The sequence below is a fragment of the Paenibacillus glucanolyticus genome (assembly GCF_037333485.1).
Classification (GTDB): Bacteria; Bacillota; Bacilli; order Paenibacillales; family Paenibacillaceae; genus Paenibacillus_AQ; species Paenibacillus_AQ glucanolyticus.
Map to the genome: position 1 here is coordinate 6,595,001 of NZ_CP147845.1, position 57,671 is coordinate 6,652,671.

The 57,671-nt window shown below is 49.9% G+C and carries 58 protein-coding genes and 1 riboswitch (1 of these 59 cut by a window edge); of the genes, 2 read left to right on the forward strand and 56 right to left on the reverse strand.

Features of this window, described 5'->3' with window-relative positions:
* From WDY75_RS30320 to pth, 37 genes are all read right to left on the reverse strand, one after another.
* On the reverse strand, nucleotides 1-428 hold the 5' portion of the coding sequence (locus WDY75_RS30320; RefSeq protein WP_063478235.1) for a hypothetical protein. 112 nt of this gene lie to the left of the window's left edge; 428 of the gene's 540 nt are visible here — the first part of the coding sequence; it begins with the start codon at nucleotides 426-428; its stop codon lies beyond the left edge, outside the window.
* Between the two features lie 152 nt (nucleotides 429-580).
* Nucleotides 581-2,092, reverse strand: coding sequence for a lysine--tRNA ligase (gene lysS, locus WDY75_RS30325; protein ID WP_006207459.1), 1,512 nt, complete (start codon nucleotides 2,090-2,092; stop codon nucleotides 581-583).
* Nucleotides 2,093-2,320: 228 nt separating this feature from the next.
* Nucleotides 2,321-2,797: a transcription elongation factor GreA gene (gene greA, locus WDY75_RS30330; protein ID WP_006207458.1), complete on the reverse strand. Its 477-nt coding sequence runs from the start codon at nucleotides 2,795-2,797 to the stop codon at nucleotides 2,321-2,323.
* Nucleotides 2,798-3,006: 209 nt separating this feature from the next.
* Nucleotides 3,007-4,038, reverse strand: coding sequence for a tRNA dihydrouridine synthase DusB (dusB, locus tag WDY75_RS30335; protein WP_036640946.1), 1,032 nt, complete (start codon nucleotides 4,036-4,038; stop codon nucleotides 3,007-3,009).
* Nucleotides 4,039-4,269: 231 nt separating this feature from the next.
* The gene (locus WDY75_RS30340; protein WP_040680117.1) at nucleotides 4,270-4,476 is read right to left on the reverse strand and encodes a helix-turn-helix domain-containing protein; all 207 of its coding nucleotides are present in this window, start codon (nucleotides 4,474-4,476) and stop codon (nucleotides 4,270-4,272) included.
* Nucleotides 4,428-4,976: a 2-amino-4-hydroxy-6-hydroxymethyldihydropteridine diphosphokinase gene (gene folK / locus WDY75_RS30345; protein WP_036640947.1), complete on the reverse strand. Its 549-nt coding sequence runs from the start codon at nucleotides 4,974-4,976 to the stop codon at nucleotides 4,428-4,430. Before folK ends, WDY75_RS30340 begins: the two co-directional genes overlap by 49 nt.
* A gap of 7 nt (nucleotides 4,977-4,983) precedes the next feature.
* Entirely contained in the window at nucleotides 4,984-5,346 is a 363-nt protein-coding gene (folB, locus tag WDY75_RS30350) for a dihydroneopterin aldolase (protein WP_006207454.1), read from the reverse strand.
* A 31-nt stretch (nucleotides 5,347-5,377) separates the two neighbouring features.
* Nucleotides 5,378-6,238: a dihydropteroate synthase gene (gene folP / locus WDY75_RS30355; RefSeq protein ID WP_006207453.1), complete on the reverse strand. Its 861-nt coding sequence runs from the start codon at nucleotides 6,236-6,238 to the stop codon at nucleotides 5,378-5,380.
* On the reverse strand, nucleotides 6,235-7,122 hold the full coding sequence (locus WDY75_RS30360) for an aminotransferase class IV (RefSeq protein WP_063478234.1): 888 nt from the start codon (nucleotides 7,120-7,122) through the stop codon (nucleotides 6,235-6,237). Before WDY75_RS30360 ends, folP begins: the two co-directional genes overlap by 4 nt.
* Nucleotides 7,119-7,700 (reverse strand): aminodeoxychorismate/anthranilate synthase component II, encoded by a 582-nt coding sequence (gene pabA, locus WDY75_RS30365; protein ID WP_006207451.1) that lies wholly within the window; start codon nucleotides 7,698-7,700, stop codon nucleotides 7,119-7,121. Before pabA ends, WDY75_RS30360 begins: the two co-directional genes overlap by 4 nt.
* A 1-nt stretch (nucleotide 7,701) precedes the next feature.
* Nucleotides 7,702-9,378, reverse strand: a complete 1,677-nt coding sequence (locus WDY75_RS30370) for an anthranilate synthase component I family protein (protein ID WP_063478233.1) — start codon at nucleotides 9,376-9,378, stop codon at nucleotides 7,702-7,704.
* Between the two features lie 263 nt (nucleotides 9,379-9,641).
* Nucleotides 9,642-10,577, reverse strand: coding sequence for a cysteine synthase A (gene cysK, locus WDY75_RS30375; protein ID WP_036640953.1), 936 nt, complete (start codon nucleotides 10,575-10,577; stop codon nucleotides 9,642-9,644).
* Nucleotides 10,578-10,998: 421 nt separating this feature from the next.
* Entirely contained in the window at nucleotides 10,999-11,934 is a 936-nt protein-coding gene (locus tag WDY75_RS30380; RefSeq protein WP_006207448.1) for a peptidyl-prolyl cis-trans isomerase, read from the reverse strand.
* A 20-nt stretch (nucleotides 11,935-11,954) separates the two neighbouring features.
* Nucleotides 11,955-12,839, reverse strand: coding sequence for an Hsp33 family molecular chaperone HslO (gene hslO, locus WDY75_RS30385; protein WP_063478232.1), 885 nt, complete (start codon nucleotides 12,837-12,839; stop codon nucleotides 11,955-11,957).
* A gap of 52 nt (nucleotides 12,840-12,891) precedes the next feature.
* Nucleotides 12,892-13,656 carry a type III pantothenate kinase gene (locus tag WDY75_RS30390; protein ID WP_006207446.1) on the reverse strand — a complete coding sequence of 255 codons (765 nt, stop codon included), beginning with the start codon at nucleotides 13,654-13,656 and terminating at the stop codon, nucleotides 12,892-12,894.
* Complete coding sequence (nadC, locus tag WDY75_RS30395; protein WP_063478231.1) at nucleotides 13,653-14,528, reverse strand: carboxylating nicotinate-nucleotide diphosphorylase; 876 nt, start codon at nucleotides 14,526-14,528, stop codon at nucleotides 13,653-13,655. The genes WDY75_RS30390 and nadC overlap by 4 nt, the downstream gene beginning before the upstream one ends.
* Entirely contained in the window at nucleotides 14,518-16,134 is a 1,617-nt protein-coding gene (gene nadB, locus WDY75_RS30400) for an L-aspartate oxidase (RefSeq protein ID WP_006207444.1), read from the reverse strand. Before nadB ends, nadC begins: the two co-directional genes overlap by 11 nt.
* 38 nt (nucleotides 16,135-16,172) lie before the next feature.
* The gene (gene nadA, locus WDY75_RS30405) at nucleotides 16,173-17,111 is read right to left on the reverse strand and encodes a quinolinate synthase NadA (RefSeq protein WP_006207443.1); all 939 of its coding nucleotides are present in this window, start codon (nucleotides 17,109-17,111) and stop codon (nucleotides 16,173-16,175) included.
* A gap of 230 nt (nucleotides 17,112-17,341) precedes the next feature.
* Complete coding sequence (gene ftsH / locus WDY75_RS30410) at nucleotides 17,342-19,411, reverse strand: ATP-dependent zinc metalloprotease FtsH (RefSeq protein ID WP_006207442.1); 2,070 nt, start codon at nucleotides 19,409-19,411, stop codon at nucleotides 17,342-17,344.
* A gap of 99 nt (nucleotides 19,412-19,510) precedes the next feature.
* Nucleotides 19,511-20,050 carry a hypoxanthine phosphoribosyltransferase gene (hpt, locus tag WDY75_RS30415; RefSeq protein ID WP_006207441.1) on the reverse strand — a complete coding sequence of 180 codons (540 nt, stop codon included), beginning with the start codon at nucleotides 20,048-20,050 and terminating at the stop codon, nucleotides 19,511-19,513.
* A gap of 68 nt (nucleotides 20,051-20,118) precedes the next feature.
* Nucleotides 20,119-21,549, reverse strand: a complete 1,431-nt coding sequence (gene tilS / locus WDY75_RS30420) for a tRNA lysidine(34) synthetase TilS (protein WP_063478230.1) — start codon at nucleotides 21,547-21,549, stop codon at nucleotides 20,119-20,121.
* Between the two features lie 41 nt (nucleotides 21,550-21,590).
* Nucleotides 21,591-22,511, reverse strand: coding sequence for a serine/threonine protein kinase (locus tag WDY75_RS30425; RefSeq protein ID WP_006207438.1), 921 nt, complete (start codon nucleotides 22,509-22,511; stop codon nucleotides 21,591-21,593).
* Nucleotides 22,495-23,235 (reverse strand): hypothetical protein, encoded by a 741-nt coding sequence (locus WDY75_RS30430; RefSeq protein WP_006207437.1) that lies wholly within the window; start codon nucleotides 23,233-23,235, stop codon nucleotides 22,495-22,497. Before WDY75_RS30430 ends, WDY75_RS30425 begins: the two co-directional genes overlap by 17 nt.
* A 171-nt stretch (nucleotides 23,236-23,406) precedes the next feature.
* Nucleotides 23,407-25,917, reverse strand: a complete 2,511-nt coding sequence (gene spoIIE, locus WDY75_RS30435) for a stage II sporulation protein E (RefSeq protein WP_063478229.1) — start codon at nucleotides 25,915-25,917, stop codon at nucleotides 23,407-23,409.
* Nucleotides 25,918-26,261: 344 nt separating this feature from the next.
* Entirely contained in the window at nucleotides 26,262-26,756 is a 495-nt protein-coding gene (locus tag WDY75_RS30440; RefSeq protein ID WP_063478228.1) for a S1 domain-containing RNA-binding protein, read from the reverse strand.
* 114 nt (nucleotides 26,757-26,870) lie between these two features.
* Entirely contained in the window at nucleotides 26,871-27,221 is a 351-nt protein-coding gene (locus tag WDY75_RS30445) for an FtsB family cell division protein (RefSeq protein ID WP_006207434.1), read from the reverse strand.
* A gap of 11 nt (nucleotides 27,222-27,232) precedes the next feature.
* Nucleotides 27,233-27,802, reverse strand: coding sequence for a spore cortex biosynthesis protein YabQ (gene yabQ / locus WDY75_RS30450; protein WP_063478227.1), 570 nt, complete (start codon nucleotides 27,800-27,802; stop codon nucleotides 27,233-27,235).
* Entirely contained in the window at nucleotides 27,799-28,080 is a 282-nt protein-coding gene (gene yabP / locus WDY75_RS30455) for a sporulation protein YabP (RefSeq protein ID WP_006207432.1), read from the reverse strand. The genes yabQ and yabP overlap by 4 nt, the downstream gene beginning before the upstream one ends.
* Nucleotides 28,081-28,231: 151 nt before the next feature.
* A complete protein-coding gene (locus WDY75_RS30460; protein ID WP_006207431.1) occupies nucleotides 28,232-28,510 on the reverse strand; it encodes an RNA-binding S4 domain-containing protein in 279 nt (92 codons plus the stop codon).
* Nucleotides 28,510-28,782, reverse strand: a complete 273-nt coding sequence (locus WDY75_RS30465) for an HU family DNA-binding protein (RefSeq protein WP_036640966.1) — start codon at nucleotides 28,780-28,782, stop codon at nucleotides 28,510-28,512. The genes WDY75_RS30460 and WDY75_RS30465 overlap by 1 nt, the downstream gene beginning before the upstream one ends.
* Before the next feature lie 165 nt (nucleotides 28,783-28,947).
* The gene (mazG, locus tag WDY75_RS30470; protein WP_063478226.1) at nucleotides 28,948-30,462 is read right to left on the reverse strand and encodes a nucleoside triphosphate pyrophosphohydrolase; all 1,515 of its coding nucleotides are present in this window, start codon (nucleotides 30,460-30,462) and stop codon (nucleotides 28,948-28,950) included.
* 94 nt (nucleotides 30,463-30,556) lie between these two features.
* Nucleotides 30,557-32,239 (reverse strand): polysaccharide biosynthesis protein, encoded by a 1,683-nt coding sequence (locus tag WDY75_RS30475; protein ID WP_063479722.1) that lies wholly within the window; start codon nucleotides 32,237-32,239, stop codon nucleotides 30,557-30,559.
* Nucleotides 32,240-32,438: 199 nt separating this feature from the next.
* Nucleotides 32,439-32,981 carry a stage V sporulation protein T gene (gene spoVT / locus WDY75_RS30480; protein WP_006207427.1) on the reverse strand — a complete coding sequence of 181 codons (543 nt, stop codon included), beginning with the start codon at nucleotides 32,979-32,981 and terminating at the stop codon, nucleotides 32,439-32,441.
* A 315-nt stretch (nucleotides 32,982-33,296) separates the two neighbouring features.
* Nucleotides 33,297-34,382 carry a peptidylprolyl isomerase gene (locus WDY75_RS30485; RefSeq protein ID WP_063478225.1) on the reverse strand — a complete coding sequence of 362 codons (1,086 nt, stop codon included), beginning with the start codon at nucleotides 34,380-34,382 and terminating at the stop codon, nucleotides 33,297-33,299.
* Nucleotides 34,366-37,893, reverse strand: a complete 3,528-nt coding sequence (mfd, locus tag WDY75_RS30490) for a transcription-repair coupling factor (RefSeq protein WP_063478224.1) — start codon at nucleotides 37,891-37,893, stop codon at nucleotides 34,366-34,368. Before mfd ends, WDY75_RS30485 begins: the two co-directional genes overlap by 17 nt.
* A gap of 185 nt (nucleotides 37,894-38,078) precedes the next feature.
* A complete protein-coding gene (locus tag WDY75_RS30495) occupies nucleotides 38,079-38,309 on the reverse strand; it encodes an anti-sigma-F factor Fin family protein (protein ID WP_006207424.1) in 231 nt (76 codons plus the stop codon).
* Nucleotides 38,310-38,432: 123 nt separating this feature from the next.
* Nucleotides 38,433-38,996 carry an aminoacyl-tRNA hydrolase gene (pth, locus tag WDY75_RS30500; protein ID WP_006207423.1) on the reverse strand — a complete coding sequence of 188 codons (564 nt, stop codon included), beginning with the start codon at nucleotides 38,994-38,996 and terminating at the stop codon, nucleotides 38,433-38,435.
* A 107-nt stretch (nucleotides 38,997-39,103) separates the two neighbouring features.
* Here pth and WDY75_RS30505 point away from each other — a divergent pair, with 107 nt between their 5' ends.
* Complete coding sequence (locus WDY75_RS30505; protein ID WP_006207422.1) at nucleotides 39,104-39,304, forward strand: hypothetical protein; 201 nt, start codon at nucleotides 39,104-39,106, stop codon at nucleotides 39,302-39,304.
* A gap of 155 nt (nucleotides 39,305-39,459) precedes the next feature.
* Here the strand turns inward: WDY75_RS30505 and WDY75_RS30510 are convergent, their stop codons facing one another.
* From WDY75_RS30510 to WDY75_RS30570, 13 genes are all read right to left on the reverse strand, one after another.
* Nucleotides 39,460-40,413 carry a ribose-phosphate diphosphokinase gene (locus WDY75_RS30510; protein WP_006207421.1) on the reverse strand — a complete coding sequence of 318 codons (954 nt, stop codon included), beginning with the start codon at nucleotides 40,411-40,413 and terminating at the stop codon, nucleotides 39,460-39,462.
* An 88-nt stretch (nucleotides 40,414-40,501) separates the two neighbouring features.
* The gene (gene glmU / locus WDY75_RS30515; RefSeq protein WP_006207420.1) at nucleotides 40,502-41,890 is read right to left on the reverse strand and encodes a bifunctional UDP-N-acetylglucosamine diphosphorylase/glucosamine-1-phosphate N-acetyltransferase GlmU; all 1,389 of its coding nucleotides are present in this window, start codon (nucleotides 41,888-41,890) and stop codon (nucleotides 40,502-40,504) included.
* Between the two features lie 110 nt (nucleotides 41,891-42,000).
* Nucleotides 42,001-42,285, reverse strand: coding sequence for a septation regulator SpoVG (spoVG, locus tag WDY75_RS30520; RefSeq protein ID WP_006207419.1), 285 nt, complete (start codon nucleotides 42,283-42,285; stop codon nucleotides 42,001-42,003).
* A gap of 183 nt (nucleotides 42,286-42,468) precedes the next feature.
* Nucleotides 42,469-43,296, reverse strand: a complete 828-nt coding sequence (purR, locus tag WDY75_RS30525; protein ID WP_006207418.1) for a pur operon repressor — start codon at nucleotides 43,294-43,296, stop codon at nucleotides 42,469-42,471.
* 108 nt (nucleotides 43,297-43,404) lie between these two features.
* On the reverse strand, nucleotides 43,405-44,259 hold the full coding sequence (gene ispE / locus WDY75_RS30530) for a 4-(cytidine 5'-diphospho)-2-C-methyl-D-erythritol kinase (RefSeq protein ID WP_063478223.1): 855 nt from the start codon (nucleotides 44,257-44,259) through the stop codon (nucleotides 43,405-43,407).
* A gap of 191 nt (nucleotides 44,260-44,450) precedes the next feature.
* Complete coding sequence (locus WDY75_RS30535) at nucleotides 44,451-44,633, reverse strand: small, acid-soluble spore protein, alpha/beta type (RefSeq protein WP_006207416.1); 183 nt, start codon at nucleotides 44,631-44,633, stop codon at nucleotides 44,451-44,453.
* A gap of 232 nt (nucleotides 44,634-44,865) precedes the next feature.
* The gene (gene veg / locus WDY75_RS30540) at nucleotides 44,866-45,141 is read right to left on the reverse strand and encodes a biofilm formation stimulator Veg (RefSeq protein ID WP_006207415.1); all 276 of its coding nucleotides are present in this window, start codon (nucleotides 45,139-45,141) and stop codon (nucleotides 44,866-44,868) included.
* Between the two features lie 290 nt (nucleotides 45,142-45,431).
* Nucleotides 45,432-46,334 (reverse strand): sporulation peptidase YabG, encoded by a 903-nt coding sequence (yabG, locus tag WDY75_RS30545; protein WP_036640982.1) that lies wholly within the window; start codon nucleotides 46,332-46,334, stop codon nucleotides 45,432-45,434.
* A gap of 114 nt (nucleotides 46,335-46,448) precedes the next feature.
* Nucleotides 46,449-47,333 (reverse strand): 16S rRNA (adenine(1518)-N(6)/adenine(1519)-N(6))-dimethyltransferase RsmA, encoded by an 885-nt coding sequence (gene rsmA / locus WDY75_RS30550; protein WP_063478222.1) that lies wholly within the window; start codon nucleotides 47,331-47,333, stop codon nucleotides 46,449-46,451.
* Nucleotides 47,330-47,881 carry a ribonuclease M5 gene (rnmV, locus tag WDY75_RS30555; protein WP_036640994.1) on the reverse strand — a complete coding sequence of 184 codons (552 nt, stop codon included), beginning with the start codon at nucleotides 47,879-47,881 and terminating at the stop codon, nucleotides 47,330-47,332. Before rnmV ends, rsmA begins: the two co-directional genes overlap by 4 nt.
* A 194-nt stretch (nucleotides 47,882-48,075) precedes the next feature.
* Nucleotides 48,076-49,263 (reverse strand): 3D domain-containing protein, encoded by a 1,188-nt coding sequence (locus WDY75_RS30560; RefSeq protein ID WP_063478221.1) that lies wholly within the window; start codon nucleotides 49,261-49,263, stop codon nucleotides 48,076-48,078.
* Between the two features lie 272 nt (nucleotides 49,264-49,535).
* Nucleotides 49,536-49,750, reverse strand: a riboswitch (cyclic di-AMP (ydaO/yuaA leader).
* Between the two features lie 206 nt (nucleotides 49,751-49,956).
* Nucleotides 49,957-50,721: a TatD family hydrolase gene (locus WDY75_RS30565; protein ID WP_006207410.1), complete on the reverse strand. Its 765-nt coding sequence runs from the start codon at nucleotides 50,719-50,721 to the stop codon at nucleotides 49,957-49,959.
* A 94-nt stretch (nucleotides 50,722-50,815) separates the two neighbouring features.
* Nucleotides 50,816-52,105, reverse strand: a complete 1,290-nt coding sequence (locus WDY75_RS30570) for an HD domain-containing protein (RefSeq protein ID WP_006207409.1) — start codon at nucleotides 52,103-52,105, stop codon at nucleotides 50,816-50,818.
* Between the two features lie 321 nt (nucleotides 52,106-52,426).
* Here WDY75_RS30570 and WDY75_RS30575 point away from each other — a divergent pair, with 321 nt between their 5' ends.
* On the forward strand, nucleotides 52,427-52,681 hold the full coding sequence (locus tag WDY75_RS30575) for an AbrB/MazE/SpoVT family DNA-binding domain-containing protein (protein ID WP_006207408.1): 255 nt from the start codon (nucleotides 52,427-52,429) through the stop codon (nucleotides 52,679-52,681).
* Between the two features lie 249 nt (nucleotides 52,682-52,930).
* Here WDY75_RS30575 and rsmI read toward each other — a convergent pair whose 3' ends face one another.
* From rsmI to WDY75_RS30605, 6 genes are all read right to left on the reverse strand, one after another.
* Nucleotides 52,931-53,824 (reverse strand): 16S rRNA (cytidine(1402)-2'-O)-methyltransferase, encoded by an 894-nt coding sequence (gene rsmI, locus WDY75_RS30580; protein ID WP_063478220.1) that lies wholly within the window; start codon nucleotides 53,822-53,824, stop codon nucleotides 52,931-52,933.
* Nucleotides 53,821-54,588 carry a tRNA1(Val) (adenine(37)-N6)-methyltransferase gene (locus WDY75_RS30585; protein WP_063478219.1) on the reverse strand — a complete coding sequence of 256 codons (768 nt, stop codon included), beginning with the start codon at nucleotides 54,586-54,588 and terminating at the stop codon, nucleotides 53,821-53,823. Before WDY75_RS30585 ends, rsmI begins: the two co-directional genes overlap by 4 nt.
* A gap of 194 nt (nucleotides 54,589-54,782) precedes the next feature.
* Nucleotides 54,783-55,154, reverse strand: a complete 372-nt coding sequence (gene yabA / locus WDY75_RS30590) for a DNA replication initiation control protein YabA (RefSeq protein ID WP_006207404.1) — start codon at nucleotides 55,152-55,154, stop codon at nucleotides 54,783-54,785.
* A gap of 32 nt (nucleotides 55,155-55,186) precedes the next feature.
* On the reverse strand, nucleotides 55,187-55,987 hold the full coding sequence (locus tag WDY75_RS30595; RefSeq protein WP_006207403.1) for a stage 0 sporulation family protein: 801 nt from the start codon (nucleotides 55,985-55,987) through the stop codon (nucleotides 55,187-55,189).
* A gap of 56 nt (nucleotides 55,988-56,043) precedes the next feature.
* Nucleotides 56,044-57,030: a DNA polymerase III subunit delta' gene (holB, locus tag WDY75_RS30600; protein ID WP_006207402.1), complete on the reverse strand. Its 987-nt coding sequence runs from the start codon at nucleotides 57,028-57,030 to the stop codon at nucleotides 56,044-56,046.
* A gap of 75 nt (nucleotides 57,031-57,105) precedes the next feature.
* Nucleotides 57,106-57,549, reverse strand: coding sequence for a YaaR family protein (locus tag WDY75_RS30605; RefSeq protein ID WP_063478218.1), 444 nt, complete (start codon nucleotides 57,547-57,549; stop codon nucleotides 57,106-57,108).
* Nucleotides 57,550-57,671: the final 122 nt, after the last annotated feature.

The following is a 57,671-nucleotide window of genomic DNA, read 5'->3' on the forward strand; positions in this document are numbered from 1 at the left end:
TCGGGTTCCCCCACGATCAGGATCATAGTTCCAAGCAACATCACTCCGATTACCCATGCCAAAGCATGACGATACCAACCCTGACGTTCGCGCTTCGCACGGGCCGCCCCATATTTCGGTGCTGGTACGGGCTTCTCACCCCCCGCGAATCTGTGCGCAAACCGCACGTCTGCCCATTGAATCATTCGATGGCCAAACGCAATCGTAACCCCGATATACACTGCCGCCAACCCATGCACAAATCCGGCCTCTGTTCCACCTCGCAGATCCATAATGGTAACAGTAATTAATAGTAGATCAATAATAGGTGTACACAACAGCAGGATTCCTCCCGTTCTTCTCCATCCCAACAGATATCGTGCACTCAACCCGGAAAGAACAAATATCCAGAACAAAACTTCACAGGCAACTATAAAAAAACCAATCATTTGGCCATCCCCTTATTTAATACAATCGTATTAAATAAATTTAACACAGCTTTGTTCCCTAAACAAGATACCCGCGTGAAATAAAAAAACAGCCCACTATAGATAACTATAGTCAGCTGCCTTTTGTACTACTTATGAAAACAAAGCCACTTCTATTCTTTATTGCGCATGTGTGGGAACAGCAAGACATCGCGAATGGATGGGGCATTGGTAAGCAGCATGATCAAGCGATCGATCCCGATACCAAGTCCGCCTGTTGGCGGCATACCATACTCCAGCGCACGCAAGAAATCTTCATCCATTTCATGTGCTTCATCGTTACCTTGCTCTTTTTCCTTCATCTGTGCTTCAAAACGTTGACGCTGGTCAATCGGATCATTGAGCTCAGAGAATGCGTTCGCATGCTCACGCGCCACGATAAACAGCTCAAAACGATCCGTGAACCGTGGATCCACGTCATTCTTCTTCGCAAGCGGTGAAATCTCAACCGGATGGCCGGTCACGAAGGTCGGCTGAATCAGCGTTTCTTCAACGAACTGCTCAAAGAATGCGTTCAGGATATGCCCGAATGTCATATGTGGCTCAACCGGAACCTTATGTTCTTTTGCCAGACGATGAGCTTCCTCATTGGACATTTCAACACCAAAGTCTACGCCCACAATCTCTTTGACAGCGTCCACCATGGATACACGGCGCCACTGCGGAGTCAGGTCCACTTCATGGCCTTGGTAGGAAATCACTTGTGTACCGAGCACTTCTTGTGCAATATGGGCTATCAAGTTTTCGGTCAGTGCCATAATATCCTTATAGTCCGCATATGCTTCATAGAGCTCGATCATCGTGAACTCCGGATTGTGACGGGTAGAGATGCCTTCATTACGGTATACACGGCCAATCTCGTACACTTTCTCCAAGCCGCCCACGATCAGACGCTTCAGGTGAAGCTCAATCGCGATTCGCATATACAGCTCCATGTCCAATGCATTGTGATGCGTAATGAACGGGCGTGCCGCAGCCCCGCCAGCGATCGAATGCAAAGTTGGGGTTTCCACTTCAAGATAGCCCAGGGAATCCAGATAACGGCGCATCGACTGGATAATACGGGAACGTGTAATGAACGTCTTTTGAACATCCGGATTGATGATAAGATCGACATAACGCTGACGGTAACGAAGTTCCACGTCCTTCAGGCCATGGAATTTCTCAGGGAGCGGATACAGCGATTTCGAAAGAACCTCCAGCTCCTTCACTTTCACGGTTGTCTCACCGGTTTTGGTCTTGAACAAGACCCCCTTCACTCCGATGATGTCACCAAGATCAAGGATGCTGAATGCTTCATATTGTGCTTCTGCAACGGAATCCTGACGAACATAAATCTGAACGCGACCACTCAGGTCCTGAATATGAGCAAAAGAAGCCTTGCCCATGCCGCGTTTAGCCATAATCCGGCCAGCCAGGTTCACTTCCACCTGCTTCTCTTCCAGCTCTTCCTTGGAGAGTCCGTCATACTCTTTTAGAATATCACCTGCGTGATTTTCTCTTTCATACTTCCCACCAAACGGATCGATACCCAGCTTGCGAAGCTCGTCCAGTTTGTTGCGGCGGATTTGCAAAAGCTCACTTAACTCCTGCTCTTGTTCCTGATTGTTTATTTCTTCCGTCATCGTCATTCATCTCCTTCATTTCACTTCCATCGTGAATCCCCATAGAGCAGCACAAAAGCCGTCACCTACATACCATCCGGACAGCTCTCAAATTACTTGCATACATTCGCCAAGGACTTAAACGTATGGGCAGCCCAATCAGACTGCCAGCAACCATTTAAGCCCTTCACACGACCTTGCCTATTTAAAAAAGCCCCCCGAAGGAAGCTTTCTACATCACATTCCGACTTACTTCTTAATGTCTACAATTTTATATTGAATAACGCCCGCAGGAACGTTAACATCCACTACCGATCCTTTTTGCTTGCCAATGATCGCTTTGCCGACAGGACTCTCGTTGGAGATCTTGTTATTCAGCGGATCCGATTCAGCCGAACCAACAATGGTATATTCCATCGTGTCGCCAAATTCCAAATCCTCAACAAGCACCGTGTTGCCCACACCGATTATATCGGTATTGATATCATCATTGTTGATGATACGCGCATTACGGAGCATCTTCTCCAGCGTAATAATCCGGCCTTCGATAAAGGCTTGCTCGTTCTTGGCGTCTTCATATTCGGAGTTTTCACTAATATCACCGTAACCGATGGCAACTTTAATCCGTTCCGCCACTTCGCGGCGTTTTACAGACTTCAGATTCTCAAGTTCGTCCTCCAGTTTCTTCAGACCGTCCTGTGTAAGAATGACCTCTTTATCGCTCATAAACCGATTCTCCTGTCATGTAAATAATTTAAACCACGATATCAACTTACTATATGCGAATTCTTGGGGATCAGAACTCCCTCTGATGCCTGCTCAATTTCTTGAATTTATACTGAAAGATTATATGGGAACCATTTCAAAAAGTCAATGCGCGCAAAGGCTGTTACGGATGTCGCATACACGCACCCATTAACAGCCTGCAAGCAAGGTTACCCCATTGCCGCTGCGGCTTGAGGGTATACACTTTTCGTCGATTCTTCTTGGTGCTCCAAACTGTTCACAAAGTTGTCCAAGAGGCTCACCATTTCATCGCGCTTCGTTTCTTCCATAATGATATCTTTAATGCGGGCTGAACCCTTCAGCCCTTTCAGATACCAGGACAGATGCTTGCGCATTTCCCGTACCGCGACCTCTTCCCCACGCAGGGCAATCAAGCGGTCCATATGCAGGATAGCTATCCTGATTTTCTCCTGCGGAGCCGGATCCGGCAGCAGCTGGCCCGATTTCAGGTATTCTATGGTGCGATACAGCATCCAAGGATTCCCGAGCGCACCACGGCCGATCATGACTCCGTCGCAGCCCGTAATGTCCAGCATCCGGCGTGCATCCTCTGGCGTAACCACATCGCCGTTACCGATCACCGGAATAGAGACGGCTTCCTTCACTTGCCGGATGATATCCCAATCGGCATGCCCGGTGTACAGCTGCTCACGCGTACGTCCATGAACACTCACCGCCTGTCCCCCTGCACGTTCGACAGCTTGTGCATTTTCGACAGCATATATGTGATCGCTATCCCAACCCGTTCGCATCTTGACCGTTACCGGCTTGTTCACTGCATCAACGACTGCTGCAACCATCTCATAGATTTTGTTGGAATCCAGAAGCCAGCGTGCGCCAGCATCCATCTTCGTTACTTTCGGTGCAGGACAGCCCATGTTGATATCGATGATATCGGCGTTAGTCTGCTGATCCACGACTTTGGCCGCTTCCACCAGGGAATCACGGTCACCGCCAAAAATCTGCAGGCTCAGCGGCTTCTCCCGCTCGTCCACGAACAGCATCTCCTGGGTGCGCTTGTTCCCGTGAACGATCGCTTTACCGCTGACCATCTCAGCACAGACCAGCCCTGTGCCGAATTCCTTGGCAATCAATCGGAAGGCCGGGTTGCATACGCCTGCCATAGGAGCAAGAACAACCTGGTTCTTCATCTCGATGTTAGCGATTTTCAATTTATCCATTTCTTATATCACTCCTTTCCTATTCAAATATTTATAGTGGAAGGATCCTGTATACCCCGCCAGGCAGGATCCTTAAGTCTCAAACCAAACCATCATACGCATTAATCGTAGGGTAGTCCAGTCGAAAAATTTGCATATTTTCAGGCAGATAGCTACCCAAAAAGATCTCTCCTATATTAATACCGGGGTTTCTGAAAAATAAACCTGCCCTCGCGTCGTTATGCAGTCTATCTAGCTGCGCTCCTTAAGTTCCTGCAGTGTAATCTCCAGCGCATCCGCAATCTGCACCAGCATCTGCTCCTCGGCACGGCGGTTCCCCCGCTCAATTGAACCCAATACAGCCAAAGAAATACCGGTTCGCTCTGCAAGCTCTTGCTGGGTCAAACCCTTCAATTTTCGGAAAGCGCGGATACGCTGCGCCAATTGCTTGTTTTCCAAAGCTGTATTCCTTCCTTTCCTTCCAGGTTCTCAAGCGCTGTCTTCACCACGGGGTACAGACCCGAAGGTTCATGCTCAAACACGATATCGGAAAGCGGTCTGAGAACAAAGGCCCGCTCCTGCATACGGGGATGGGGAAGAATAAGGTCCGGCGTATCCAAACGGCGTCCTTCCATCCATAGCAGGTCCAGGTCCACCGTCCGTGGTCCCCAGTGTATATGACGGACCCTGCCAAGCTCTTTCTCAATCCGCTGCATTTCGGCAAGAAGCTCATGAGGACTCCGCGAGGTTGACAGGGCTGCCGCCATATTGAGAAACATCGGTTGATCAACATACCCGACCGGATCGGTCTCATACATGTTGGAAATGCGCTCTACCGTAATACCGGGCACTTCATCCAACCGTTCCAGAGCCTCCATCAGGTTGCCCTCGCGGTCTCCCAGATTAGCCCCTAAAGCAATATAAGCCTCTGAGTTCTCAGAGGTAGCGTGTGAATTCATGATCGTCTCACTTTCTGGTCCGGTGCAGCTCAATGGTCACACCTTCAAAATGAATATCAAAAGGCGGGTGCGGCTTAGTTAATCGAACCGTTAAAGCATCGATAATAGTATAAGTGTCCAATACCTTAGATGCAATATGCTCCGCTAAAGCTTCGATCAGGCGGAATGATTCTGTCCGCATAATGTCCAGCAAGAGGTCATGAATCTCGGCATAATTTACCGTCAGCGTCAGATCATCCGTTTTGGCAGCTTTACTCAAATCCATCTCCAGCTCAAGATCCACATAGAAGCGCTGTCCCAGCTTGCGCTCTTCCTCAAACACTCCGTGATATCCGTAGTATTCCATGCGGCTCAGTATCATCTTATCCATCTCAGATTCCGTCCTTCCGTATCCCCAAAAATTAAATGCGTCGAAGCTCCGTCGAAGCGTAAGTCATAGCATCACACATCTTCGCTGTACGTTTCATATGTTTCACGTCATGCACCCGAACGATCTGGCAGCCCTGCGCAATACCATAGGCCACCGTTGCCGCTGTGCCTTCCAGTACATCCTGCGCAGGGGCACCAAGCGCAGTCTGGATAAACCTTTTGCGGGAGGTTGCCAGCAGCACCGGAAATCCGAGACTTACAAGCTCATCGAGGGATGCCATTACCTTCATGTTCTCGTCATAGTCCTTGGCAAAGCCGATGCCCGGATCAAGCAGAATTTGACTATCTTTAACGCCAGCAGATCGTGCAATCTCGACACTTTCCAGCAAATCCCGTTTAACGTCCTCTATAAGATTGACATAGTTCCGATCAAGACGATTATGCATCAGAATAACGGGACACCCCAGCTCCGCTGCAGTTCTCGACATATCGGGATCATGTTTAAAACCCCAAATATCATTGATGATATGGGCTCCCGCTTCAATAGTCTGACGGGCAACCTCAGCTTTATAGGTGTCAATCGACAATGGGATATGCGGAGCATGCCGGTGAATAGCCTCTATAACTGGAATAACACGGGCGAGCTCTTCTTGAATCCCGACCGGCTCGTGTCCCGGACGTGTTGATTCCCCGCCGATATCGATGATGTCGGCTCCCTCTTCGACAAGCTGCAGCGCGTGCTCGACCGCTCGCTCCGTATCGTTATAACGGCCTCCGTCCGAGAACGAATCCGGCGTTACATTCAATATGCCCATAATGAGCGTGGACTGGCCCAGCTTAAGCGCAGCATCTTTGCTCAGACGATATTCACGTTCGTAAATGGTTGTTCTCATACATAATACCCTGCTTTCCTTCTATACGCACTCTGCAATGCCCGGGTTACTGGACCGGCCGCACCTTGTCCAATGACAATAGACTGATCTCCCGATCCAATCAGTGTCGTGACCGGTACGATTTCCTGAACAGAGCCTGTCGTAAATATTTCATCCGCTCCGCTGAATACTTCCCAGCTGTAGTGCCCTTCTTCGGCTTCGATTCCAAGCTCGGCAGCCAGTTCCAGGACAACGGCCCGGGTAATCCCCGGTAAAATGCCCGTACTGATATCAGGCGTATATAAATGCCCCTCTTTGACAAAAAAGACGTTGCTGACAATACCCTCAGCCACATCCCCTCCTGCGGTTAGCATCAAGCCTTCTGCCGGTCCGCCGGGATGGGCAGGATACCGCTCCAATTCCCGCTTTGCGAGTATATTGTTCATGTAATGCAGAGATTTCATCCGGACAGGGGATTCCGGTGTATTCCTTGGAAGAGACAGCAGGCGCATCACTCTGCCTTTTTCGTATACATCTTCCTTCGTGACCGGCAGCTCTTTAGCAAACAGGATCTCGAAGGGCTTCACATAATCACCGAGAGGCAGACCCAGCAGACCCTCGCCCGCCGTAACCGTATACCGGATATAAGCATCCTGAAGGCCATTAGCCTCCATCAGCTCCGATATCCAGCGGCTCATCCCGTCATGGTCTGTCATGTGGACTATCCCAAGCTGTCGGCAGCTATCCATAAGTCGTTCCAAGTGCCGCTCTAATTGAAATGGCTTCCCCTGATAGGTGCGAAACGTCTCGAATACGCCCATTCCGTACAGAAGACCGTGATCCATTACAGACACCACAGCCCCGGCAGCATCCACGATGCCGCCGTTCAAGCCAATGAATCTCATGCCTTGGCGCCAGCCGTGCGCTTCAAAAAGTTGCGCAGCATCTGATGACCGTGATCGGTAATAATCGATTCCGGATGGAATTGCACACCTTCAACCGGATATTGTTTATGGCGCAAGCCCATGATCTCGCCCTCTTCGGTCCAGGCGGTAACCTCAAGATCATCCGGCAGGCTCTCCTTCTCCACGATCAGCGAGTGATAACGCGTTGCAGTGAAAGGAACCGGCAGACCTTCAAAGACCGAATCGCCTGTATGGTGAATGGGCGAGGTTTTCCCGTGCATCAGCCGCTCCGCGCGAATCACTTTGCCACCAAAAGCTTGGCCTATCGCCTGATGACCGAGGCAAACACCGAAGATTGGAATGACACCCTTGAAGTGTTCAATAATCTCCAGGCTGATACCCGCCTCATTCGGTGTGGCCGGTCCAGGCGATATGAGAATATGATCCGGTGCCAATGCCTCGATCCCGGCAATATCAATCTCATCATTCCGGTATACCTTGACTTCCTCTCCGAGCTCTCCCAAGTATTGAACCAGGTTATACGTAAACGAATCATAGTTATCGATGACAAGTATCATGTTATTTCCCCCCTATATTCGCAGCCACCGCTGCAGCTTCTTCTTCACTGCACATCAGTGCCGCAATCAAAGCCTTTGCCTTGTTATGGCACTCCCTGTACTCTCGATAAGGATCGGAATCAATCACGATACCCGCTCCCGTCTGAATGTAGCCAATCCCATCCTGTACCGCAAGGGTCCGGATAATAATGTTTAGCTCCATATCCCCATTATAATCGATCCAGCCCATAGAGCCGGTATAAGGCCCCCGGGTAACAGGCTCCAGTTCTTCAATGATTTCCATGGTCCTGATTTTGGGAGCGCCTGTTATAGTGCCGCCAGGGAATGTTGCCGCGATGACATCATATGCATTGTTTCCCTCTGCAATTTGACCCTCCACCTGTGACACCAAGTGCATCACGTGGGAGTATCTCTCCACCGTCATCAGCTCAGGAACATGAACCGATCCGTATGCCGCAATCCGTCCAATGTCATTCCGCTCCAGATCAACCAGCATGATATGCTCCGCCCGTTCCTTCTCACTGCCAAGAAGCTCAGCTTCCATAGCAGCGTCCTCATCCGGGTTGCTTCCGCGGCGGCGGGTTCCTGCGATCGGCCGCGCAGACACAACATCGCCATCAAGCTTCACCAGCAGCTCCGGTGAGCCGCTCGCCAGACTAAAGCCAGGTGAGGACAAATACCCCATGTAAGGCGACGGATTCAATATACGCAGCCATTCATAAATATCAGCAGGGTCCGCATGCAGCTGCAAATGCCGCCTTAAGGATAAATTCACCTGAAACACATCGCCTTGGCGGATGTATTCTTGAATGGATAACACCGCTTGCTGGAATGCTTCTTGTGAAAAATCAATCTGCAGCCGATCCCAGATCTCAACGTTGGGCCCGGACAGCTCCTGTGCTTTTGCCTGCCGTTCCTGCCGCACATGCTCATCTTCGGACATAACACCGATTCCTGAATTTGTTCCAAACATCTCGTTCCACTGGGACAGCATGGATTCAGCTCTAATAGCGGCTGTTTCATATAACTGGCCCAATAGTTTCTCCTGCTCGGGCGCAAGTACCGAGTCATTACACGTGCCTGAAGGATCACCCGACACTGACACCGGCTCTTCTGACTGAATGTCCAGGGCTGCTGATTTGTTTGCCCATGGCAGCGGAACGTGAACCGAGCAGTACATGCTATCATCGGTGTGATCATATATCCAAATCTCTTCCATGCGCATCCACAGGTAATCCGGAAAGCCCGGCTCATCCTTGGCCATCGTGGGGAGCTGTTCAATCGAGCGGACCACATCATAGCTCAGGAAACCGGCGCAGCCTCCACGAAAATCGGGCCATCCCGGCACACGGGGGGCCTTCCAGGCTCCCATCCACTGCTCCAGGAGATGCAGCGGCTCTCCTGTTACGTTCGTTCTTTTACCGCTGGACAGCTCTATGACCTCGCCGCTGCTTCCTTTTCCCTGGAGAATGGAAACCGGCTGCAATCCAAGATACGTGTAGCGTCCGCCCTTGCCGCTCTCCAGCACGAAGGCATACGGCGACGCCGCTTTCCATGCATGTCTCCAGGACAAGGGCAACCCTCTTGATGTTCCTTTATATTGAACCAGATAGGGAACTACGGACCAGCCCTCTTTAGCCCATTCTTGCCACTGGGCCAGCTTCACTCTTCTTTCCATGCCGATCCTCCCTTAGTCTTCAAAAGCCTTACTGTTGCCTGTCAGTATACTGTATCCCGCTTCTCTTGAAAACCCTAAATAGGGCATGTCCCACAATAATTTTTGTCCATGGATGAGCCTGGATTCCATTAAAGCGTTCTCTTTGAGAGTAGTATACACAAAAAGCCCCCAATGCTATAAAACACATTGAAGGCTTCCTTATAACTACGTATGTCCAGACCCTAACGGAACGGGAAAATTCGCAGTTCTATCTTAAAGTCGTCTTATTCGAAGTTATAGAGAGGCGTGCTCAGGTAACGTTCCCCGTTACTTGGAATCACAGCTACCACCCGTTTGCCTTTACCCAGCTCTTTAGCCACCTTCAATGCAGCATATACAGCAGCACCGGAAGAAATACCGCCAAGAACGCCTTCTTCCTTCGCCACACGACGGGATGTTTCAAAGGCATCATCATTCTCTACGTGCACGATCTCATCGTAGATTTCTTGATTCAGGATTTCAGGAATAAAGTTTGCTCCGATGCCTTGAATCTTGTGAGGACCTGGTTTGCCTCCGGCAAGGATCGGCGAAGCAGCGGGCTCTACCGCAATGATTTTGATGTCAGGGAACTGGCCTTTCAGCACTTCACCTGCTCCTGTGATCGTACCGCCTGTTCCGATACCAGCGATGAACGCATCCAGGGAACCTCCGATGGACTCGATGGCTTCCACGATTTCAGGACCTGTCGTCTCACGGTGTATCTTCACATTGGCTTGGTTCTTGAATTGCTCAGCCATAAAAAATCCGGCATTTTCTTTCTGAATTTCTTCTGCCTTCTTAACCGCGCCGTTCATACCTTCCGATCCTGGCGTCAGGACCAATTCCGCTCCGTAGGCACGCAGCAGGTTGCGGCGCTCCAGGCTCATGGTTTCAGGCATAACGATAACTGCTTTGTAGCCTTTGGCAGCAGCCACCATCGCCAAACCGATACCCGTATTTCCACTTGTTGCTTCAATTATAGTATCACCTGGTTTCAAGCGGCCGTCTTTCTCCGCCTCTTCCACAATGCTGATTGCAATGCGGTCTTTAACGCTTGCTCCCGGGTTCTGGTATTCCAGCTTCAGATAAATCTCTGCGCTATCCTCGGGTACAATCCGGTTTAAACGGACAAGTGGAGTTCCACCGATTAATTCCGTCACATTATTGACGACTTTTGCCATGAATAAAGCCCTCCTCATAAATATAAAATGTACAAACATAGTCAATACATAATGATGTTATTCATTCTAATGTCGAATCATTGAATTTGTAGTGTCTGGGATGTGTTAAAAAGATAGTGGAGCCAGCATAATCTGAAACTTTCGATTATTTCGGCTTTCCTAATATCCGAGTAAAAAGGTAGGTTTTCGTTCTTTCATCTTATCAACGTTATAAGCCATTGTCAATATCCCATTGCTCGAAATTCAACATTTCTAGGCGGATTTTCCTGCGTCTCTTGAACGAGAAGAGGGCGTGTCCCTTACCATTGCGGAATCTGAAATGCCGCTGTGTCCCTTGCTTTGACGAATAAGGTTAACTTAAGTGAAAAAAAGCTCCTGCAGCAGATTTACTCCGCTACAGCGAGCTTTTCCTCATTTTGATCTACAGCGTGACTGTGCCCGCGCTGATTCGTGCCTCATACTTCTCCCGAAGCTGCCGCTCCAGTTCCGATAAGGATATCGACTGTTCCAGCGCTAGCTGCTTACGAACCGCTTCGCGAATCTTGTCCTCGCTGGGAGCCTTAGGCTCAATAATATCGTGCAGATAAACGATCGCATAGGTGTCTGTGAGTGAGATAGGTCCCGCAATATCCCCTGGTTCAAGCTCTAAAGCTGCATCAAGCAGTGCGGGCGGCAGAAAAGGATCATCCTCTTCGATCAGCCCTATCTGTCCGCCCTCCTCACGGGTGTATTCATCCAAGGATATCTCAGACGCGAGAGCAGCAAAATCTTCACCGTTCTCCAGCCGGTCCATGGCCTGGTTCGCCTCATCCTCCGAAGCCACTTCAATCATGGACAAATTCAGTTGTTTCTTGGGGCGAAATTGATCAGGGTACAACTCCAGATAAGCATCAATCTGCTGCGGTTCGATATAAACATCAGAGGTGGCGATTTTTTCAAGCAGCATCCTATAGGTCGTTTCCATCCTTAATTCTGCTTCGGTAATCCCTAACTGGTTTTCCATTTCCGATAAGAACCGTTCCTTTGAACCGTAGCTGCGGCTCATCACGTCGATCTCCGCATCTACTTCCGCCGTCGTAATATCAATGCCCTTCGCCTTGGCCTCCAGAGCTACCGCTTGCCGATTCAGCATGGTCATCAGCATTTCGCGGCCATAACGCTTTTTTAGCTCGTCAACCCATTCGTCTTCAGTGATCGCCCTGTCCTGTATGGATGCGACTGCCAGGGATCCATCTTTCAATGATGGCGAAGCCTCCTGCGAAAAAATCCCCGAAAACAGCACCCAGCCGCCCATACCTATTACGCATGCTGTCAAGACAATGACGGTCGCCCACAATCCCTTCTCTTGTCTCGTCATCACGGTCGCTCATCCCAACGTTAAGATTTGGCCCGCTCTAGCACGGATCTTAGCTGTTCTTCATCGTAAGTATATTTCTCATTGCAAAAATGACAGGAAACCTCCGCCTTGCCATCCTCTTCAATCATCTGCTCAAGCTCTTCAAGTCCTAAGCTGATCAATGCGCGCTCAACCCGCTCCTGGGAGCAGTCGCAGCTGAAGATCACTGGCGTTTCCTCCAGAATGGTCACATCCGGAACAACCCGCTTTAGGATATCCTCGAGCTCCAGTCCTTCTTCCAGCAGCTCGGTAATCGGTGGAATCTTGCTTAACGCAAGCTCCAACTCCGTAATCTCCTCATCGGACACTCCAGGAAGGAGCTGAATGATGAAACCTCCGGCATTCGCCACGGTGTAATCCGGTGAAACCAGCACACCCAGACTTACCGCGGAATTGGTTTGCTCCGAAACGGCAAAATAATACGTAAAATCCTCGGCCAGCTCACCTGAAATGATCGGAACGCTGCCCCGATAAGGTTCCTTTAGGCCGAAATCCTTAATCACATCAATGTGGCCGGTGGTACCCACCGCTGCTGCAACGTCCATCTTGCCCGGACGAATGTTCGTTAGCTCGACATGCGGATTTTTGACATACCCGCGAACTTCTCCGTTGGCACTACTCTCGGCTGCAATCAGTCCGATCGGTCCATCGCCGCGTACTTGTATGCTAAGGCGTTCGTCTCCTTTCAGCATGGCTCCCATCATCGCAGCTGCTGACACGGTACGGCCCAAAGCGGCTGTGACGACAGGGAACGTATCATGTCTCCGGCGCAACTCTTCTACCAGTTCGGTTGTCCGAACGGCAAATGTCCGTACTTTTCCGTTTAGTGCAGTTCCCCGCAGCATACGGTCTTTTTGTTTATCCATCTTGAGGCCTCCTTGTCCTTCTTAGTTGTTATGTCCAACTGAAGTATAACGATTAATTCCGTTCATAAATAATGCGCAAGCCTTCAAGCGTTAAAAGCGGGGCAATCTCCTCAATGGATTCCGTCTCGCTTGCGATCAGCTCGGCCAATCCGCCGGTAGCAATAACCTTAACATTGTCCGTTCCCATCTCGGCTTTTATGCGTTTGACCAGACCATCGACCTGGCCTGCGTATCCATACACGATGCCGGCCTGCATGGCATGGACGGTGTTGCGTCCGATTACCTTTTTGGGCTTCTCGAGCTCGATGCGCGGGAGCTTGGAAGCACGCTGTACAAGGGCCTCCGTGGCAATCCCAATCCCGGGAACTATAGCACCGCCGAGGTAATTCCCATCCCGATCAATGCAGTCAAACGTCGTCGCCGTACCGAAATCCACTACAATCAGCGGCCCTCCGTACTGCTCGACGGCTGCCACAGCGTTGACGATTCGGTCAGCGCCCACCTCACGCGGATTTTCGTACCGCAGATTAAGCCCGGTTTTTATGCCCGGTCCCACGATAAGAGGGGCTTTGCCAATGTATTTATTACACATCTCCTCAACCACGCCTACAAGCGGAGGAACTACGGAAGACACAATAACCCCTTCTATTTGGCTTACCAATATATTCGACATTTGAAACAAATTGTGAATTAATACGCCGTATTCGTCCACGGTAGATTGACGCGCTGTACTGATCCGAAAATCATGCAGCAGCTTCTTGCCCTGGTATACCCCCAGCACAATATTGGTATTCCCTACATCTACAACCAGAATCAATCCACTGCTCCTCCTTTCTTCTCGTTAAGATCCAGGCTGATATCCAGGCTGTGAAAAGAATAAGTCAGCCGTCCAACGGAGATCACATCCACTCCGGTTTCGGCAATCCCGCGCACGGTCTCCAGCGTCACGTTTCCCGACGCCTCGACAAGCACATGAGGGGACCTGGCCTTGATTCTCCGAACAGACTCCGCCATCATGTCATGACTCATGTTATCGAGCATGATGATATCAGCGCCTGCCTCCAAAGCTTCATCCACCTGCACAAAACTCTCAGTCTCAACTTCTATGGTCATTGTATGTGGAATATTAGCCCTTGCCCGGCTCACCGCTTGCGCGATTCCGCCTGCACCCTTAATATGATTATCCTTGATCATGACGGCATCGTACAAGCCGAATCGATGATTCGCACCGCCACCGACCCGAACCGCATATTTCTCCAGCATACGGTGCCCCGGTGTTGTTTTGCGAGTATCCACCAGTCGGGTCGGTAATCCCTCCAGCATGTCAACAAAAGAACGTGTTCGGGTTGCTATGCCGGACAGCCGCTGAAGCAAATTCAAAGCGAGCCGCTCCCCTGTCAAAATACGATGCGTGCTTCCCTCCACTTCAGCGAGAATGGTACCCTTCTCCACCATGTCACCGTCACGGACAAATGCCGTAAACGTCAGGGAAGGATCGACCGTTTCGAATACGAGTTCTGCGGCAGGCATGCCCGCAACAACTCCTGCCTCCTTGGCATGAATAACAGCCTTGGATTCGTGACCCGGCTCAATCGTGGTAAGGGTTGTAATATCCCCTGATCCAATATCCTCTTGCAGCCATGTCCGAATGCTCTGGAGAAGGCCATCATGGTATCCGTTAAACATCATCGCTCAATTCCTCCGTCATCTCTTGATCCCGAGTATGCACAATATGCTTCTGCCATACGCTGTCGTTCCGATCCGGGAAATCCTCACGGTAGTGGGCTCCCCGGCTTTCTTCGCGACCCAGCGCGCCCTGAACCACGAGCAGGGATGCGGTGAGCATGTTGGCAAACTCGTATTCCTCACGTTTCGAGAGCAGCGCTTGGAACAATGGCAGCTGACGGCCAAGCTCTTCTGCAGCTCTTAATAGGGTATCCCGATTGCGGCGAAGCCCTGCATATCGTACCATCACTTTTTGAAGTTTCAAGCGTTTTTCAACTATCGCTTGTGACGGGGCATCCTTACGTCCAAGCTGAAATGATACATGAAGGGGCCCTTCTGATGGTTCAGGGAGCTTCTGAATACGTTCCACAATGCGACTGCCGTATACAACCGCTTCCGAAAGCGAGTTGCTTGCCAACCGGTTCGCTCCATGAACGCCAGTAGACGAAACCTCCCCGCAAGCGAACAAGCGCTTCACGCTGCTCTCTCCGTGCAAATTGGTCTTGATGCCCCCCATCATATAATGCGCAGCCGGGGAGACCGGAATCCAATCTGACGATAAATCAAGTCCATACTGCATGCATGTTTCATAAATCGTCGGGAACCGATGTTTGACCATCTCTGGTGACTCATGGGTAATGTCCAGATACACAAAGGTAGACCGCGTCGCTTCCATCTCGCTGACAATGGCCCGGGCAACAATATCCCGGGGGGCCAGCTCCAGCAAGTCATGGTACTTTGGCATGAACCGTTCCCCTTTGATATTACGAAGAACAGCGCCCTCGCCACGAACCGCCTCGGAGATCAGAAACCGTGGTGCACCCGGATAGCTAAGTGCCGTGGGATGGAACTGAATGAATTCCATATCCCTGATGTCCGCACCTGCCCGGTAAGCCATAGCAACACCGTCGGCTGTCGCAACCTCCGGGTTGGTTGTATACCTGTACAGCTGGCCGGCGCCTCCTGAGCACATAATGGTCGCCCGCCCACGTACAAAAACCCGCCTGCCATCCGGCATCTGTACCAATGCACCGTGACATTCCCCTTGCTCCGTGACCAGATCAATGACAAAATGATCGTCCCATACTTCTATATTGTGAAGCATTTCAACCTGAATGGAAAGGGCACGCACAATTTCATATCCGGTAGCGTCCCCATTAGCATGAAGAATACGACGGTGACTGTGCGCACCTTCCTTGGTTAGCGCAAGCTCGCCATTCTCGACATCAAACATCGTCCCAAGACGAATCAGCTCCTGAACCCCAACCGGTCCCTCATTTACGAGGACATCCACCGCAGTAGATGAGCATAGTCCCGCCCCTGCCATCAGGGTATCCTGGCGATGGTAGACCGGAGAGTCATCTTCAGCTGTTACGGCAGCAATGCCGCCTTGAGCATAACGAGTGTTGCTCTCGAGCAGCGATTTCTTTGTAATCAGCAGCACCTTTTGAGTGGCACTTGCCATAATGGCCGTATATAAACCCGCAATGCCTGAACCGATGACAATGACATCCGTCTGGACGACCGGCAGATCGTTCAGTTCAAAATCAATCAAATACTGCGGTATCACGATGCCTCACCTGTCTTTTCACGAAAGAGTAGCGCATGCTACTTAACCTGTAACATGCGCTCTAATGAAGTTCTGGCTTTCTCTGCAACGACCGGAGGCACATAAATTTGCGGCTTCATCGTTTCCAGTGCTTTGACCAGCTTTTTGAGATTATTCACTTTCATATTGGGACAAACCAGGAATTTCGTGGCAAAATGGAACGATTTATCCGGGCTATCCAATCGAAGCTGATATCCTGTGCCATCCTCTGTACCTACAATAAACTCCTTGGCAGACGAATTTTTGCAATATTCCAGAATCGCAGTTGTGCTGCCTACAAAATCACCCATCGCAACGACCTCCGGACGGCATTCCGGATGCACCACAAACTCGGCACCAGGATGCTTGGCTCTCATCTCGACAACATCCTTAACGGTCAGCATATCATGCGTGTTGCAGTACCCTTCCCAGATGATCAGCTTCTTGTCGGTATGCTGCTGGACGTAGTGCCCTAAATTTTTATCAGGCACCCATATAATTTCATCTGAATCGACGGATTGAATCACCTTTACCGCATTGGATGAAGTACAGCAGATATCTGTTTCTGCTTTGATCTCAGCTGATGAATTGATGTAAGTTACCACTTTTGCATTCGGGTGCTGCGCTTTCAACTTCCGCAAGCCGTCAACGTTCACCATATCCGCCATCGGACAACCGGCACGCTCATCAGGAATAAGAACGGTTTTGCCCGGTGCCAGGATTTTAGCGCTCTCACCCATAAAGTGCACACCGCAGAATACGATAACCTCAGCATCGGTTTGTGCTGCTTTCTGCGCAAGCAAGAAGGAATCCCCGCGGAAATCAGCGACCTCCTGTATTTCATCCCGTTGATAATAATGAGCCAAAATAATTGCGTTACGTTCCTTCTTCAATTGCATTAACCGCTCACGCAGTTCACGGTTTTGCTCTGCCTTACGCTCCAGTGCCAAAGCTTCCATGATCGACCCTCTCCCTTTATGTAGTCCGGCTGTAAACCGCTTGATGACCATGTGACTTCCAGGATGGTTTATACCTTTGTGAAAGGATGCGCATCCTTATTTAACAACTAATGTACACGTTCGTTCTGTGCCCTGTCAATGTGATAGAAAGCACAAAAAGAACCGGAAAACGAATTATCGTTCTCCGGTTCTTCGATTTTATTCGGTATTCGATGTTTTATCAGCGAATATTACGTTAACCTGCTGTTTCCGTTGTCCGATCCATCTGGAGGATCCTTACGGTCCGAATCTTTAGGCTCCGGCTGTTGATCATTCGAATCCATCGGGTTGTTCGGAATTTCTTCCGTGGAAATCGGCTGATCTCCGTCTTCTTTCCCTTGGATGCGAACTTTCACGTCACCAATGTTGTCGATGATCGGTTCGCCGCTCTCGGAAGAACCTTCACCTTCTCCATTGCCATTGCCTTCAGCTGATCCAGTCTCAATGAGATTCTTGATTTGCTCAAGCTCCAGTGTTTCCATCTCAAGAAGCGTATTCGCAATCAGGTGAACTTCTTTGGAATGCTTGGTCAGAATCTCTTTAGACTTCTCGTAACAATCGTTGATGAACCGCTGCATTTCTTGATCGATCTCATAAGCGATTTGATCACTATAGTTCTGCTCGTGTCCGATATCGCGTCCCAGGAACACCTGTCCTTGGGATGTACCGAACTGCATCGGTCCAAGCTTCTCACTCATACCGTACTCCACAACCATGCTGCGGATAATGCCGGTTGCCTGCTGGAAGTCACTGTATGCTCCGGTACCGATTTCGCCAATGAACAACTCCTCGGCTACACGACCACCAAGCAAACCGGATACACGATCAAGCAATTCCTGTTTCGTCACGAGCATCCGATCTTCCTTCGGCATCATAATGACGTATCCACCAGCACGACCACGAGGGATAATCGTTACCTTATGAACGGTATCCGCATGCTCGAGGAAGTAACCTACAATGGTGTGACCCGCCTCGTGATAAGCTACGATACGTTTCTCGCGGTCACTGATCACGCGGCTGCGCTTCTCCGTACCCACGATCACACGGTCGATCGCTTCATCCACTTCTCGCATGGAGATATCCTTACGATTGCGGCGTGCCGCAAGCAAGGCTGCCTCATTGAGGAGATTCTCCAGATCGGCACCCGTAAATCCTGTCGTACGTTTAGCGATGATGTCCAATTTAACATCCTTCGTCAACGGCTTGTTGCGTGCATGGACTTTCAGCACAGCTTCACGGCCCTTCACATCTGGACGATCTACTGTAATCTGACGGTCAAAACGTCCCGGACGAAGAAGCGCCGGGTCCAAAATATCCGGTCGGTTCGTTGCAGCAACGATGATAATGCCTTCGTTTGCTCCGAAACCATCCATCTCGACCAGCAATTGGTTGAGTGTTTGCTCACGCTCGTCATGTCCGCCACCAAGACCGGCACCGCGCTGACGACCTACAGCATCAATCTCATCAATAAAGATAATACATGGAGCATTCTTCTTCGCATTCTCGAACAAGTCGCGCACCCGAGATGCGCCAACACCGACAAACATCTCAACAAAATCGGAACCGGAAATGCTGAAGAATGGCACTCCCGCTTCACCGGCAACAGCACGTGCCAGGAGTGTCTTACCGGTTCCCGGAGGACCGACAAGGAGAACACCCTTCGGAATACGAGCGCCTACCGTGTTAAACTTGCGCGGATCTTTCAAGAAGTCAACAACCTCAATAAGTTCCTGCTTCTCTTCATCTGCTCCGGCTACATCTTCAAATGTAATCCGTTTCTTCTCTTCATTATATAAGCGGGCTTTGCTCTTACCAAAGTTCATCACTTTGCCGCCGCCGCCCTGAGCCTGATTAAACAGGAAGAAGAACAGAACAAACATAATGATGAGCGGAATAAAGGATGAAAGTAATGTCAGCCAAATGCTTTGGCCTTCCATTGGCACCACGGTCAGTTTGACTTTGTTGCTGTCACTGGCTGCAGTCAGCTCTTGCATAGCTGCATCCGTAGCAGGAATATAGGTTGAGAAATTCTCCGATTTTTTCTCTTCGGTAATCTCCCTATACTTACCGGTCACCAGATAAGCGTAACCGTCAAATTGCACCGTCATTTCCTCTATGTTGTTAGCTTTGACTTCCTGCCGCAGCTCGTTATAACTAGGGGCATCGGCTTGCTCGCCGCCATTGGTGACAAATTGAACTATGCCCACCACGACCAAAAATAGAATCAAATAAAAACCAGAATTCCGGATGAACCGACTCATCCCCTACCTCCTCTCAAGACACATAAGATATTTTACCACAGCCTGTCTGGCCATCTCAACAAAGGGCCCTAATCTGTGGCAGCAGCCCATTGGCGCGGTTTAACTGCTGTAGATTTCCGGCTTCAAAATCCCGATGTAGGGGAGGTTCCGGTAATGCTCGGCATAATCGAGTCCATATCCGACAACAAAAGCGTCGGGCAGTACAAACCCGGTATAATCAGCCTGCAAATCCACCGTACGGCGTGCCGGTTTGTCAAACAGGGTAACTACGCACACCGAATTTGCCTTACGGCTCTTAAGCAGCTCAATCAAATGACTTAGCGTAAGGCCGCTGTCGATAATATCCTCCACAATCAGAACATCTCTTCCTTCAACGGACGCGTCCAAATCTTTAATGATTTTGACCACGCCAGAGGATTTCGTAGATGCCCCATAGCTGGAAACAGCCATGAAATCCAGCTCCAGAGGTACTGATATGGATTTAACCAAGTCGGCCATAAAAATAAACGCACCTTTAAGAACGCAAATTACTAGTGGATTGCGTCCCGCATATTCGGCGCTTAGCTTGGAACCGAGTTCCTTAATTTTTGCGTGAATCTCTTCTTCACTGATGAGTATTTCCTGAATGTCATTCTGCAACTTAAGTGGACCTCCTACGTTTATACTATGAAAGCGTGAAACGGGCCATTCTTCGTTTAACACTTGCCTTAAGCATCCGATAGCTCCATCCGGAGAATTCGTGATGTGTGCCGCCCGCAAGCGGCATGAACGGAACGTCGTACACCTGGAATCCACACGATGCTGCCGGAACTGTCACAAAGAATAGGAATCCGGGAACGGACAGACGGTGGAATTTTCTCATCAATGAGAATATCTTTCACCTTTTTGCTTCCGTTTAATCCCATGATCTTCATCTTGTCTCCCGGCTGTCTGTTACGTACGGTTAAAGGAAACTGCAGCCCATCCGCATCAAAATCCGCCACAAAGGGCGATGGTCTGGAGCCGCTCCGGCTTTCGCTTCCTGTCTTTAACGACAATTTCAGCATTTTTCCGATTTCCTTAACATACAGCTCTGAAACATCAGGAGAATCAAGAATGTATATGTACTGTCCCTGTTCTTCCGGAGGCTTAGGCCAGAACTGGACTTGGCCATACTCGCGAACACAGGTAATGCCGTCGCCCAGATCCAGACGCCAATTGCTTCGTTGATCGTTAAGAATCCCTTGGCGAACCGATTCAATCTTGACAAAATCGGTGTTTTCCTGATCTGAGGGCAGGTAATTTAATATTAGTTTAATCAAACGCCGTTGTAAAGCGACATGTAAGCCCAAAAAGGAAGGCGCGTCGAAAGCGAGCCTCCCATCGTTCTCCTGCACCATTCTCCGAAATTGCTTCGCAGCTTCACGCTCCACAAAATCATCCTCCTGCTGGACAATTTCGGCCAGCTGATTGAGTGAGGAGGAGAACTGCCCATTGTATTGTTCCAGGAAAGGCAATACTTCCAGACGAATCGCGTTGCGGCGGTACTTCGTCTGCAGATTGCTGTTATCTACCGCATACTGGAAACCGCACACCCGGCACAGCTCCACGATATCCGCTTTGTACATACGAAGGAACGGACGGATAAGTTCCACTTTTTTTTCCGTGCGCTTAAATTTAATTCCGGCAAGCCCGGGAAGACCGCTTCCCCGCAGAAGCCTCATCAATACCGTCTCGGCCTGATCGTCGGCATGATGAGCAAGAGCCACTGAGCGTGCATTGTATTTCTGTGCAGTTTGCAGCAGAAATTCATAGCGCTTCTCTCTAGCTGCCTCCTGTCCTCCCTTGCCGCTCTCTTCCATATAAGCAGGAATATCAATGAACGCTGTCTCTAAGGGGAGCCCCAGCCGCTCCGCCAACTCACGCACCATCTCTGCCTCTTGATCCGATTCAGTTCGAAAGCCATGATGCACATGGGCGCAGATCAGCCTAAGCGGCGTATGGTTCAGCGAAATTTCGTGCAGCACGTGCAGAAGCGCAACGGAATCGGGGCCGCCGGAAACAGCGACCACGATACCATCACCCTCCGACCACAGCTCAAACTCTGCGGCGGTTCGCTCCACGTTATGAACAAATGTCCGTAAATAATCCTGTTTCACTTGCAGATCCCCTTTATAACTCCCAGTGACAAGACGTTGCTTCATGAGCGGAAGAAGAAATAAACGGCACAGGCCATAATGACTAACGATAAGGCAAATGCGTTCCTCAGCCACCGAGGCGTACGCCCCGGAATAGGACGCGCGCTCTTGGCTGTGCCTTCATACATCCGTTTCTTCCACTCGTTCAACGCTTCCCGTGAATCCGCGAAATTTCCGCATAACGCCTTATTCAGCCAGACAGCGTATGGCTTGAACACAGGGTTTCTTCGCAGTATCAGCTGCAGATCTGCAACACTGCGGGTCTGGGGAAGCTGGCAAGATGCCTCCCTTAAGGATTTCTCATCCAGCAGGCCGATACACATCACGGCAAACGAGAACAAATCATAGGATACGTCGCCGGTTCGGCTTCCGGCATTCCAGTATCCCCGATCATACCATTCTGTAAACTGTTTTACGCTGCGCCCAAAGGAGCTGACGCCTCCGTAATCGATCAGCTCCACTCTTCCGTATGCCGAGACCATTACATTATCCGGCTTCAAATCCCCGAATGCATAGCCTGATGCATGCAGAACAGACAACTTCTCAAGCAGCTTCAATCCAATCAGACTTACCCACTCGGTGCCGCGTTTGCGAATAAACCGATGCAGCGGGCTCCCCTCAATGTAACGCATGACATAGAAGGACACCTCATGGCTGCCATCATGATGATCGTCCGCCTCCACAAGATACGGGTCCGGCATCTGTTCTTTCAACGCATTCAGCACATTAATTTCGGATTGAAGATCCAGAGCGTCATGACCTACTTTCAGAGCATAACGCCCGCGTACTCCTGCCCGATGGACCAGATACACCTTGCCGTTAGCCCCTTTGCCGAGCATACGTTCCACGATGTACCGGCTGTTCCGCCATTTACCGGTAATTACGGTTCCTGGCGGGTAACCCGGGTTAGACAACGTAGTCACCGAGCATCCCTTCCTCTTGGCTGGAATCACCCTGCCATGATTGATTACCTTCTAGTGTACCATATCGGTAAAATTCAATCACCTTTAACAGGGCAGGTCCTGTCGGCGTAGCCCCTTTCATCTGAAGTCGGCTGAACATCCCCCTCGCACCATCCAGATCCGAGGTCCAATCCACGTCCATGACCACATCTTCGCCGCTATGCTTGCCCGGAAAATGGAATACGGACAGCTTGCTTGAGCCTAAGCGCGCTTTCAGGCTCAGCATCAAGTCACGTATTGCCTCTTCAACAGCAGCCAGTTTAGGCTTCATGCTGGCACTTGCATCAATTAACAGCGCTACTTGAAGGGATGACGTCTCAGCCAGCTCATCCACCACTTCAACGACTTGTGAACGCTTGTCTGGCGGAAGCTCCTCCAATGACCCGCTCCCTAAAATATGCTGTATCTCTTTATTTACCGCTTGTTGGATCGTCTGAACCACCGTTTTCCGAGTCATCATCTGCATCGTCTGTGCCAGCTGCGGTGTGCCTACGATCCGGTGAATGCCTCCTCCCGCTTTGGCAATCTCCTTAATCTCCAGTCCCCCAAGCTCACCGATCGTCCCGTAATCAAGAACCCCCACCACGTTTACGACAATTCCGTCCTGCAGCGCATGGGCTGCGGCCAGTACCGGACTGGCCCCTACATTTGAGCATCCATCTGTAATCAGTAGAATTTGTTTCATAATTAAATAATCGCCTCCGTCTCATCCATTCCTATCGATTTGACTTCTATCTCTATCATTTCCACATTCAAGAGAGTTCAAACAGACCAATAGGAAGAATAGGCGGAAAAAGATTCAGGTCTTCTTAGGTTCCTCCATTTCCCGGGTAATCACATGTTTTACCTGAATCCGTCAGCTAACCGTTCGGGGCCGTTCCATTCGAGCAAATCCCGGCACATGCACATTGGACCACTCGGGATGAAAATGATCGACGCGTCCGACCACCACCGTCATATCATCATGAATCTGGTTCTGTTGATAACGAATGACTTTCTCTAACAAACAATCGGCAATTTCCTGCGGGTCTTCGCTGCTCACTTCCTGAATCAAGCGCTTCATCCACAGCTCCTTGTTAACGGCGTAACCAGGAGCATCATAGATTCCATCCGTCATCATAATCAGAACATCGCCTGCCTGAAGCTGTAATGATACCAGATCCACCTCGATATCCTGAATGATGCCAATCGGAAGATTGCTGGCCGATACCGGTATGACATCGTTGCCCCGTTTAATAAAGCTTGGGGTTGAGCCGATCTTCATAAAAGTGGTCTGAGCGGTATATTGATCGATTAGAGCCATATCAACCGTGGCATAAATTTCGTCCGGCGAGCGCAGCATCAGAATCGAGTTAACCGATTTAATCGCAAGTTTCTCATCCATCCCCGATTGAAGCAGCTGCTCCAATATATTGAGTGCCGAGCTGCTCTCGAGCCGCGCCCTTTCCCCGTTACCCATCCCATCGCTAAGCGCTACCGCAAACGTACCGTTGCCCAACTCGACCGTACTGAAGCTATCACCCGATAAAATATCTCCTCCCTTGGCTGCCGCCGCTACCCCCGTCATAATTTCAAACGTCTTGGCTGAACCAAAACGCACAGTCGCCAAACCATCCCTCGGATGGGTCAAGGTCTCTTCCATCACAGCGATGTGCTCCCCGATAATGTCAGACAGCAGAGGTCCAATAATCTTCCTGCATTCGTCATACCCTCGGGTATATGCATGAATAATCTCAATCTCAACCTGGCCGGAATCCAAACTGATGATGTCGATGCCTTGAATCGATAACCCGAGCTGCTGCAACGCTTCTCTGATCTGCTCCTCCTGTATGTGCATCGTTTGGCTCTCCCGCTTGATCTCCCGGGCCAAATCCTCCATCACCTGCGAAACCCCGGATAATTGTTCCGCTACCAGATGACGGCTATCGTATATTTGGCGTTTCCACTGCATATCATGTTGGTAGAGATGATACTGCTGCTTCAGTATGCCAAGCACTTCCTCCTTCTTGGCGCAGATCCGGCTCCATTCCGGCGGCAGATCCTTGGCTTCCAACTCCGGATTCTCCTCAATTGAGGTCATCATATCGGTCATATATTTATAAGTCTGGTAAAACTTCATATCCCAGCACTGATTCCGTTTATAGCATGTGGCACAGCTGCCTTCAGCCACGGCATTCATGAAATGGTTCATCTCCTCCGTTTGTCTGCCTGGAGGCTGCATGACCCCTGAGGTTTGTCCAAAACTTTGCGAGAGCTGGCGGAACACCTTGGAGAACTGCGTCACGCGATCCGCCGTAAGATCTCGAACCCGCTTCGCATATTCGTGCTGAGAACGAGTATGGTCCTGCGTACCCGGCACGTATTTGCCAATGGCCTGCATCACACTCTTCGGCGTGATCAGGAATAACACAATGGCAGCACAGGTTTCCCATGTCGATATCATCACTTCACCAGGATTGCTGAAATAAATGGAGAGAATGGTAGCTCCCAGAAGCATTCCCAGCGAAACACCGCCTTTCTTTCCTTCCTTCAGCATCCCGGCGAGCATCCCGGAAAATGCGAGCAGGCTCATTTGGGAGAATGCCGATATATTGGCAAGACTGAGGATTAATCCCGTCACTACGCCCACGGAGGCACCCAGCGGAGCTCCCCCCACTAGAGCAAACAGCAAAATCAGATACCGGGATAATACATGCTCCACCGACAGGGATTGGACTGTCCAGCCGACGGCCCCTGTCATGACCGACGCCAGCAGAATGATAATACATAGAATTTCCTCGTTTCGGAGGACATACGATTTTTTACGAAGCGTCAGCACCGGGATGGCCTGGATAAATACCAGCGTCAGAACAAAACTGAGCACGGCGTTCAGGGTAAGCATCATCATGGAGTACCAGGTAATGCTCGGCCCGATGAGGACACTGAAAAGGTTCACAAAGAAAGTGGAGACAAACACCATCAGCGGTGCATAAGACAGTTCCGCCCGTTCATAGGTCTCCAATCCCCGCATCATAAAATAAAAGATCAAGATCTCTGCCGGCACCATCCAAGCCACCGGAAAGGACGCAAATAAACTTCCTGCCACGATAGCCACGCCTACCGGGAGAAGATAATCGCGGCGCATAAAGGCAATGACTGCAAAATAAGCAACTGCAAACGGAGACAGCTCTCCCAGAATCATCGCTCGTCCAAGCAGGAAACCCATGAAGGTTAGCAAGATCATCCACTTCTTTGCGGCCAGGAAGTGGATGGGACGCTGCAGGAAAGACAGCTGCCCTAAACGTTCTGTTACACGGGCACGAATAGAACCCGCTCCCCCTTTAACTGCCTCAGTACCCGGAAACATCACCAGATTTCTTTTGTCCATTACGCTGGCACCCCATTCTTCACGAATTTGTTGGTCCCATTATAAAACCCCCATTCAGGAAAGTTTGTCAGAACACCGGACAAGCCCCAAAGAAATTTCCGACAAAATCGCCGTGCCTTGCGAACGTTCGGGAAAAGAGCGTTCATCCTACGCGCCCAGCGGTGTTTCCACCGATCAAGCTTGAAACATCCAGGCAGATCATTTCCCGAATTGAGGCGGACATCCCGCGCGCATTTCCACGGGAGCGCCGTAAATTGCGTAGGAACCTGTCGTACCCTTGGATACAACGACAAAAAAACCGCAGAAGGCGATTTCCCTCTGCGGTCAGTTTATATTTTATCGAATTACATACGTTTGGCTCCGCGTCCGCCGCGTTTACCTTCCGTATTCTTCTTAAGCGAAGAGATTCGTTCTTCACTGTCTTTTAGGAAGCGTGACATTTTATCCTCGAATGAAGGCTTGTTGGCCGCAGGCTTAAACGGGCGTCCACCGCGTTCACGGTTGAATCCTCCACCACCGCCACCTCCGAATCGTTCTCCGCCGCCGCCGCCTCCACTGCGTTCCGGTCTCGGTGCGCGGGGTGGACGACTTTCGGAAGCCGGCTTGTCGACGGCCTGCTTGATCGATAGACCGATCTTGCCGTCCTTGTCGACATTAATCACCTTCACGGTAACGACATCGTTGATCTTCAAATGATCGTTGACATCCTTAACGTAGTTGTCGGCGATCTCCGAGATGTGAACGAGACCCGTGACACCTCCTGACAGATCCACAAATGCTCCAAAATGCGTTATGCCTGTCACCTTGCCCTCTAACTTGGTGCCCACTTCAATTGCCATAGAATAAAATGATCCTCCCTTAAAAATATACAGTCGGATTTAAAAATCGCGCTGCGGTGATTTGATTATACGATAATGACCTAAACAAGGTCAACAGACGTCTGTCATGCCTAATTACGGCTTTTCGCCCGAATTTTGGGGCTGAATGATCGGTGTTTCATTTGGCAGATATAAACCAAATTTCTTACGGGCAATCTGCCCGATATATTCAGGGTCCTTCAATCGCTCCACTTCATGATGAATCTGGTTTAGCGATTGTTCAACGGACTTATAATCCCCTTGCTTCTGAGCTAGCGCTTCGTTCTGATTACGGATGCGGTCATTCTGGGACCAGAGCGTTGAACCTGCCCAGATCAAAAACAGCGCCATCATCGCCACAAACATTCTTTTACGCCGGCGGGCGCCTTTGTTCTTCGTCTTGGTTTGTTGGGGAGCCTGCTTCGACGGATCAGCAAATCTTCCCATGACCATACCTCCTAAAACCAGCGCTTCCACGCCTTAATAACCTTGTCCGCTAATTGCTTGCTCCATGCAGGTAACCTGACTCTGGATGTGATCGGTCTCAGCATCCATTTCAAGAGTCGCCAAAAAGGCATGAGGCATTTAAGTACCAAACGCAACAGCGACAGGAGAAACTTCCATAGAAACCTTAACAACCCTAAGCATAACATCAGGATTCCTTTAATCGGATTCCAAAGCAACATGCGGAACAACTTGTACAAAAAGGACAATATGCTTTTTGTCACTTGAATTAACATTACCACAAAACGCTGGGTTATGACACTCCATAATAAAAAATAGATCCAAACCCCTATAAATAGCCCTACAAACACGTAAAAACGCAGTTGGCCGTTATTGGTGAAGTACAACATGCGAAAAATGAAGAACGCTGCCGCAATCCAGTAAAGGAAGTCCAGGGTATGCTTGGACCATTTTGGGAAATGGAGCTGCCCGGCCAGCACCCGGTAGCTGTCGAAGGCGACTCCCATCGCTGCTCCGGAGAAGAGCATCCAGAGCAGCGTGATCCATTGTACGCTTGGGTTCATTTAAACAGCTTGCCGAGCAGGCTCTTATTCTTGGCCTGAGAACCGGGATTCAGGTAAATAAGTGAATGCACCTGACCTTCAATCGACAAAAGCCCCTCTTCCAGGCTGAGATTTTTAATATGTAAATTTTGCCCCCGAATGGTGAGATGCCCCAGCTCGGTCTGAAGCAGAAATTCTTCACTGTCAAAACTCTCCACATTTTGGACACCCGTTATGTCCAGCAGCTTCCGGTTCTGCATCCTCAGGTCATGAAACTTGCCCTTCCCTTGGTCGATCATGGCATGTACCCCTCCTTTTAACAATAGCTTATGGAAAGGTGCCTGTCTTTAGAACCCGGAAGCGCACTTCAGTGAAGATCATGGCATAAAAAACAGAAGCGTCCCCCTCACCCCATGTGAGAAGGACGCTTCTTGTAACGGTTTAGGCTGCTTACCAGTCCAGACCGTGATCTTTAACGATCGGTTCTTCCTTGACCAAGGTATAGAGGCTGGTTGCCTCATCTTTACGGGTTGTCTCGGTAAGACGCTCGACCCGGACGGTCACGAGCTTCTGGCCAAACTGGACGGTGATCTCATCGCCCAATTTAACCGTGCTGCTCGGCTTCGCCTCACGGCCGTTGATCAGCACCCGGCCTTGATCCGATACATCTTTCGCTACGGTACGCCGCTTAATTAACCTCGATACTTTCAGGAATTTATCGACTCGCATTATTTTACAGCTTCTTTAAGTTTGTTGCCTGCTTTGAATGCAGGAACGTTCGATTCTGGAATTTCGATGGTGTTGCCTGTTTGCGGGTTACGGCCTGTGCGTCCAGCGCGTTTGCGAGTTTCGAAAGTACCGAAGCCGATCAATTGAACTTTATCACCATTAGCCAAAGCATCCGTGATTTCGCCAAGGAAGCCATTCAAGACGTTCTCAACGTCTTTTTTTGTCAATCCACTTTTACCGGAAATGTTGTTGATCAGATCTGTTTTGTTCATGAGTTAAATCCTCCCAATTATCAGAAAAATATAAGATTTACGGTTATTCGGTTAAACCGCCTTGCACACTGCAAGATTTCACCATAAATGATTATTCTGGATGCCTTGCGGAATTCCTGCCGCAAATCCCTATTTTTTTATTTTTTCGTGAAAAGTTGCCTTTTTTCACCCGTGGATCCCGCCGCTGTGTGACGATCCCGATTTGGCAGCCTGCCATAGGGCTTCCATCTCGTCCAAAGTACTTCCCTCAACGGATTTTCCCTGCAAAGCAAGTTGCTCCTCTATGTAGCTGAAGCGACTGACAAATTTCCGATTCGTTCTCGAAAGAGACTCTTCCGGGTCTGCTCCGATGAATCTTGCTGCATTGGAGACCGCGAACAGCAGATCGCCCAGCTCAAGTGCCGTATCCTCGGCTGACTGACCTTCGGCCACAGCCTGCCGCAGTTCACCAAGCTCCTCCTCAATCTTCTGGAACACACCTTCGATGTTATCCCAATCAAAGCCGACCTTGGATGCCTTCTTCTGAAGCTTGTACGCTTTCATCAATGCGGGAAGATCCCGCGGTATGCCGTCCAGTACAGAGGCTTTCTCCGGGGAGAGGCCTTTAAGGCGCTTCTCCTCGGCTTTCATCTGCTCCCAGTTCTGCAAGGCCGATTCCGCGTCTTTGGCGCTGCTCTTGCCAAAGACATGCGGATGACGGAAGATCAGCTTGTCATTCAGGGCTTGAATGACATCGTACACCGTAAAGGTACCGAGCTCCTCCTCCATCTGTGAATGCAGCATAATCTGCAGCAAGAGATCACCAAGCTCCTCCTGCATATGCTCAGGGTCATCCTCATCAATCGTCTCAAGCACCTCGTAGGTTTCCTCGATCAGATTTTTGCGGATGGACTCATGGGTCTGCTCACGGTCCCATGGGCAGCCTTCAGGACTGCGCAGAATGCCGACAATTTCATGAAGTCTGGCAAACGTCCTCTGCCGGAGCTGGCTGTCATCACTTCGAGGCACATAGACCAGCGACAGGTTCCCGTAACCTTCGATACGATCCAGTTCGTAGAGCGGCACACGCTGAATCGCTTCCTCGCCTTCAACGCCCAGTGCATGGCCCACGATAACCGGGTAATCGTCCGGATACAGTTCCATCAGCGCCAGCTTGACTTCCGAAGCGGTAAACATGTCATACACCTGGCCGATCAGGGTATGCAGCTGCGGCTGAAGGACGCTTGCTTGAAGCTCAGCTGCATCGAGAAGCTGGAAGCCCTCAATGGGATCGAAACCAAGGCGAACGAAGGCCTCGTCCAGAAAGCTCTCACCGCCGAGCACCGTCAGGGTCACATTCTCTCCCGGGCAGCGCTCCCGCAACAACCGAACCGTGGCTTCCGCTACCATGGGATGTCCCGGCACCGCGTAGACAATCTCACGATTATCCTCAGCAGCTCTGGCCAGGTTGATCAGAGCGGATGCAATGGATTCGTACACCTCAGGAAAGGTGTCATGTGCTTCATACACATGGTCAAACGATTCCGGATTGACCTGGAATTCATTTAACGCAGCGATTACGGGATGAGATAATGTGCGCACATACACCTTCGATGCCCGCTGCATGGTTTTTATGATGCCTATAGTCAATCGATCAGGATTGCCAGAACCCAGGCCGACCACCGTAATGGATGCACTCATACGATACTTCCTTTCGCTCTTCGTCCGCCTTGTAGACGTCGTTATCGTACACTACTATATCACAGAAGATCAAACATCTCACGTTTGCCGTGCTTTAGCGCAGCACACGCAAGGCCCGCAAGAAGGCTGCCAGCGGTCTTCCGACCTTCGGCAGCATCCGAAGCTCCTCCTCCGTGAGGAGCTTCGTGAGCGCGGCGCCGATGAGGAAGGCGCCGCCACCGGCCGCGACGCCGCTCAGGCTCCGGGCCGCGGAGGTAAGGCGGCCTGGGGCGAAGCCGGCCGCCGCCAAGATGCCGCTGGCCGCTTCGCCTGCGCCCCAGGCGGCCAGCGCCACCGCTGCGAGGACGGGCAGCGTCCTCGCGAGCAGCCCGCCGGCGTCAAGCCGTGCGCCGGCACTGCGTGAGAGCAGCGCGAGATTGAGCGCTGCGGCGGTCAGGTGCGCAGCCACGCCAGCGATGGCTGCGCCGGTAATGCCCAGCTGCGGCACCAGCAGCAGGTTGAGCAGCAGCTTCAGTCCAGCCGCCGCCAGCAGATGGAGCGCTGGCGCCTTCACGACGCCGATGCCCTGAAGCAGCGCGGCTGTAATCGTGCTCAGCGTCCCTCCGGCCGCCGTGAAGGCAATCACCTGCATCGTCCCCGTACCGGCTGCATCTTCGTACAGCATGATGTTAATCGGCTCAGCAAGCACGGCCAGTCCTACGGAGGCCGTCATCCCGATCAGCCAGAACCAGCGAAGGGCCATACGGGTTTGCCCTGCAACACGGTCTGACTCTCCTCTGAACTTGGCTTCCGCCAGTGCAGGAATAAACAGAACTGACAAGGAGGCAGCCAGCATCGTAACCAGCTGGACCAGTGGCAGACCCCTGTTATAGATCCCGAACTCCGCCATCGTCAGCGCTTCGCCAAGCCCGCTGGATTTCAACAGCCGTGGCACTGTGAAAGTGTCCACCAGTCCAATCAAAGGAACCGCAAGCAGACTGAGGCAAACCGGGATGCCGTAGGCTAGCAGGTGGCGAATTAGAACACCCGCTCCCTCTTTAGTTACATCGGCATGCTGCCCCGAATCGTTCATATCCGGTATGCCGAATGTTGAACTTCCTTCTCCTCCATGTACCTTGCCTCGATACCCCTTGATGTGCTTCCGCCAGTACAGCCCCATCACCAAGAGCCCGGCTGCACCGCCGGCGGCAGACCCCAGGAGCGCCCCGGCCGCAATCATATCTGCACGGGCTCCGGCACGAATCATGTAGAGCAGCAGCGCAATCATAACCCCTACACGGACAATCTGCTCCGTAATCTGGGAAATCGCCGTTGGCACCATATTGTGCAGACCCTGAAAATAACCGCGCAGTACCGCCATCCAAGGAACGAACGCCAAAGCCAATGCACCTGCGCGAAGCGCAGGAACCACTTGGCTGCTTCCGATCCATAGGCCAATCCATGGAGCGCAAACATACATCAGGAAACCCAGGATTAGACCAAACAGCACCAAGGTGATGGAAGACAGCTTCAGCAGCCGGTGGCTGTCCTCGGTTCGTCCCACCGCCTCATACTCCGCCACATATTTGGAGACGGCAGCCGGGAAACCGACAGCCGCAAGGGTAATCATCATCATATAAAACGGATAAACCGTGTTGTAGATGCCGAATACGGCATCTCCGCCCATATTTTGTAGCGGTATTTTTTGCAATGTTCCAATCAGCTTGGACAGAATCGCGGCCGCACTGAGAATAAACGCTCCCCGCAGGAGCCTTACGCCTGTTTGATCTGGTTTCATAGCCTTCTTCCAATCCCCTACATGATCTTTACGGATCACCAATCAACCATAATACGGATGCCGTCATGTGTATCTCCATTATAACCAAGGGTAGGGGAGCGGTACAAAACTATATCAGACAACAAAAACTCCCAACTGTCGATTGATCCTAAGATCAACATTCAGCGGGAGTCTCCATCCAAGGCGTCATATCCTCGTCTTACTGTTCCATTTGCTTGCCGAGGAAGCCTGCGGCCGTTTCAGACATCTTCACTTCCATTTCACCCATGTTCACGGATTCATCCTTGTTCATCAGCACAACGCTGCCAATCGGATCTCCTCCAGCTATGATAGGCGCAACCACAAAAGCGGACAAGGCTTCCGGGTTGTCTTTGCTGATCTCATAAGTACCGCTGTTGCTTTCCAGAACCGTCTTCCGATTCTCCATGCAGTTCTCCAGAAGGTTGCCAATCGGCTTGTCCAAATACTCCTTCTTGGAGCCGCCTGCTACAGCGATGAAGGTATCACGGTCAGAGATGATCGTGATGTGACCTGTGCTCTCATAAAGGGATTCCGCATATTCCTTCGCAAAATCGCCCAATTCACCGATAGGTGAATATTTCTTCAGAATGACTTCTCCATCCCGGTCAACGAAAATTTCGAGCGGGTCGCCTTCGCGAATCCGCAGTGTGCGTCTAATTTCTTTCGGAATGACCACGCGCCCGAGGTCATCAATACGGCGGACGATACCAGTAGCTTTCATGTCACTTGTTGCCCCACTTTCATTAAGAAGATTTTTCAACTACTGTTCCATTCGGGAAGAGGATGTCCCCAGGTATATAAGAGTTAATGTCTGACCATAGTATTCATCCATTCCCAATTCCTTATACATCATCTACCCTCTGTTGGTTGCGAAATCCAAAAATAAATTCATCAGGTCTTGGGGAAAAAAATCCATAACGCGCGATTTCGCACGTTATGGATTACAAATCCCGCCATTTGAGCCATTCGCTGTCTTACAATACTTGAATATTGGCAGCGCAGCACAAGATAATTAACGGGACGCTTGTCCGTCAAATTATTTGCCCGTGTCTTCCTTGCCAGCATCCGGCGTCTGGTCGCCCTCAGCCGGTTTATCGGTTGTGCCGTCCTTCTTCTCGTCACCTGTGCCTTCAGCAGGCTTGTCCGTATTCTCGCTCTTCGGAAGATCCATGCTCTCAATCAGATCGTTAAGCTCATTCTGCATGAAGTTATCGATCTTCGCGGAAGCAAGCTCGTTCAGAATGCCTTCCTTCTGATCGGCAGGAAGCTTGTCATATGCAACTTCCTCGCGCTTCTCCACCTTCATGACATGGTAGCCGTAATCCGTCTCAACAGGAGCGCTGATTTTGTTCAGCTCAAGCGTCAGAGCTTTTTCCTTGAATTGCGGCACCCAAGAACCCGCAGGTTTGTTCTCAATCAGACCTCCCTTGTCCTTGGAGGCCGGATCCTGGGAATATTCCTTCGCTACTGCGGCAAAATCCTCACCTTTGTTCAGCTTGGTTTCCACTTCCTTGGCGATTTTAAGGGCTTCTCCCTCTGGTCGGTCCTTGCCTTCCGCATCTTTAAAGCTCACCAGGACATGGCGAACGCTGATGTTGGTATAATCCTTCTTGTTTGCATCGAAATCCTTCTTGATATCCTCTTCGGAGACCTGATTCTTCTCGTGCTCCATTACAGTCAGAACACGAAGCATGTAGTTCTTCAGGTCCTGCTCGGTCAATTTCTGCGTTTCCAAAGCTGCTTTGAACTGATCTTCGCCCATACCGTTCTTCTGCTGCTTGAGCAGATCATCGGCTTGCTTCTCGGCAGCTTCTTTTGCTTTATCGTCAGCTTTGGCATACAGGTATTCATACGCTACGCCCTGCTTGGCCAAATACTCTTTAAATTCATCCATCTGCAGAAATTGGGCGTATTCCGGAGACATGAACTGGATCATGCGCTGCTCCAGATCGAATTCCTTCTCGGTAATTTCTCCGCCTTTATATTTCACAATGACTTTACTGTTATCTTCTTTGGCACCCTCGGTTTTGTCGTTTCCGCATGCAGCGATCATCGACATGGATAGTACGGCTGTGATGGATACAATGAATGTCTTCCATGCCTTTTTATTTCTTAACGGCATTTTGTAGTTCTCCCTTCAGGTTGAATGGCCCTTGTGCAGCCTCCAGGAATTGCTCCAGCAATTCTAACAATTGTTGATCGGAAAGTCCCTTGCCTTTAATGCGAATAGCCATCGCAGGTCCTTGTTCAAATTGTACACGTCTTTCAAACATATTTCCAATCTGCGCAAGACCTGCTGTATTAACCGCCTTGTCCTGTCCTTCATAGAACTGCAGCAGCACATCGTCCCCGCGCTGAATAATCGAGTCGATCCCGTACGTACGACCATATACCTTCAAGCGGGAAACAGCAAGCAGGTTACTTACCGCCAGCGGCAGCTCGCCAAAGCGGTCAAGCAGCTCATCTTCAAGCTCAGCCGATTCGTCAATGGACGAGACGACCGCCACTTTTTTATAAATTTCGATTTTCTGAATGCTGTCATAGATGTAATCCGATGGCAGGTAAGCGTCAATGCCCAGATCGATGGATGTATTCCAATCTTTTGTCGGCAGCGCAGGCTCGCCCAGCATGCTGACTTTGCGCTTCTGAATTTCCTCAGCCAGCATCTGCGAGTAGAGATCGAACCCGACAGAAGCAATGAATCCATGCTGCTCCGCTCCAAGCAGATTGCCGGCACCGCGAATCGACAAGTCCCGCATCGCGATCTTGAATCCGGAGCCAAGCTCCGTGAACTCTTTGATCGATTGCAGCCGCTTCTCCGCCACTTCGGTCAATACTTTATCGCGCTGGTATGTGAAATAAGCGTAAGCGATTCGATTGGAACGCCCTACACGTCCGCGCAGCTGGTACAGCTGGGAGAGACCCATTTTGTCCGCATCGTGCACGATCAATGTGTTTACATTCGGAATGTCGACACCCGTCTCGATAATGCTCGTACTGACCAATACGTCGTATTCGCCATCCAAGAAGTCGAGAATTGTCTTCTCCAGCTCTGTCTCCGACATTTGACCGTGGCCGACACCCACTCTGGCCTCCGGCACAAGCATGGATATCTGAGCGGCCATCTCCTGAATGCCTTGAACCCGATTGTAGAGGTAGTAGACCTGACCGCCACGGGCCAGCTCACGCTCGATAGCTTCCCGAACCAGGGTCTGGCTGTGCTCCACGACATAAGTCTGCACCGGAAAACGATTCTCCGGCGGTGTCTCAATAACCGACAAATCCCGCACGCCGAGCATCGACATATGCAATGTGCGGGGAATCGGCGTTGCCGTCAGCGTCAACACGTCGACATTGGTCTTCAGCTTCTTTAATTTCTCCTTATGCGTAACGCCAAACCGCTGTTCTTCATCCACGATAAGCAGTCCCAGATCTTTAAACACAATATCCTGAGACAGCAAGCGGTGTGTACCGATCAGAATGTCGACGGAACCCTGCTTCACCTTTTTGATCGTCTCATTCTGTTCCTTACGGCTGCGGAAACGGCTCAGCACCTGAATGTTGATCGGATAATTGGCAAAACGCTCCCGGAACGTCTCGTAATGCTGCTGCGCCAAAATCGTTGTCGGTACAAGTACCGCAACCTGCTTGCCTTCGATGGCCGACTTGAATGCAGCACGAACCGCCACTTCGGTTTTTCCGTAACCAACATCGCCGCACAGCAGCCGATCCATCGGTCGATTTTGCTCCATGTCTTTTTTGATCTCGGTAATGGCACGGAGTTGATCGGGTGTTTCGTCATAAGGGAACATGTCCTCGAATTCCTGCTGCTCTGACGTATCTTTCTCAAATCCGTATCCGGGAGCGGACTGACGCTCGGCGTACAGCTTAATCAGATCATCGGCAATATCCTGAACGGAGGAACGGACCTTGTTCTTGACCCGGGTCCATTCATTTCCGCCCAGCTTGTAAACCTTCGGCTCTTTATCTTCAGAACCGACATATTTCTGGATAAGATCGATCTGTTCAATCGGAACGGACAGCTTATCGCCACCAGCATACAAAATATGCATGTAATCCTTATGGATCCCGTTGATCTCCAGCGTCCCGATCCCCATATATTTCCCGATACCGTGGTTTTGATGCACCACATAATCGCCGACTTTGAGCTCTGTGTAACTCTTGATACGCTCGGCATTGTCCATATTCTTCGTGCTTTTGCGAGTTTTGCGCTGCTTCGAGGAGAACATTTCGCTCTCTGTAATGATGGCGGCATGGACAGAAGGCATCTCGAAGCCATTCTGCAGATGCCCTTCAAGCATCACCGGCTCGTCAATGCCATAGTCCTGCAGCACTCGCCGCATGCGGTCCATCCGCTCCGCATCGCCCGCCAGCATCATGACCTGAACGCCAGATTTCTTCCAGCGCTCCATCTCCGCCTTAAGCACGTTCATCTGACCATGGAAATCCTGCATGCCGCGCGTGATGACATTAATGATATTCTGCGGCTGCATTCTTGGCACCTGACGCAGGAAGATCGAGATCAGCAGGCTTTGATATGGATGCTGATAGATCAGTTCCTCCGTATCCAGCGACAACGGCAGCTCCGGAAGGGATTTGCCATTCTTCATCAGATGCAAATTCCATTCGGCCTCATCCCGTTCCAGCTGCTTCGCTGTTTCGAGCAGACGTGCCGGTTCATCCATAATCAGAATGGTATCCTTCGGCATGTAATCATACAGATTGGTCTTCTCCGGATATAACAAAGAAATATATTTATAGAGCTCAGGGAAATAAATCCGCTCGCGCAGCATTTCAACTTCGCGGTGTATTTCATCCCGCAAACGGAGCTTGGCTTGGCGGTCACTCATACGTTCGAGCTGCGCCTCCAGCAGACGAACCACCGTATCAGCCGTACGGCTGAGCCGCTCCGAATCCGCAATAATCTCCTTGCACGGCGTGATGACTACTTCCCGAACCTTATCAATCGAGCGCTGATCGATGGGGTCGAATGTTCGAATCGAGTCGATATCCTCATCAAACAGCTCAATACGGTAGGCCATCGTCGTTGTCATCGGATAGAAATCGATGATGCCGCCGCGGACACTCATCTCACCGCGGCTCTCAACCCGTTCCACCCGCTCATATCCCATCTCAACCATCCGATTCAAGAAGGAATCCAGCACAAGCGTCCCGCCATCATGAAGCACGATCCGGGCATCCGACATCACTTCCGGTGCTGGAAGAAGCCGGCGCACGCCGGAAAATGGCGCAACGACAATACCCCGGAAGCCCCTGGCACAGCGGACGAGTACATCAATCCGTTGTGCCAGAGTCTCGGGGCTTGATACCGCCGACTCAGCCGCTACCAGTTCATTCGCTGGGTATAACAGCACTTGATCAGATGATAGCGCTTCCTGCAGATCATCCGCGATTTTCTGGGCTGAAAACATATTATGAGTCACAACGAGCAGCGGGCGCTGCTGGTCTTGATGCAGTGCAGCCATTAAGATTTGCCTGGACGACCCGGAAAGACCGGAGATCAATTGCTCCCTCATACCGGCATTAACCCCGGCCGTAATGGATTTGAAATCCGAATCCTTCGAAAATACATCAATAAGTGCTTGTAACAAAAGGGGCACCTCTCTTATGCAAAAGAAATGAATTTCCTAGAATCTATTTCTCATGGAATTTTAAACATTTGCCAAAAAATTATAACCGAAAAGAAGCCTTGAGCAAAACTGCCAAGGCTAGGGCAGCGGCAGACTATGCCACTGTATGTCTTCTACGAAAAAGCATCGTGTACCCCATTATACTCTCATTGCAGGGGATTTGCCAAAAGACTAAGCTCCGGATGGGCTTCGAGCGCTTCCCTGCAATGATCGCAGGTTACCCGAACCATAACTTCTCCGTTAAAATCATACGCTATTATATCCTTGCGTTCCTCAGGGGTCAAGGAATCAAAACCAAGACGTGCTTCGGATACATGATTGGAATCGATGCGGCCCTGAAACGCTCGACAGTGTCTACAAACATAGGTTATCGCCATCATATGCCTCCTGAAGGTTGTATATACCTTCAGTATGCCCGGACTTTCCTTGTTTAAGACGCTGTTCTTCTGCTTCGGGAGCCTCAATACATCTCTTGTATGTCTGCATCATATGATGCTCCTCTAGGATTTGTTAAACTTCGCCATCGTCTGCTCAAAGGTATGATCCAGGCTGAACTCCAGCGCATCGCAGGTTTCTTCCACCATGCTCTGCAGCTGCTCACGCTCCTTCTTCGGAAAGGTGCCCAGCACATAGTCTACGATGGCATAACCCGGCTCCGGCCTGGATATTCCCATGCGGACACGGTTAAAGCTTTGAGTGCCCGTATGCTGAATGATGGATTTGATGCCATTATGTCCTCCCGCACTGCCCTGATAGCGCAGACGGATCTTGCCAACGACGGTATCCAAATCATCATAAACTACAATCATATCTTCCAGATTTACTTTATAATAATCCATATAGGCGCGTACAGCCTCGCCTGAGAGATTCATAAAGGTCATCGGTTTGATCAAAACGGTCTTGGAACCGCCAATCATCCCTTCGGCGATGACCGATTTGCACTTGTTCTGATTGAACTTCATGCCATGACGCTCCGCCAGAGCATCCAGTGCCATGAACCCAACATTGTGGCGTGTCTTCTCATAAGCTGGACCAGGGTTGCCCAGTCCGACAATCCATTTCATCACTGGTTGATTCCTTTCACGATTTATACTTTCTTCTTTGCGCATTTCTGAGTACAATATGAACAAAACCTATTGGCGTAATGCCCTCATAAGAAGGTGAATCGGCATTGAAAGCTTTTGAACAGAAATTAACGCATCACAGCCATTTTCAATACCATATGAAGCATGGCATCCCCGTTCAAGTCTATGAACTCGGTTGTCACATAGACGTGGGTCTGATCACTGCAGTCGACGCCTATTTTGTTGAGCTTGAGGGAACGCTGTACAATCGGAGTACGTTCACTTTCATTTCCAGGCCCGGATACTGACATGGCCAACCGTGTATTAACAGGCCTCTATTATGAAAACGTTTACTTCACAGTTGTTCAACTGCGATGCCGGGGTAAGGCCGAGCCAAAGTCACCATAGCCGACAAGGGCTACATTTCCTAATAAGGAGATGTAACCCTGTCCGGCACGGTTTATTATTCTATTTCAAACAATTTACTAATCGATAATTCCTCGTGAACCCGAATGATGGCTTCTCCCATCAATGGAGCAACCGACAGCACGGTCAGCTTGCTGCTAGGATTAGGATTGGTGATCGGAATGGTGTCTGTTACAACAACTTCCTTCAGCGGAGAGTTCTCCAGACGCTCATGGGCAGGGCCCGAGAGAACCGGATGTGTACAGCACGCATACACTTCTTTTACGCCGCCTTCCATCAACGCGTTGGCACCCAGCACAATCGTTCCGGCTGTATCGATAATGTCATCGATCAGAATGGCTGTTTTGCCTTCGATATTCCCGATGATGTTCATGACTTCACTGACGTTCGGCTCCGGACGGCGCTTATCGATAATGGCCAGCGGAGCATTCAGGAAATCAGCCAGCTTTCTTGCACGAACCACACCGCCGTGATCCGGAGATACAACGACTGGGTTCTCAATCTGCTTCGAGCGGAAGTATTGTGCAAGAATCGGTACGCCGAGCAGATGATCCACCGGAATATCAAAGAAGCCTTGAATCTGCATCGCATGCAGGTCCATCGTTATGACGCGATGAGCTCCTGCCTTCTCGATTAGGTTCGCAACCAGCTTTGCAGTGATCGGATCCCGCGAACGCGCTTTACGGTCTTGACGGGCATATCCGTAATACGGAATAACCACGTTGATGCTCTTCGCGGATGCCCGCTTGAGCGCATCCACCATAACCAGCAGCTCCATCAGGTTATCATTCACCGGCAGGCAGGTAGACTGTACGATATATACGTGGCAGCCCCGTACGCTCTCGGAGAGCTTTACTTGAATCTCGCCGTCACTAAAGCTGGTTGTATGCGATTCCCCCATCGGAATGCCGATATAGTCAGCGATTTGATGAGCAAGTTTAGGATTGGAATTACACGTGAATATTTTTAATTTAGAATCAAGATAAGTCATAGAATAAAAACCCTCCGTGCTGGTTCGTTGAATTAGGCTATCCGATCACCGCTTCCCATCTTCGCGAGAGAAGCAGGCGTATTACGATTTACTTGTTCTTCTTAGCAATAGCGCGTGCCCGAATCTTCTCTGCATATCCAGGCTTGTTCTCTTGACGCTGTCTGGCAATGGCCAGATCATTGTCGGAAACCGAATGCGTAATGGTGGAGCCTGCAACAACGAATGCGCCCTTGCCTACCTTCACCGGTGCAATCAAATTCACATTACTGCCGATAAATGCATCATCTTCAATCTCGGTAATGGATTTATTATAACCATCATAGTTGACAGTAATCGCTCCACAGCCGATATTGACGTTTTTGCCGACCTTGGCATCGCCAACATAACTGAGATGGGATACTTTTGAGCCGTTGTCAATCGTGGCATTCTTCACTTCAACGAAGTCGCCAACCTTCACATCTTCACCCAACTTGGCGCCTGGACGGAGATAAGCAAAAGGCCCCACCGATGTCCGCGAGCCGACTTCAGCACTGCTGAGCACCGAATGTTTGACGCTGGCACCATTCGCGATAACGGAGTCTTCAATATCCGTATCGGGTCCGATCACACAGTCTTCTCCGATCACCGTATTCCCCTTCAGGATGGTACCGGGATAGAGCACGGTGTCAGAACCAATTGTGACATCAGCACCGATATACGTCGAAGCAGGGTCAATGATAGTAACACCATTTAACATGTGCGTGCGGTTGATGCGCTCTCTCATGAAACCTTCGGCCTCTGATAGCGCAAGACGATCGTTGACGCCAATCGATTCCGCATAATCATTCGTCTGATAAGCAAGCACGGTCTCGCCGGCTTGTTTCAGGATACCGATGCAATCGGTCAGGTAATATTCTTGCTGCGCATTCTGATTGGTTACCTTATCCAGTGCAGCGAATAGCTTTTTATTGTCAAAACAATAGGTACCGGTATTAATTTCAGTAACTGCGTCCTCTTCCGGACTGCAGTCTTTCTGCTCGACAATCCGAAGTGCACTGCCATCCTCGCCACGGATGACCCGGCCGTAGCCTTTGGGGTTGTCCATATGCGCGGTAAGCACCGTAGCGGCCGCGTTGTTGCTCTCATGAAGCTTCAAAAGATTTTCCAGTGTCTCTGAAGTCACCAGTGGAGTATCCCCGCAAATGACAATCGTGGATCCTTCCTCAGCGCCAAGAAGTTCCTTGGCTTGCTTCACAGCGTGACCCGTACCGAGCTGCTGTTCCTGCAGAACATATTCGGCTGCGTCTTGCAGATATGTGCGGACGGCTTCCGCGCCGTGACCAACGACCACAACACTGCGTTCACAGTTCACCTGCTGTACCGTTTGCAATACATGTCCTACCATCGGCTTGCCACAAACAGGATGCAGCACTTTATATAGTTTGGATTTCATACGTTTGCCCTGCCCAGCGGCGAGCACAATAGCAAATCTTTTCAAGGGCCATGCCTCCTCCTCTTGAACTCACTACTGAATATATATCATTCTACAAAAAAAGAAAAGAGAGCCATAGGTATGGCTCTCTTTTCCTTGAACCCCAATTGTAGAACTTAAGCGCCTTCTTCAATCACTTCTTCTTCTGTAGCCGCGCGCTCATACTCGGCTAATACAGCCGATTGAATCTTCTCGCGGGTACCGGAAGAAATGGGATGGGCAATGTCGCGGAATTCTCCATCAGGAGTGCGTTTGCTCGGCATTGCAACAAACATTCCATTGTTTCCGTCGATGACGCGAATGTCGTGAACGACAAATTCATTATCGATGGTAATGGATGCGATTGCCTTCATTCTCCCCTCAGAGTTAACACGGCGGAGTCTGACATCCGTAATTTGCATATGTGTTCACCACCTTTTTCCATCAGAGACTTGGTGTATAATTCCACACAGCAAACCCGAAATCCTTCTTTTTTCTACTATAAAATGTCCTAAAAACAGGAATTTTTTTTAGAAAGTGATATTTTCGACAGACTTCGGGCAAATTCGAATGAAAACGCTATTATATCGACAAATATCGCGATCCTATTTTTCGAAGTAATTACCTGGGTTCACGGTAATCCTCTTCGTTTTGGAGTCCACATCGCTTAGGATGGCGAGTGAGATATAGTCCTCCAGAAGCCTTTCCTCGGTTTCAACCGCTCCCGACTCTACCAATACACCTACACCTGCGACTTCGGCATTAAATTCACCCAGCAGATCAACCATACCTTGTATGGTACCCCCCGCCTTCATAAAATCATCCACAATCAGCACACGGGAGCGTTCTTTGAGCGCACGGCGGGACAATGACATGGTGTGAATGCTCTTGTGTGAGCCCGACACATAATTGATGCTTACGGCCGATCCTTCCGTCACTTGATGGTCCCGGCGAACTAGTACGACCGGCAGGTTCAGCTGGGCCGCTGTCGCATAAGCCAGCGGAATCCCTTTGGTTTCCACCGTCATGACTACATCAATATCCCGGTCCGAGAATGCGGTAGCAATGATCTTGCCTGCCTCGTTCATCAGCGAAGGCTGTCCAAGCAGATCCGACATGTACAGGTAGCCCCCCGGCAAAATCCGGTCCGATTGCTGAAGCTGCTGACACAGCTCCTCGGCAAACCGCAGCGCATGATCCTTGCGTAGCTTTGGAATGTGCCGGACTCCGCCCGCTGCACCAGCCAGCGTCTGGAGCTCTCCGAGCCCCTCACTCTCAAATACGTCCTTAATGATCGCCAAATCCTCACTGATCGATGACTTGGCCGCTCCATATCGCTCGGCGAACGTCGTCAGCGGAATCAACGTATGCGGTTTGGATAGTAAATATTGGGTCATGTCGACCAATCGTTCGCTTCGTTTTAATTTTTTCACTAGGGTTCCTCGCTAAATCCGAATATTATATGTTAAATATAACACTTTTGTACGTATTTATACAACTTCAATTGAAATTCGCCCCCGAATTGTCAATAATAACCGTTTCTAGGTAAGCAGGCGAACAGCATACACTTCCTTGCAGAAACCCCGCAGACCATTATAAATCCGGGCCACCTTGGATTCCTTCGATACCAGACCGAAGACCGTAGGTCCGCTTCCGGACATCAACGCTCCATCGGCTCCCAGCTTCAGCATCCCTTCCTTCAGCTGCTGAACTTCGGGGTGCATCTTCAAGGTAACCTCCTCCAGCACGTTGCCAAGCGATTGGCACATCAACTGGAAGCTGCCCTGCGCAAGCGCCTCTACCATACGCTCAGCGGATGGATGGTGCTGGATCTGCTCGCTGCGCAGACGGCCGTAAACTTCCGCCGTCGATACGTTGATCGGCGGCTTCGCCACGATCACCCAGCACTGCGGCGGATTCGGGATCGGCGTCAGCACCTCGCCGCGCCCTGTCGCCAGTGCTGTGCCGCCGGTTACGCAGAACGGCACATCCGAGCCGAGCTCCGCGCCAAGCGCAAGCAGCTCTTGCTGGGGGATGTTCAGCTCCCAGAGGCGGTTCAACCCACGCAGAGTTGCCGCTGCATCACTGCTGCCTCCTGCGAGTCCTGCCGCGACGGGAATTTTTTTGTCCAGGTGAATGTGCACACCCTTCTTCACGTCGTAGCGCTCTTTGATTAGTCTTGCTGCCTGAAAGGCCAAATTCTTCTCGTCCAGCGGTATGTATCCTGCCTGTGAGGTGATGATGATGGTGTCCCGCCTCTGTTCCGACATCTCGAGCCGGTCGGCGAGGTCGATCATCGTCATGACCATCTCTACCTCATGAAAGCCGTCAGGACGTTTATGGAGTACATCCAGCATCAAATTAATTTTGGCCGGTGCTTTTTCGTATATTTTCAAGAACGTTCACCTATCCTTAGCTTTTCCCATATGCTTGAACTTACCATATTCAGAGAAAAACATCTATTGCCTCTATCTTAACAAACTCCGGCGATGAAGTCATGGGACCGTCCGTTGCAGCGTACCCGTGCCGCTTGAGCCGCAATAAAATAACAGGGCCTCCCGCTTTACGGAAGGCCCTGCCCTGTGGTTTACAGATCTGATTTGCTAGCTGCCCGCTCTGCGAGCTCAATCGCCCGTTTTACCATGTTGCCGGCATCCTTGGCTTTAATGCCTCCCCAGCCTTCCTTCTGCACGGTGTCGTAAAATCCCAATTCCTTAGCCAATTCGGTCTTCAGTTGATCTGACATAATACTGCGCCTTCTCCGGCTCATCAAACCCGCCTCCTTGGAAAATGTATTGAGTATGGCATGAACGGCTTACAGCGCGTTGTAGAGGCCTTACGTAAAGCTCCTCAAGGCTTAAGTCTCCACTGGCCGCATTCAGGCGGCTGAAGAGACCCGCGCAGCCTTAGTATGCGTTCCATATCCCCTTGTCATTCCTCTGGAGAGCTGGCAACAACAAAAAACAGCCTCCCTGTGAGTGGAGACTGTTCTCGACATATCGTTATGACTTGATATAGGTGATTCGCATCTCGTTGTCATCACCGGTTACCATGATTTCCACGGTTTCGGTCAGAATATCGGCATAACTGTAAGACACACGTTTAAAAGTCTGCTGGTCTTGATCCAGCTTCACAATGAAAACAGAAGGGTACGTTTCTTCCAAAACACCAGTACGCTCGACGGTCTTCCGACGGCCACCGTTAGCCCGAAGCGTAATTTTTTGCCCTAAATGGGCATCGAGACTGCGTTTGATTTCCAACAGCGCATTTTTAGCCATTGTCGACGACCACCTCTTTCCTTGTCCATTATACCGAAGATTCAGTCATTTGTCAATTCAAAAACATTAATTATATCAGCATCAAAAATACCTTGTCAACGAATTTTTTTTGATCCCGTATTTCTCGTGTTCATTTGTTTTAATATGCGCTAAAATGACAAGCTTTATGTATTTTTTTTGACAAATTTCTTTAAGTTTCGAAAGAAAAAATAAAAAAACCCCAGCTTGTGGGGTTCTTCTTGGTTTGTCCTCAGCGGCATGATTCAACCGCTAGCACTAGGATTTAAAGGCTAGCTAACGGAAGGCGTAACCTTCAAAGTGGACAAATCCTGCAGTTTGGGCAGACCGATCCGGTAGCTGCCTCTTGTTTCGATTCCGCCCACGCCTTGGCTGCCGCTAATCGTATGATGGACGATATCATGAATATTCACGGTTTCCCTGACCGACGTATAAGCTGCCTTGGCAGCTACATACACGGGATCCAGCGCATGGATGAGAATTCGCCCTGGCGAGCTGGCAAAATTGGCTCCTGCCTGCAGAAGTGCTTCGAAATGCGATTGGCACGCACCGGCCACAATGACCAGGGAATCCAGATTCCGCTCATACTGACGGGCTACCTGGATAGCCGTGACGAAGTTGTGTGAATTTTTATAGCTGTCCAAGCTATATAAGTCGTATGGCTGTCGTCTCTTGAGAACACCATCATGACCTGTAATCACAACGATATCGGGTCTTACCCGGGGAAGAAGACGATATAATGAATCGGCCATCGACGACTCATTGATATAATGGCCTTCCGCTGGTACCCGAAGCTGATTGTACAAGGCCATGCTTTTCTTCAGGTACTGGGGATCTCCATCCAAATGCAGCACCTTGCCCGGCACGTCAAAGTATCCCTTATTCGCATGCTGGTCGCCTTCGATATTTCGCAGATTGGCCAGTTGACGCTCGCTCTGCTCCTGACGGTGCTTCTGAAGGCGGTCAAGCGACTCACTGGCTTTAATTTGTGCCTGCTTTGTTCGTTCGCTTACGGCGGGATGCGGGACCGTGACCAAATCATTAACGGGAGCGTCGGCCAATAACCGGAATTCCGTCCCTTTGATGACGATATTATTATTTTGCCGCATGCCTTCTACCCGGAACGTTACATCGCCGCCGTAGGATTTACGAACGACCAAGTCTCCCAAGTTCATCACAACATCACCCCTACCCTATGGTATGGGCCACTGTGACTATTGGTTCTTACGAAGCTTCAATTTATCATGTTAAACCCCTTCAGGGCCCCCTGCGCACGTCAATCTGCTGGTCTATCGAATATCGGCGTTGTACAGCACATTGCTAAGTTTGGCATACTCTTCGATGCTGAGTGTCTCTCCGCGCCGTGAAGGCACAATTCCTGCTTCCTGCAGCAGCTGTTCCAGCCGCTCACGTCCTTCACCCGCAAAGAACCGGCTCTTCAGGTTATTGGCGATGGTCTTCCGCCGCTGTGCAAAAGAAGCCTGTACCACTTCGAAGAAAAACCCTTCGTCTTCTACGCTAACAGGTGGCTCTTCCCGTACGGCTAGGCGAATAACAGCCGAAGCGACATTGGGCTGCGGAATAAATACCGTATGCGGCACGATACAGACCAGCTTAGGCTCACTGTAATATTGGACAGCGATGCTGAGACTCCCGTAATCCTTGCTTCCCGGTGCCGCAGCCATACGCTCTGCTACTTCCTTCTGGATCATCACGACGATATTCTCCAGCGGCAGCTTCTCCTCGAGCAGCTTCATCAGAATCGGCGTTGTCACGTAATACGGAAGATTCGCAACGACGCTGACTTTCGATACGCCCGCAAAGTCTTGTTGGAACAACTCATGAAGATCCACCTTCAATACGTCCCCATGATGAACCTTCACGTTCTCATAAGGCTCCAGCACTTCCCTCAGGATCGGAATCAAGCGCTGATCAATCTCTATCGCTGTAACCGTTCCTGCAGTCTGTGCAAGCTTCTCCGTCAATGCTCCGATGCCAGGACCGATCTCTAGCGCTCCTTTATCCTCATCTAATCCTGCGGCCTCCACGATTTTGTAGAGAATATTCTGATCGATGAGAAAGTTCTGACCCAAACTCTTCTTGAAGGAGAATCCATGACGTGAGATGATCTCCTTCGTCCGTCTTGGTGTTGATATATCATCGAACCGGCTCATGATTTTACGCCCCCCTCTTCCAGCTGCGTCAGCGCGGCCAGAAATTCTTCACGTGATATTTGAAACGTGGCCAGTCGTTTATGAAACTGCTTGCTGTTGCAATATCCGATGCCCAGCAGGTTTCCCATCGCCATCCGTCTTGCCGCAGCCTCCGGATGGGCCGATAAACCGGCCTCCATCATGTCCTGCAGACTGATCAGGCTCTCTCTGCCCTCGAAGGAGGTGTGGACCCTCTCCAGCGCACGCAAAATGGCCTCAGGAGAGGCGTTCTCAACGCCGATATCCCCTTTTCGGGTAGCGTCCTCTTCCGGAATGAAGGCGTGTTTGCAGCCTGGCACGCCCTGCTCCACGATTTTCCGAATCCGCTCTCCTGCATGATCGGGGTCCGTTAATATAATAACGCCTCTGCGCTCCTGGGCAAGCGCGATGCGTTTAAGGATTTGCTTATTGATGGCAGAACCGCCCGTTTCGATCGTATCCGCGTCCACGGCCCGTTTAATGGCTACCGTGTCGTCCCTGCCCTCCACAACGATTACTTCTTTAATCATGCGATTGCTCTCTTCCTTTCCAAGCAAGGCCGGCTTGTACAGCGAATGGTCAGCTTCAAGCCCCATAGGCCTTATATTATTACTCGTTTTTTACAAAACAAAAGAAGAGGAAAGATTCCCTCTTCTTCATCATCATTTATTATAAGCTAAATAGTATAGCATTAGAATGGCATTGTAAATTGGAATTCATTCGTTTAGTTCAATTCAGGTTTAACCGGACCGATCACGTAAACAGTACGGCCGCTTTTACGTCCGAAATTCATAGCGGATTTCAACGAATCATAATAAACATCAATTTTGTTTCCTTTGATGGCACCGCCCGTATCTTCCGCACGACGGAAGCCGATGCCTTCAATATACACCCACCATCCGATGGGGATGATATTAGGATCTACCGCAATCGTCCGACCTTCCGTCACACGTGTTCCGGATGCTGTCCGAGTGCCGATTCCTTGCTGCTCGGCAGAATACGCCGTCATCGACACGTTGTTCAATACCTTTTTGTATTTAAAATCAACGCCTGCCCGAGAAGCCACATTATTCTCCACCGCTTTGGCGGTTGTTACCTTTTTCGTGCCGGAGAGTTTAGCCGGTGTTGCTTTCACATCGGTGGCTGCCGCTTGAGCAATAGCGGGTTTCTCCACTTTTTTCGTGCCTACAGCAATAATTTTGTCCTTCGTTCTGCGCTCAATCTCCTGTGAAACCTTGGTCTTGGAAACCAGCTTGCCATCGTGATAGACCTTCTCATAGTGATTTACCATGATGCCGGACTCACCCCGCTGAATCACGCGGTTGTCACCCTTTTCGAGCGATGGATCGGCTGTCTTAATCACACGAAATTCCCGGTCTTCTATTTCCTTAACATTTTGTTTCGTAACGCGCACGACGTTGATACTCATATCGCTGGTAAGCTTCGTATGCTGTGCCGGTTGTACTATATCTTCACCCTGGATCGTAATGCCAGCTTCTTTCAGTACATGATCAACCGTATCCTGGGATGTAAATATGGTTTTGGTTTTGCTGCCAACTGTAACCTTGACTGGAACTGCCCGTTCAATGATGATCCGGTCGCCGTCCTGGATCGCACCGTTTAGAGGCATCGAAATCTGATCCTCTGGGCTCAACGTGATCGCTTGCTCATCCAGCAATTCCTGCAGCAATGATCCACGTGTTTCTACTGTGGTGACACGACCATCGACCACAAGCTGAACTTCCTTGCCTGTCTGATCATGTACAATCAACGAAACGAGAAGTGATACCGTAACGGCTCCCATCGTGCCGAGCAACATCAATTGACGCAAATTGTCATGCTTCCATCTCAATGCGTAAGACATGCTGGATGATTGTGATTCATGGGTTTCTTCAGGTTGAAAAATGCCCACTATTCCATCCTCCTTCATAGTCCCGCCGTCTTCAGTAACGCATGAATGCATTTGACGTGACTATAGCAATTATTCTCACAAGGCGCCCTGCTATCTATCTAACACCCTGCGTCAATTCCCGTCTTCCCGTCCATCTACCACCACCTCCTGATTACCAAGAGTATGATGATCCCTTCGCCATTATTCAAAAATAAAAGAAAGCCATTGAAAGAGTACTAGAGGCTCTAACGTGGCTTCCTGATGATTAGAATCATGGAAATGGTATGCACGAGATTTCCCCTCTTATTTCGCTTACGGAGTTAGCTGTCGGGTTCGGACGTAAGAGAGACGCCCTATATCCGGATACCCGCTCATGGCGAGATCCTTCAAATTCACCCCAAAGACCCGATAAAGAAATCAAATACGGCTTGGTGCATTCAGACCTGTATGCACGGCAGTATCGGTTCCCCCGTTCTCCAGAATTTCGGAGATTAAGCGAGACGGTTCATGAAATATTCGGCTGGCGATCTGCACATCGCAGCTTCTTATCACTGAAAAGATGATATCCTGTTTACATGCAGGTTGTAAAGCAACAATCAACCACATTTTCTGATGTAAATGGTTAAAATATTGTAATATCAACGCCTTTTCTGATTAAAAAACTTTAATTAATCGAAAATGCTCTCTTTTTCATCGCTTTTGCTCTCAATTTCGTTAAATGCCAAATCGTTCCAGTGCATTTTTGGTGGTAATTTGGGCCAATTCCTCTAAGGACATGCCCTTAATCTCGGCTGCGGTCTCCGCCACTAATTTTACATAAGCGGTCTCATTTCGCTTCCCGCGGAAGGGGTGGGGGGTCAGATAAGGCGAGTCCGTTTCGATCAATAATCGATCGAGTGGAACCTGCGCCAATACCTCTTTAGGCTGCTTCGCATTCTTGAAGGTAATCGGTCCTCCAAATGAAATATGGAATCCCATATCCAGACACATTTTGGCCGTTTCCCAGCTCCCGGAGAAGGAGTGCATTACACCGCCGACCTCAGCGGCTTTTTCCTCCCTCAGAATCTTTACGATATCTTCATGTGCATCCCGGTTATGGATGACAATGGGCATGTTCAGTTCCCGAGCCAGTCCGATTTGGCGGCGGAATACTTGATGCTGTACTTCTTTTGGGGATGTATCCCAATAATAGTCCAGACCAATCTCCCCGATAGCCACCACCTTCTCATGACTGCATAGGGAGGCGATCCAATCCAGATCCTGATCCTCCATGGTGATGGCATCTACAGGATGCCAGCCTACCGCTGCATATATAAAGTCATAGTTCTCTGCCAGCTTCATCGTGGTCGGGATGGTCTCCCGGTTAAATCCGATGTTAATCATCCGGCTCACGCCGGCTTCAAGCGCCCGCGCGATGGTTTCCTCCCGGTCCTCGTCGAATTGGGGAGCATCCAGATGAGTATGCGTGTCGAACAGCATGATATTACCCTCTCCTTTCCTGTCGTTTCCTTGTCGTATATTTTCCTGCAGCACTGCTTATACCCATCATGCTGCGGTTGTCCTGCTCACCAAGTTAATTCTGCTGCTTAAAAATCTCACCTATCTTCTCCGGCATCTGCTCCAGTAGCGGATACACCTTCTCCTCCGGAAAATAAAGATGATATCGCCCTTTATGAATGCCGCTGATAGAGCGTACAATATCGGACACCTCGGAAATTTCCCGCAGCTCATCATGCCGATCCAGAAGCAGGATCTGCTTCTCGTTAAGCGGCATATCAGAATGAACCTTATCATAAGGAAGATCGGTTGGAAAATCAATCTCCAGGTCATATTCCGGATGCAGCCCCGCATCGCGGAACGCTTGGCGTATCCCGTCGATGGTCTCCAAATCGATATTGTCGATTTCTACATATTTATAGAGCTTCCGGTGCATGAAACGGCCGCATAATTCGCCAAGAAGCTTGTCTTCCTCCTCGGTCCATTGCAGAAATGCCGTCTGAATAAGCGCTTCATCCAGGCGCAGGTATTGATTTACACCGATATTGCCTTCAAACAGGGCCGGAAGCGGCTCGACCATAAACCGGAAAGCGTACCCGTTGTCATGCAACTCTTTTGCACGGCGAAAAATTTGACGCAAGATGATCTCCGAACTTCGGGTGACAGGATGAAAATACACCTGCCAGTACATTTGGTACCGCGACATCAGATAATCCTCCACGGCGTGCATGCCGGATTCCTTGACCACCACGCGGTCACGGAACGGCCGCAGCATCCGCAATATCCGGTCGATGTCAATGGTCCCATAATTCACTCCCGTATAATACGCATCCCGCAGCAGGTAATCCATGCGGTCTGCATCAAGCGGACTGGTTACCAGGTTCATGACAATCGGCTTATCATACGTCTTGTTAATGACGGAAGCCACTTTCTCCGGAAAATCTGCCCCAAGCTCCTGAAGAACCTTGTTAACACAAGTATCACCAAGCAGTATCCGGCATGTCCAATCCTCGTGGTTCATATTGAAGGCTTCTTCTATAGAGTGGGAAAAAGGCCCGTGTCCCAAATCATGCAGCAGCGCCGCACAGAGAGCCACATGCCGTTCCTCGGCTGGCCAGTCAGAATACCCTCTCCGTTCGAATTGAGAGATGATTCTTCTCGTAATTTCATAGACACCCAGAGAATGAGAGAATCGGCTGTGCTCCGCTCCGTGGAAAGTCAGGTAAGAGGTCCCAAGCTGCCTGACCCGGCGGAGCCGCTGGAATTCCGGCGTATTGATTAACCTCCATATGATATCGTCCTGCACATGAACATAATTGTGGACTGGATCCTTGAACACTTTTTCTTCCGATATTGGGGAATGCATCCATCTCATCTCCTTATCATTTTGATGTGGATATGGCCGTTTAACACTTCTTTTGACAACTAATGTCGAACAATGTCGAATAAGGTAAAAACGCGCTTTCCAAATCGACAAATAGAAAATTGCAACAATAATTGGTTCGATTATGGTAATTCCTTTGTTATACAAGGGTTTTGTTCACTATACTTTCGTAAATAGGTTCCGATTTTTCAAAAATATAGGTTGACTGTTTTGGGAATCGTTGGTACTATAAATAACATAAAAACTAGAACTATGTCGAATTATGACTTTTTTAAATTATGGCGAGAGGGGCATTTATAAGTTATGATGAAATCAACAGGAATTGTAAGGAAAGTCGATGAGCTTGGACGGGTCGTCATTCCAATTGAGTTACGCCGTACGCTCGGAATTGGTGAGAAAGACGCATTGGAGATTTATGTAGACGGCGAACGCATCATGCTTAAGAAATATGAGCCTGCCTGCATCTTCTGTGGTAACGCTGAGAATGTCACTTACTTCAAGGGTAAAATTGTTTGCCATGAATGTATCTCGGAAATCCCTACACCTGTGACAAATTAAGATTTTTAGTATATAATAGCATTATTACACTTTGTTAATTCTAACCTTTTTCATATCTCCTTGGCACCTTCCTCGGCTTTGAACCCGGCCGCAGGAGGGTCTTTTTTTGAGATTAAAGAAAGTTTTCAGTGAAATGCAAGCCATTCTTCAATCCTTTACGGGTCCCAGCAAAGTTTTTAAAATAATCATCAAAGCATAGGCTCTACTTTGTGGGCTATTTGGCTATCCCCCTGCGCCAGGTATGGGTGGTCATGAATCTGCTAATAACGCGTTATATATATCCCGCTTCGATACACCGCGATCACCCGCGGTTTTTTTCATAGCATCCTTCCGGCTTAATCCTTTCCGCTCATAATGCTCTACATGCTCCTCCAGCGAAAGCTCCTGCCACCAGGCATTTTTCTCCCGAAGCTCTTCCTCTGCACTGCCCGCCTCTACCACCAAACAGTATTCACCCAATGGAGGATGTTCCGTAAGCCACTCCAGGCACTCTGTCACGCTTCCGCGTAGAAATTCCTCATATCGTTTGGTCAACTCGCGTGCGAGGGTCACCTTCCGATTTCCCAGTACCTCTTGCAGGATCTCCAGCGTTTTCTTCACACGATGCGGGGATTCATAGAACAACAGCGTTCCCTGCGCCGATTGCAGTGCCTGCAGCTGCTCCACGATATCCTTGCGTTCCCGCGGCAAAAAGCCGATAAAGGTAAACCGTTCGGTTGGCAGACCCGAGACGATTAAGGCGGAAAGTGCAGCATTGGCCCCCGGGATTGGAATGACGGAAATTCCCGCTTCAATGGCCAGTGAAACCAGGTCCGTACCAGGGTCTGAAATGGCCGGCAGACCGGCATCGCTGACGAGTGCCACATTTTTTCCTTCTATTATATAGCGTATGATTTCAGGACCGCTCGCCGCCTTATTATGCTCATGATAACTGAACATCGGCTTGGACGGAATTTCGAAATGCGTCAGCAGCTTACGCGATTGCCGCGTATCCTCCGCTGCGATAATGTCGCATTCCTGGAGAATCCGCACCGCACGGTACGTCATGTCCTCTAAATTACCGATCGGCGTCGCCACCAAATAAAGTGAACCCGGGCTTCCCTCGTCCCGAGTTGCATAACTCTGTTGCACGATATTTCTCATTCTTTAGTCTCATCCTCATGTGATCCGTAGTAAATTTCCATGAAATCCGGGCCGTAATTTCCTTGATCGTCATACACAATCAGCGGAGGCTTCAACCGTACCTCCGGCTTCCCATCCCGAATGCCTTCTATGAGCACCATGTTGGCCTCCATATCTACACGCGGATGGACAAAACGGATGACTTTCGGTTCAATCCGGTATTTGCTCATCAGGGTAATAATCTCCGCCAAACGCAGCGGCTTGTGAACCATGCTCATCTTCCCGCCCTGGCGCAGCAGCTTCGCACAGGCTTCAATCACTTCCGCAAGCGTGCAGTGGATTTCATGCCTTGCAATCGCTTGATGCTCATTCAGCTTTAAGTCACTGCCATTCATCGGCATATAAGGCGGATTCACCGTAATCAGGTCATAGGCTCCATACCCTTTTTCCTTGTACAGCTCCCGCAGATCGCCTTCATGTATCGTGATCTGCTCCTGTAGACCATTCATCGTTACACTCCGTCTAGCCATATCGGCCAGTCTGGGTTGTATCTCGATGCCTTCAATCGGTGCACCCGTACGTGTCGACAGCAGAATGGGTACAACTCCGTTCCCCGTGCACATATCCAAAATGCGGCCCCGCCGTGGTACGCTGGCAAACCTGGCAAGCAGGACCGCGTCCATGGAGAAGCTGAAAACCTCCTCGCTCTGGATGATTCCAAGCTCATGGGTGAGCAGATCATCAATTCGCTCTGATGTCTGTAACAGCACTTCTTTCAATTTCATAGTTTCAACCCTTTATCTCCATAATAGATCCTTGCCTCGTATTGCCCTAACTAACCGCATGTCGGGCCTATAAAATACACAAAAGGCTGCTCTTCACATTGCATGACAAGCAGCCGTATGACGTTCTTATCGATCCTTACAGTATAACCTTTCCATTCTAGAAAAAAACCGTAGGCAGTTTCTCCTACGGCTTCTCATTTATTCAAAAAAGACAAGCAGAACAGGCAATCCCCTTCCGTGCGCAGATGTCCATAATAGACATTGCAAATGTGGAAGCCTTCATGATACAGCCGGGCCAGGTTATCATATCCCTCACCGACCACATCTTCTCCATGTTCCTCATCCTTCACATGAGGCTGAGGTTGTATAGCAACTGGGTTTTCAAATTCTGCCGGATTGACTTCCCTCTTTAATATTTTCCGGAGCTGTTCATTTTCAAGACTGAGGCGATGGTTCTCTTCCAGCAGTTCCTTGATGACCAGCTTAAGTCCACCCAGTTCACTGTGTATATGTCCCATCTGTGTTTCCAACTCTTGAATGAGCACAAAAATGTTTTTCTTCTCCAAGTCTACACCCCGAAAATAAACATTCTATTGGACTACTTGATGACAACGTCATCCATCGGAAGTTCCTTAACCTTTCCAATTTCAAACAGCTGAACATGAACCGTCCGCTTATCCGCATTAAGTCCGACTACTTTGCCTTCTCCCAGCGAAGTAACGACAAGCTTTCCAGCGGATGGAAGCTCTTCTTTCACGCTTTCATAATTATCATGCTCAAATTTCAGGCAGCACATCAATCTTCCGCATAGCCCGGAAATTTTAGTCGGATTGAGCGATAGGCTTTGATCCTTTGCCATCTTGATCGATACCGGCTCAAAATCACCAAGCCATGAGGAACAGCACAGTACGCGTCCACAGGGTCCAAGACCGCCGAGCATTTTGGCTTCGTCACGAACTCCGATTTGGCGAAGCTCGATTCGAGTTCGGAATATACTGGCCAGATCCTTAACCAGTTCACGGAAATCCACACGGCCTTCGGCGGTGAAGTAGAAAATGATTTTGTTGCGATCAAATGTGAATTCCACATCGACCAGCTTCATTTTCAGCTCGTGATCCCGAATTTTATTTAAACAGGTGGTGAATGCATCTTTCGCGGCGTGCTTGTTCTCTTCAACCACACGGGCATCGGAATCACCAGCGATGCGAATGACCTTCTTCAGTGGAAGAACAACGTCCGATTCACCAACCTCCTTCTTTCCTATCACAACTTGACCATACTCTATGCCTCTCGCGGTTTCCACAATGACGGATTGTTCCTTCTCCACGGGCAGATCGAGCGGATCGAAGTAATATATTTTGCCCGCTTTCTTAAAGCGGACACCTACTACACTGTACAAAAATAAACCCCCTTGTGCCTGTACATATTGGCCATTCTTCGGGCCTGGGGGTGTGCTCACGCCGGAGTGTTACCGCCCAAACCCATCAACAACTGCTCTAAACTGAGCTGTCCATTGACATTATAGCGTAACTTCTTCTGACACTCTGCGGCCAAATCCATGTATGACACCCACTGTGCTGTGCTGCGGGCTGACGCATGACCAGAGATATACTCCGCCTGATCTATGAAAACGAGAGACTCTTTCCTTCCATACTGGACATGGATCATGTCCTTAAACCATAAATGAAACATGCTGAACAATAGGTCCAGATGATCAGAGAGTTCTGTTTTGAACACTTTTTGACTCGCTGTAATCATAGCTGAGCCGCTTCGGTTCAAAGACTCCTTCCCTAATTGTAACACTACGTTTCTAATTTCTGCAAACCAATTCTCATTCAATATTTTCCTGCACTCATCAATTCCTGATGCAAGATGAACTGCGCAGCGCACAAGTGCAGCAGGATAACCTTCACCTACCAGGACCTTCTCCATCATCTGTGGATCCAGTGCCCGGAACGGTACTTGCTGGGATCTGGACTGAATGGTGGGCAGAAGTGCCTGTCCATTCTCGGCTATCAGGATAGCTACCGCCGGCGACTGCGGCTCCTCCAAAAATTTAAGCAGACTGTTGGCTGCCTGTGTTGTCATTTTCTCCGCCCGATCAATAATATAGACCTTCGGATTGCGGTTCTCCGAGCGATAGGAAAATATGCGCTGCAGATCACGAATCTGATCGATCTTGATGCTGGCCCCATCCGGCTCGACCATCGTAAGGTCAGGATGATTGCCATGGTCCACCTTGCGGCATTCCAAACAATGCCCGCAGGCATCATCTTCAAGTTCCGTACAAAACAATGCCTTGGCGAACGTAAGCGCCGTCTGCATCTGCCCGGCACCGTTAGGACCGCTGAACAGATAAGCATGACTAACTGCATGGCGGCGCAAGGCATTTTGCAGCAATTGCTTCGCAGTCTCTTGACCTACGATATCATTAAAAGACATAAGTCCTCACTTTCTACCGATCCCCATGCCTTCATGGCCGTAACACCTCATGGATCGTTTTAAGCTTCCTTACAATTAAAATACAAGATTGATCAGCATGCCGCGAATTTCTCCAACCTTGTTCAGCAAATCAATTCTCCCTTGCTCCGTATCAAGCAGATCATCTGCCATAGCCAGCAGCGCAGAATCAACCTCATCTATGACATTATAACGCTTGCCGCGCCCCCGGCGGTCCCAGCCCCGTGTTTCCTTCATCTTCACACCGCGCCGAACCGTTTCCTCAAGGAAGCGCCGAACCATCATTTTATAAGTCTTCAGCTCCCGAACAGTCATGACTTTGGCCAATCGGTTCCCTTGTAGTGCAATTTCACGCATTTGACGATTCAGTTCCTCATGGGTTGCACGTTCCCCCTGCTGCTGCATCATATCGGAGAATGATCGCTGCTGAATCGGTCTGGCGTTGCCATCCGGCACCGTGATTTCACTTTTCATGGGCCGAAAGCCCGGATTAATCTTCACCCTGATCCACCGCCTCTTGCGTAATTCTAGCATCTTAATAAAACGGAGGCATCCGGTACGTTCATAAATCGAACAACCTATGCCTCACGTGAACGTACCTTGAAATGGTTTTCTTGTCAAGC

Coding starts and splice junctions, on each gene's coding strand:
- mazG (WP_063478226.1), bottom strand. CDS start 30,462: ATGAGTGCATCCATTACGGTGGTCGGCCTGGGTTCTGGCAATCCTGAT.
- spoIIE (WP_063478229.1), bottom strand. CDS start 25,917: ATGGACAAAAGAAATCTGGTGATGTTTCCGGGTACTGAGGCAGTTAAA.
- rnmV (WP_036640994.1), bottom strand. CDS start 47,881: ATGATTAAAGAAGTAATCGTTGTGGAGGGCAGGGACGACACGGTAGCC.
- WDY75_RS30380 (WP_006207448.1), bottom strand. CDS start 11,934: ATGACGAGACAAGAGAAGGGATTGTGGGCGACCGTCATTGTCTTGACA.
- WDY75_RS30495 (WP_006207424.1), bottom strand. CDS start 38,309: ATGGCGATAACCTATGTTTGTAGACACTGTCGAGCGTTTCAGGGCCGC.
- veg (WP_006207415.1), bottom strand. CDS start 45,141: ATGGCTAAAAATGCGCTGTTGGAAATCAAACGCAGTCTCGATGCCCAT.
- WDY75_RS30430 (WP_006207437.1), bottom strand. CDS start 23,235: ATGAAACAAATTCTACTGATTACAGATGGATGCTCAAATGTAGGGGCC.
- spoVG (WP_006207419.1), bottom strand. CDS start 42,285: ATGCAAATTACGGATGTCAGACTCCGCCGTGTTAACTCTGAGGGGAGA.
- WDY75_RS30440 (WP_063478228.1), bottom strand. CDS start 26,756: ATGGCAATTGAAGTGGGCACCAAGTTAGAGGGCAAGGTGACAGGCATA.
- holB (WP_006207402.1), bottom strand. CDS start 57,030: ATGTCTTTTAATGATATCGTAGGTCAAGAGACTGCGAAGCAATTGCTG.
- WDY75_RS30360 (WP_063478234.1), bottom strand. CDS start 7,122: ATGAGATTCATTGGCTTGAACGGCGGCATCGTGGATGCTGCCGGGGCT.
- nadA (WP_006207443.1), bottom strand. CDS start 17,111: ATGGAAGCTTTGGCACTGGAGCGTAAGGCAGAGCAAAACCGTGAACTG.
- greA (WP_006207458.1), bottom strand. CDS start 2,797: ATGAGCGATAAAGAGGTCATTCTTACACAGGACGGTCTGAAGAAACTG.
- WDY75_RS30575 (WP_006207408.1), top strand. CDS start 52,427: ATGATGAAATCAACAGGAATTGTAAGGAAAGTCGATGAGCTTGGACGG.
- cysK (WP_036640953.1), bottom strand. CDS start 10,577: ATGGCAAAAGTCGTCAATAATGTGACGGAATTAATCGGTGGAACTCCA.
- nadC (WP_063478231.1), bottom strand. CDS start 14,528: ATGATGTTTAACGGATACCATGATGGCCTTCTCCAGAGCATTCGGACA.
- WDY75_RS30585 (WP_063478219.1), bottom strand. CDS start 54,588: ATGAAATTGAAAGAAGTGCTGTTACAGACATCAGAGCGAATTGATGAT.
- folB (WP_006207454.1), bottom strand. CDS start 5,346: ATGGATAAGATGATACTGAGCCGCATGGAATACTACGGATATCACGGA.
- yabG (WP_036640982.1), bottom strand. CDS start 46,334: ATGAACTTGGGAGACTTGGTCGTTCGTAAATCCTACGGCGGCGATGTA.
- yabQ (WP_063478227.1), bottom strand. CDS start 27,802: ATGAACCCAAGCGTACAATGGATCACGCTGCTCTGGATGCTCTTCTCC.
- yabP (WP_006207432.1), bottom strand. CDS start 28,080: ATGATCGACCAAGGGAAGGGCAAGTTTCATGACCTGAGGATGCAGAAC.
- WDY75_RS30535 (WP_006207416.1), bottom strand. CDS start 44,633: ATGAGCCGGAGAAGGCGCAGTATTATGTCAGATCAACTGAAGACCGAA.
- ftsH (WP_006207442.1), bottom strand. CDS start 19,411: ATGAGTCGGTTCATCCGGAATTCTGGTTTTTATTTGATTCTATTTTTG.
- WDY75_RS30460 (WP_006207431.1), bottom strand. CDS start 28,510: ATGCGAGTCGATAAATTCCTGAAAGTATCGAGGTTAATTAAGCGGCGT.
- folK (WP_036640947.1), bottom strand. CDS start 4,976: ATGAATTCACACGCTACCTCTGAGAACTCAGAGGCTTATATTGCTTTA.
- lysS (WP_006207459.1), bottom strand. CDS start 2,092: ATGACGGAAGAAATAAACAATCAGGAACAAGAGCAGGAGTTAAGTGAG.
- WDY75_RS30565 (WP_006207410.1), bottom strand. CDS start 50,721: ATGCTGTTCGACACGCATACTCATCTGGATGCTCCCCAATTCGACGAG.
- rsmI (WP_063478220.1), bottom strand. CDS start 53,824: ATGAGAAATATCGTGCAACAGAGTTATGCAACTCGGGACGAGGGAAGC.
- WDY75_RS30510 (WP_006207421.1), bottom strand. CDS start 40,413: ATGACTTATCTTGATTCTAAATTAAAAATATTCACGTGTAATTCCAAT.
- hslO (WP_063478232.1), bottom strand. CDS start 12,839: ATGGATAAACAAAAAGACCGTATGCTGCGGGGAACTGCACTAAACGGA.
- WDY75_RS30465 (WP_036640966.1), bottom strand. CDS start 28,782: ATGAACAAAACAGATCTGATCAACAACATTTCCGGTAAAAGTGGATTG.
- pabA (WP_006207451.1), bottom strand. CDS start 7,700: ATGATACTTGTCATCGATAACTATGATTCGTTTACGTATAACCTGGTT.
- WDY75_RS30370 (WP_063478233.1), bottom strand. CDS start 9,378: ATGGAAAGAAGAGTGAAGCTGGCCCAGTGGCAAGAATGGGCTAAAGAG.
- WDY75_RS30570 (WP_006207409.1), bottom strand. CDS start 52,105: ATGCATTCCCCAATATCGGAAGAAAAAGTGTTCAAGGATCCAGTCCAC.
- WDY75_RS30445 (WP_006207434.1), bottom strand. CDS start 27,221: ATGGGAAGATTTGCTGATCCGTCGAAGCAGGCTCCCCAACAAACCAAG.
- pth (WP_006207423.1), bottom strand. CDS start 38,996: ATGAAATGGATTGTCGGACTGGGCAACCCTGGTCCAGCTTATGAGAAG.
- rsmA (WP_063478222.1), bottom strand. CDS start 47,333: ATGAGCCGGTTCGATGATATATCAACACCAAGACGGACGAAGGAGATC.
- WDY75_RS30475 (WP_063479722.1), bottom strand. CDS start 32,239: ATGAAACCAGATCAAACAGGCGTAAGGCTCCTGCGGGGAGCGTTTATT.
- WDY75_RS30485 (WP_063478225.1), bottom strand. CDS start 34,382: ATGCCGTTAAGAAATAAAAAGGCATGGAAGACATTCATTGTATCCATC.
- spoVT (WP_006207427.1), bottom strand. CDS start 32,981: ATGAAAGCTACTGGTATCGTCCGCCGTATTGATGACCTCGGGCGCGTG.
- dusB (WP_036640946.1), bottom strand. CDS start 4,038: ATGGATAAATTGAAAATCGCTAACATCGAGATGAAGAACCAGGTTGTT.
- folP (WP_006207453.1), bottom strand. CDS start 6,238: ATGAGAACAACCATTTACGAACGTGAATATCGTCTGAGCAAAGATGCT.